50 protein-coding genes and 1 tRNA gene (2 of these 51 running past the window's edge) are annotated in these 57,671 nt (G+C 55.8%); 15 read left to right on the forward strand and 36 right to left on the reverse strand.

The window, feature by feature from the left end; genetic code table 11:
* Positions 1-418, forward strand: partial view of a cytochrome b gene (locus tag GNX18_RS08860; protein WP_166217133.1) — the 3' portion only. The gene continues 131 nt to the left of window position 1, outside the view; the window shows 418 of its 549 coding nt (coding positions 132-549); its start codon lies beyond the left edge, outside the window; the stop codon is at positions 416-418.
* Positions 419-543: 125 nt separating this feature from the next.
* Here the strand turns inward: GNX18_RS08860 and GNX18_RS08865 are convergent, their stop codons facing one another.
* The 6 genes from GNX18_RS08865 to GNX18_RS08890 all read right to left on the reverse strand — a co-directional run bounded on the left by GNX18_RS08865 (position 544) and on the right by GNX18_RS08890 (position 10,301).
* Entirely contained in the window at positions 544-2,307 is a 1,764-nt protein-coding gene (locus tag GNX18_RS08865) for a DEAD/DEAH box helicase (RefSeq protein ID WP_138233937.1), read from the reverse strand.
* 649 nt (positions 2,308-2,956) lie between these two features.
* Positions 2,957-4,207 (reverse strand): capsule biosynthesis protein, encoded by a 1,251-nt coding sequence (locus GNX18_RS08870; protein WP_166217136.1) that lies wholly within the window; start codon positions 4,205-4,207, stop codon positions 2,957-2,959.
* 240 nt (positions 4,208-4,447) lie between these two features.
* Positions 4,448-5,479 (reverse strand): phytanoyl-CoA dioxygenase family protein, encoded by a 1,032-nt coding sequence (locus tag GNX18_RS08875; protein ID WP_166217139.1) that lies wholly within the window; start codon positions 5,477-5,479, stop codon positions 4,448-4,450.
* A 283-nt stretch (positions 5,480-5,762) separates the two neighbouring features.
* On the reverse strand, positions 5,763-7,847 hold the full coding sequence (locus GNX18_RS08880; RefSeq protein ID WP_205828101.1) for a capsular polysaccharide biosynthesis protein: 2,085 nt from the start codon (positions 7,845-7,847) through the stop codon (positions 5,763-5,765).
* Positions 7,838-8,797: a glycosyltransferase family 4 protein gene (locus GNX18_RS08885; protein ID WP_166217145.1), complete on the reverse strand. Its 960-nt coding sequence runs from the start codon at positions 8,795-8,797 to the stop codon at positions 7,838-7,840. The genes GNX18_RS08880 and GNX18_RS08885 overlap by 10 nt, the downstream gene beginning before the upstream one ends.
* 73 nt (positions 8,798-8,870) lie before the next feature.
* Entirely contained in the window at positions 8,871-10,301 is a 1,431-nt protein-coding gene (locus GNX18_RS08890) for an MBL fold metallo-hydrolase RNA specificity domain-containing protein (RefSeq protein ID WP_166217186.1), read from the reverse strand.
* 294 nt (positions 10,302-10,595) lie between these two features.
* Between GNX18_RS08890 and GNX18_RS08895 the strand changes: the two genes are divergently transcribed.
* The 6 genes from GNX18_RS08895 (at position 10,596) to GNX18_RS08920 (ending at position 16,899) form a co-directional block, all read left to right on the forward strand.
* Positions 10,596-11,483, forward strand: coding sequence for a hypothetical protein (locus GNX18_RS08895; RefSeq protein WP_166217189.1), 888 nt, complete (start codon positions 10,596-10,598; stop codon positions 11,481-11,483).
* A 42-nt stretch (positions 11,484-11,525) separates the two neighbouring features.
* Positions 11,526-12,704 (forward strand): hypothetical protein, encoded by a 1,179-nt coding sequence (locus GNX18_RS08900; RefSeq protein ID WP_166217192.1) that lies wholly within the window; start codon positions 11,526-11,528, stop codon positions 12,702-12,704.
* 180 nt (positions 12,705-12,884) lie between these two features.
* Positions 12,885-13,490, forward strand: a complete 606-nt coding sequence (locus GNX18_RS08905; protein ID WP_166217195.1) for a type IV toxin-antitoxin system AbiEi family antitoxin domain-containing protein — start codon at positions 12,885-12,887, stop codon at positions 13,488-13,490.
* Positions 13,487-14,398 (forward strand): nucleotidyl transferase AbiEii/AbiGii toxin family protein, encoded by a 912-nt coding sequence (locus GNX18_RS08910; RefSeq protein WP_166217198.1) that lies wholly within the window; start codon positions 13,487-13,489, stop codon positions 14,396-14,398. The genes GNX18_RS08905 and GNX18_RS08910 overlap by 4 nt, the downstream gene beginning before the upstream one ends.
* Before the next feature lie 398 nt (positions 14,399-14,796).
* Entirely contained in the window at positions 14,797-15,684 is an 888-nt protein-coding gene (locus GNX18_RS08915; RefSeq protein WP_138233927.1) for a hypothetical protein, read from the forward strand.
* Between the two features lie 39 nt (positions 15,685-15,723).
* Positions 15,724-16,899, forward strand: a complete 1,176-nt coding sequence (locus tag GNX18_RS08920) for a hypothetical protein (protein WP_166217201.1) — start codon at positions 15,724-15,726, stop codon at positions 16,897-16,899.
* A 124-nt stretch (positions 16,900-17,023) separates the two neighbouring features.
* Here GNX18_RS08920 and GNX18_RS08925 read toward each other — a convergent pair whose 3' ends face one another.
* The 19 genes from GNX18_RS08925 to gltX form a co-directional block, all read right to left on the reverse strand.
* A complete protein-coding gene (locus GNX18_RS08925) occupies positions 17,024-17,383 on the reverse strand; it encodes a hypothetical protein (protein ID WP_205828102.1) in 360 nt (119 codons plus the stop codon).
* A 966-nt stretch (positions 17,384-18,349) separates the two neighbouring features.
* Positions 18,350-19,147 (reverse strand): sulfotransferase family 2 domain-containing protein, encoded by a 798-nt coding sequence (locus tag GNX18_RS08930; RefSeq protein ID WP_166217204.1) that lies wholly within the window; start codon positions 19,145-19,147, stop codon positions 18,350-18,352.
* 177 nt (positions 19,148-19,324) lie between these two features.
* Positions 19,325-20,086 carry a phytanoyl-CoA dioxygenase family protein gene (locus GNX18_RS08935; RefSeq protein ID WP_166217207.1) on the reverse strand — a complete coding sequence of 254 codons (762 nt, stop codon included), beginning with the start codon at positions 20,084-20,086 and terminating at the stop codon, positions 19,325-19,327.
* 87 nt (positions 20,087-20,173) lie between these two features.
* Complete coding sequence (locus GNX18_RS08940) at positions 20,174-22,447, reverse strand: glycosyltransferase family 2 protein (protein WP_166217210.1); 2,274 nt, start codon at positions 22,445-22,447, stop codon at positions 20,174-20,176.
* A 24-nt stretch (positions 22,448-22,471) separates the two neighbouring features.
* Positions 22,472-23,431, reverse strand: coding sequence for a sulfotransferase family 2 domain-containing protein (locus tag GNX18_RS08945; protein WP_166217213.1), 960 nt, complete (start codon positions 23,429-23,431; stop codon positions 22,472-22,474).
* Positions 23,432-23,504: 73 nt separating this feature from the next.
* Positions 23,505-24,140: a hypothetical protein gene (locus GNX18_RS08950; RefSeq protein ID WP_166217216.1), complete on the reverse strand. Its 636-nt coding sequence runs from the start codon at positions 24,138-24,140 to the stop codon at positions 23,505-23,507.
* 92 nt (positions 24,141-24,232) lie between these two features.
* Entirely contained in the window at positions 24,233-25,333 is a 1,101-nt protein-coding gene (locus GNX18_RS08955) for a polysaccharide pyruvyl transferase family protein (RefSeq protein WP_166217219.1), read from the reverse strand.
* A gap of 48 nt (positions 25,334-25,381) precedes the next feature.
* A complete protein-coding gene (locus tag GNX18_RS08960; RefSeq protein WP_166217222.1) occupies positions 25,382-29,125 on the reverse strand; it encodes a glycoside hydrolase family 99-like domain-containing protein in 3,744 nt (1,247 codons plus the stop codon).
* Between the two features lie 53 nt (positions 29,126-29,178).
* A complete protein-coding gene (gene rfbB, locus GNX18_RS08965) occupies positions 29,179-30,258 on the reverse strand; it encodes a dTDP-glucose 4,6-dehydratase (RefSeq protein ID WP_166217225.1) in 1,080 nt (359 codons plus the stop codon).
* 296 nt (positions 30,259-30,554) lie between these two features.
* Entirely contained in the window at positions 30,555-31,415 is an 861-nt protein-coding gene (gene rfbD / locus GNX18_RS08970) for a dTDP-4-dehydrorhamnose reductase (protein WP_166217228.1), read from the reverse strand.
* 128 nt (positions 31,416-31,543) lie between these two features.
* Positions 31,544-32,092, reverse strand: a complete 549-nt coding sequence (gene rfbC / locus GNX18_RS08975; protein WP_166217231.1) for a dTDP-4-dehydrorhamnose 3,5-epimerase — start codon at positions 32,090-32,092, stop codon at positions 31,544-31,546.
* Positions 32,093-32,219: 127 nt separating this feature from the next.
* Positions 32,220-33,134, reverse strand: a complete 915-nt coding sequence (gene rfbA / locus GNX18_RS08980) for a glucose-1-phosphate thymidylyltransferase RfbA (RefSeq protein WP_166217234.1) — start codon at positions 33,132-33,134, stop codon at positions 32,220-32,222.
* A gap of 150 nt (positions 33,135-33,284) precedes the next feature.
* Positions 33,285-34,919, reverse strand: a complete 1,635-nt coding sequence (locus GNX18_RS08985; RefSeq protein ID WP_166217237.1) for an SLBB domain-containing protein — start codon at positions 34,917-34,919, stop codon at positions 33,285-33,287.
* A gap of 47 nt (positions 34,920-34,966) precedes the next feature.
* Positions 34,967-36,181 (reverse strand): hypothetical protein, encoded by a 1,215-nt coding sequence (locus GNX18_RS08990; RefSeq protein ID WP_166217240.1) that lies wholly within the window; start codon positions 36,179-36,181, stop codon positions 34,967-34,969.
* A gap of 21 nt (positions 36,182-36,202) precedes the next feature.
* Positions 36,203-36,907 (reverse strand): ABC transporter ATP-binding protein, encoded by a 705-nt coding sequence (locus GNX18_RS08995; RefSeq protein ID WP_166217243.1) that lies wholly within the window; start codon positions 36,905-36,907, stop codon positions 36,203-36,205.
* Positions 36,904-37,695, reverse strand: a complete 792-nt coding sequence (locus GNX18_RS09000) for an ABC transporter permease (RefSeq protein ID WP_166217246.1) — start codon at positions 37,693-37,695, stop codon at positions 36,904-36,906. Before GNX18_RS09000 ends, GNX18_RS08995 begins: the two co-directional genes overlap by 4 nt.
* Positions 37,696-37,984: 289 nt before the next feature.
* A tRNA-Ala gene (locus GNX18_RS09005) sits at positions 37,985-38,060 on the reverse strand.
* A gap of 187 nt (positions 38,061-38,247) precedes the next feature.
* Entirely contained in the window at positions 38,248-39,159 is a 912-nt protein-coding gene (gene galU, locus GNX18_RS09010) for a UTP--glucose-1-phosphate uridylyltransferase GalU (RefSeq protein ID WP_166217249.1), read from the reverse strand.
* Between the two features lie 359 nt (positions 39,160-39,518).
* On the reverse strand, positions 39,519-40,994 hold the full coding sequence (gene gltX, locus GNX18_RS09015; protein ID WP_166217252.1) for a glutamate--tRNA ligase: 1,476 nt from the start codon (positions 40,992-40,994) through the stop codon (positions 39,519-39,521).
* Between the two features lie 310 nt (positions 40,995-41,304).
* Between gltX and GNX18_RS09020 the strand changes: the two genes are divergently transcribed.
* Together GNX18_RS09020 and GNX18_RS09025 are read left to right on the forward strand one after the other, a co-directional pair.
* Positions 41,305-41,862 (forward strand): hypothetical protein, encoded by a 558-nt coding sequence (locus tag GNX18_RS09020; RefSeq protein WP_138233878.1) that lies wholly within the window; start codon positions 41,305-41,307, stop codon positions 41,860-41,862.
* A 55-nt stretch (positions 41,863-41,917) separates the two neighbouring features.
* Entirely contained in the window at positions 41,918-44,410 is a 2,493-nt protein-coding gene (locus GNX18_RS09025) for a TcfC E-set like domain-containing protein (RefSeq protein WP_240914317.1), read from the forward strand.
* A gap of 96 nt (positions 44,411-44,506) precedes the next feature.
* On the opposite strand, the gene GNX18_RS19855 is transcribed toward GNX18_RS09025, so the two are convergent.
* Positions 44,507-44,782, reverse strand: a complete 276-nt coding sequence (locus GNX18_RS19855) for a hypothetical protein (RefSeq protein ID WP_371808092.1) — start codon at positions 44,780-44,782, stop codon at positions 44,507-44,509.
* Positions 44,783-45,125: 343 nt separating this feature from the next.
* Here GNX18_RS19855 and GNX18_RS19860 point away from each other — a divergent pair, with 343 nt between their 5' ends.
* Entirely contained in the window at positions 45,126-45,500 is a 375-nt protein-coding gene (locus tag GNX18_RS19860; protein WP_371808093.1) for a hypothetical protein, read from the forward strand.
* Between the two features lie 6 nt (positions 45,501-45,506).
* Here GNX18_RS19860 and GNX18_RS09035 read toward each other — a convergent pair whose 3' ends face one another.
* The 9 genes from GNX18_RS09035 to fliD all read right to left on the reverse strand — a co-directional run bounded on the left by GNX18_RS09035 (position 45,507) and on the right by fliD (position 51,976).
* Positions 45,507-46,205, reverse strand: a complete 699-nt coding sequence (locus GNX18_RS09035; protein WP_166217258.1) for a molecular chaperone — start codon at positions 46,203-46,205, stop codon at positions 45,507-45,509.
* 65 nt (positions 46,206-46,270) lie between these two features.
* Positions 46,271-46,549 carry a hypothetical protein gene (locus GNX18_RS09040; protein WP_138233875.1) on the reverse strand — a complete coding sequence of 93 codons (279 nt, stop codon included), beginning with the start codon at positions 46,547-46,549 and terminating at the stop codon, positions 46,271-46,273.
* A 584-nt stretch (positions 46,550-47,133) separates the two neighbouring features.
* Complete coding sequence (gene flhC / locus GNX18_RS09045; RefSeq protein ID WP_166217261.1) at positions 47,134-47,700, reverse strand: flagellar transcriptional regulator FlhC; 567 nt, start codon at positions 47,698-47,700, stop codon at positions 47,134-47,136.
* 11 nt (positions 47,701-47,711) lie between these two features.
* Positions 47,712-48,014 carry a flagellar transcriptional regulator FlhD gene (flhD, locus tag GNX18_RS09050; protein WP_138233873.1) on the reverse strand — a complete coding sequence of 101 codons (303 nt, stop codon included), beginning with the start codon at positions 48,012-48,014 and terminating at the stop codon, positions 47,712-47,714.
* 532 nt (positions 48,015-48,546) lie between these two features.
* Positions 48,547-48,855, reverse strand: coding sequence for an EscU/YscU/HrcU family type III secretion system export apparatus switch protein (locus tag GNX18_RS09055; protein ID WP_166217264.1), 309 nt, complete (start codon positions 48,853-48,855; stop codon positions 48,547-48,549).
* Positions 48,852-49,805, reverse strand: coding sequence for a flagellar hook-length control protein FliK (locus tag GNX18_RS09060; protein WP_166217267.1), 954 nt, complete (start codon positions 49,803-49,805; stop codon positions 48,852-48,854). Before GNX18_RS09060 ends, GNX18_RS09055 begins: the two co-directional genes overlap by 4 nt.
* Complete coding sequence (locus tag GNX18_RS09065) at positions 49,802-50,188, reverse strand: flagellar protein FliT (RefSeq protein WP_166217270.1); 387 nt, start codon at positions 50,186-50,188, stop codon at positions 49,802-49,804. Before GNX18_RS09065 ends, GNX18_RS09060 begins: the two co-directional genes overlap by 4 nt.
* Positions 50,185-50,601 carry a flagellar export chaperone FliS gene (gene fliS / locus GNX18_RS09070; RefSeq protein ID WP_138233869.1) on the reverse strand — a complete coding sequence of 139 codons (417 nt, stop codon included), beginning with the start codon at positions 50,599-50,601 and terminating at the stop codon, positions 50,185-50,187. The genes GNX18_RS09065 and fliS overlap by 4 nt, the downstream gene beginning before the upstream one ends.
* 22 nt (positions 50,602-50,623) lie before the next feature.
* A complete protein-coding gene (fliD, locus tag GNX18_RS09075) occupies positions 50,624-51,976 on the reverse strand; it encodes a flagellar filament capping protein FliD (RefSeq protein ID WP_166217273.1) in 1,353 nt (450 codons plus the stop codon).
* 262 nt (positions 51,977-52,238) lie between these two features.
* Between fliD and GNX18_RS09080 the strand changes: the two genes are divergently transcribed.
* A complete protein-coding gene (locus tag GNX18_RS09080; protein ID WP_138233867.1) occupies positions 52,239-53,351 on the forward strand; it encodes a FliC/FljB family flagellin in 1,113 nt (370 codons plus the stop codon).
* Between the two features lie 140 nt (positions 53,352-53,491).
* Here the strand turns inward: GNX18_RS09080 and fliE are convergent, their stop codons facing one another.
* The gene (gene fliE, locus GNX18_RS09085; protein ID WP_138233866.1) at positions 53,492-53,821 is read right to left on the reverse strand and encodes a flagellar hook-basal body complex protein FliE; all 330 of its coding nucleotides are present in this window, start codon (positions 53,819-53,821) and stop codon (positions 53,492-53,494) included.
* Positions 53,822-54,085: 264 nt separating this feature from the next.
* Between fliE and fliF the strand changes: the two genes are divergently transcribed.
* The 4 genes in view from fliF to fliI are tightly spaced (each overlapping or abutting the next) and all read left to right on the forward strand, a layout consistent with a single transcriptional unit that may run on beyond the window.
* A complete protein-coding gene (fliF, locus tag GNX18_RS09090; protein ID WP_166217276.1) occupies positions 54,086-55,825 on the forward strand; it encodes a flagellar basal-body MS-ring/collar protein FliF in 1,740 nt (579 codons plus the stop codon).
* Entirely contained in the window at positions 55,818-56,855 is a 1,038-nt protein-coding gene (gene fliG / locus GNX18_RS09095; RefSeq protein ID WP_240914318.1) for a flagellar motor switch protein FliG, read from the forward strand. The genes fliF and fliG overlap by 8 nt, the downstream gene beginning before the upstream one ends.
* Positions 56,848-57,525 (forward strand): flagellar assembly protein FliH, encoded by a 678-nt coding sequence (locus tag GNX18_RS09100; protein WP_166217279.1) that lies wholly within the window; start codon positions 56,848-56,850, stop codon positions 57,523-57,525. Before fliG ends, GNX18_RS09100 begins: the two co-directional genes overlap by 8 nt.
* Positions 57,522-57,671, forward strand: partial view of a flagellar protein export ATPase FliI gene (gene fliI, locus GNX18_RS09105; protein WP_166217282.1) — the 5' end (the start) only. Its footprint extends 1,293 nt past the window's final position; only the first 150 of its 1,443 coding nucleotides appear in the window; the start codon lies at positions 57,522-57,524; its stop codon lies beyond the right edge, outside the window. Before GNX18_RS09100 ends, fliI begins: the two co-directional genes overlap by 4 nt.

A 57,671-nucleotide genomic window follows, 5' to 3' on the forward strand; every position in this document is an offset into this window, starting at 1 on the left:
CTGGTGGATGGTGTTGCACTTTTCACTCGGGTTTTCGGTACTGTTGCTGGTGATGCTGCGCTTTTACTGGCGCGCCACCCATGGTCGCCCGACACTGTATGGCAGCAAACTGCAGAGGCCGCTGTCCCTGCTGGTGCAGAGTCTGATGTATGTGATCATGCTGGGAATGCCCTTAACCGGGCTGCTGATGCGGCAATTCGCGGGGCGCGAAATCACCCTGTTCTGGCTGTTCGACCTGCCACCCTTCGTGACCAAGAATATCGATCTGGCGAAACAGCTGGGTTTTATGCACAAAGAGCTTTTGTGGAATGCGCTGCTGGTATTGCTGGTGCTGCATATCGGGGGCGCGCTGTGGCACCACCTGATCATCAAAGACAATACGCTGCGGCAGATGTTGCCGTTTGGGAAAGTGAAATAAGCGTTTGAAAATTTGTTCGCCTGCAAGCAGGCTCCTACGGTGGGATACGCTGTAGGAGCCTGCTTGCAGGCGAACAGTCCAAAGCGCGGAATTGTTCGCCTGTAAGGCAGGCTCCTACAGGGGCATCAATCCCGCGCGGGTTTCGGCTTGCGCTTCTTGAACGCAGGCGCGGTCTTGCCACCGGATTTCACCCGCGCTTCATCAAAGCGGGCGATGTTCATTGGCCGGCCATTTACCCGCACTTTTTTCAGGTGCTGGAAAATTTCCTGTGGCATGCCTTCCGGCAGGTCGACGGTGGTGTAATCGGGATAAATCTCAATGCGCCCGATATAGGAACTGTCGAGATCCACTTCGTTGGCAATAGCGCCGACAATACTACCCGGGCGCACGCCGTGTTCGCGCCCCACTTCAATGCGGTAGCGCTCTTTACCCTCGTCGGGCGCAGGAATCCGCTTACTGTCTTTGTCGAACCCGCCCCGCTTATCAAACTTGTTGCGTTTGCGGTCTTCGAAATCGCCATCGCGATCCCGTCGGTCATTGAATTCCTGACGCTTCGGCTCGCGCTCGTCCAGCAGCAGCGGCTGGTCGCCCTGTGCCATGGCCGCCAGTGCCGCGGCGACATCCAACGGATCGATATCGTTTTCTTCCAGATACTTTTCCACCAGGTCGCGGAACGGCGCCAGGTCGCGGCGGCCAGCCATGGTGTAGGTGATCTTCTGGCGGAATTTTTCCATGCGCGAAGCATTTACCGCGGCCGCGGTGGGCAGGTCCAGGCGCTCGATCGGCTTCTTGGTGGCGCGCTCGATGGTGCGCAGCATGCGCTGCTCGCGCGGTGCCACAAACAGGATCGCATCGCCTTCGCGCCCGGCGCGGCCGGTACGGCCGATACGGTGGATATAAGCTTCCGTATCGTAGGGAATGTCGTAGTTGATTACGTGGCTGATGCGCTTCACATCCAGACCACGCGCAGCCACATCGGTGGCCACCACGATGTCGAGCTTGCCCGCCTTCAGTTTTTCAATTACCTGTTCGCGCATGCCCTGGGCCATGTCCCCGTTCAGGGCGGCGCTGGCAAAGCCGCGCGCGGCGAGCTTGTCGGCCACTTCCACGGTAGCGTTTTTGGTGCGCACGAAGATGATGGTGGCATCCACCGGCTCGGCTTCGAGAATACGGGTCAGCGCGTCCATCTTGTGCAGGCCGCCTACCGGCCAGTAACGCTGGCGGATAGTCTCGGCGGTTTCGGTCTTGACCTTGATCTTCACTTCCACCGGATTGCGCAGGTGCTCACGGGCAATCGACGCGACCTCTCGCGGCATAGTGGCGGAGAACAGCGCAATCTGGCGCTCTTCCGGAATCTGCTCCAGTACCCACTTCACATCGTCGATAAAGCCCATGCGCAGCATTTCGTCGGCTTCATCCAGTACCAGCATTTTCAGGGAGGACAGGTCCAGGGTGCCCTTGCGCATGTGGTCCATTACCCGGCCCGGGGTACCCACAATCAGCTGCACGCCACGCTTCAGTTGCTGGATCTGGCCGCGGTAGTCCGCGCCGCCATAAATAGGCGCAACGTGGAAACCCTTGAGGTTGGCCGCGTAAGACTGGCAGGCCTCGGCCACCTGGATGGCCAGTTCGCGGGTTGGCGCCAGCACCAGCGCTTGTGGGCGCTTGTCGCGGAGATCGAGCCCTGCCAGCAGCGGCAGCGCGAACGCGGCGGTCTTGCCGGTACCAGTCTGGGCCTGGCCCAGTACATCGCGGCCTTGCAGCAGCGACGGGATAGTCTGTGCCTGGATCGGGCTCGGGGTTTCGTAGCCGAGTTTGGTTACAGCTTGGAGAATTTCGGTCGGCAGGCCCAACTGGTCAAAACCAGTGGCTTCGGAGTAATCGGTCATTTTGAGTTCACTTGAATAAATAAGGCCGGGCCGGAGCGATAGTTCCAACAGGGACCGGATAGGCCCCACTGGGATAACCATAGCTCACAGCGGAGAATTGCTGGGCAAGGCGAAGAAGCCCATTAATAGCACCGGCTATTTCAAGCTTTTTCAACTCTGAGACAGGAGCCTGTGGCAAGGAGGTCTGTTACCCAAGATGGCTCGTGCTCCCGATAGCGCCGCTGTATGGGCCGGGGCAAGAGGCTGCGCAGTCTACCAGTTTGGCGCGAGAGTGCCAGCTTAATTTTTGAGCTGCGGAAGCCTGCCTGCGGACGAATGGGTGTGGAGTGTTATCGTTTCGCCTGCAAGCAGGCTCCTACAGAGGGCGGTGGGTCCATGTAGGAGCCTGCCTTGCAGGCGAATTGGTTGTGGAGTGGGGGCCGTTCGCCTGCAGGCAGGCTCCTACAGGGAGCGGTGGTATTCTGTGTAGGAGCCTGCCTTGCAGGCGAATGGTTGTGGAGTGCGGGCCGTTCGCCTGCAGGCAGGCTCCTACAGGGAGCGGGGGTGCTCTATGTAGGAGCCTGCCTTGCAGGCGAATGGTTGTGGAGTGCGGGCCGTTCGCCTGCAGGCAGGCTCCTACATGGGAGTGCGCTGATCGGTGAGTGCGGGGTCAGGCTGCCAGCGGTTCGCTCTCGCCGGCCGCTGTATCTTCCCCGGGCGCTGCCTGAGACTCGAGCACCGGCATCATGCGCGCAAAAACCTGCTCCACGGTGAAATCCATGCGCCTGAAGAAACTGCCATCCAGCTGGGTGAGCTCGTACAGATAGGTGCGGAAAGCGCGGAACAGCTCGATATCCACCGGCTGTGGATGCTGCCAGAAATCCGCCAGCTCACCCTGATGGGTCAGGCCGGCGATGTCGTAAAGCGCCCGCCCCAGAGTAATAGTGGGAACGCCGTGCAACAGCGCAGAAATGCCCACGGTGCTGTTCACGGTCACCAGTCCCTTGGCGTGATCCAGCAACGTCGGCAGATGCAGATCGTGACAGTACACCACCCGCTCCCCCACACCGTGTTCGCTGGCCTTGCGCCGGATCAGCTTGCCGTAGTGGCAGAAACCCCGGTCCATGGGGTGGTGTTTGATCACCAGGACGTCTGTTTCCGCGGCGTGGCCGGCAAAAGAGGCAATCACTTCACCAATCGATGCCTGCAGAGAATCCACATCAGAGTGCTCGCGAATCTGGAAATCGTCCGCGGTCTGCAGAGGATAAAGAAAGTACTCGCCACCGTGATTGCGCACCAGCGCCTCGGTAAACCGGCACTCGCTGATGCGATACAAACCTTTGCGATAAAAACTCCGCAGCCAGCACCCCGCTTCCTGCCACCAGGTTCTGGGACGGTGGTGACGGTAATTGGGAAAGCGATAACTGAGGATTCGCGCGGCCACGTAATAACAGATAGCAAACCAGGCCCGCTGCCAGAAGGTCATGCCTACTTTAAGCGGCGATTTGCGCCCGTGAGGCCGGTATTGTTCGATCGCATTGCGCGTCCAGTCCACGCCGGAAAACGCGTTGACGCCACCCTGCTCCAGAGTGACGAAATCCGGCCGCAGGTAACCCTCTTCAAACACCCAGAACAGAATGCCCAGCTGCTTGCACACCGCGCGAGCCTCGCGGTGGTAATAGCGGCAATCCCCATACACCACGACCGCGCGGATATCGTTCCGACGCAGATAGCCATAGAGGTACTCCGGCCAGCCCGCGGGGCCACCGGTATAATCCACACAGTGGTCCGCCCAACCGTAGTAGCGGTCGCCACCATTGAAGTTGATTTTGTGAGTCTCCACCCCCTGGGCAGAGAAATGGCGCGCGCAGCGGGCAAAAAAAGGCCCGAGCGGCCCCTGTAAAAACAAGACCCCTGACATGAACCCCCACACGCCCCACGGCATTATTTTTATTGCCGACCACGGGACATAACCACTGTGCGGAAAAGCCGCACAACCAAGGAAATTTCAACAGCCGCAAGCGACCACTAACTAACTTACCGAACAAGAAGCCGGATAAAAAACAGTCAAAACTCCGAAAAGCGGATGACAACACAAATTTGACGCAAAACTATACTTATATGGCGCGGAAATGTCTTGTACACAGTTCGCCATTTCCCGCTATCGGGAAAATTTTCCACCGAAATTTCGCTGTTCTCCGCTCGCCAGTCTCGCGCCGTCCAACCTGCGCAACACTTTTCCCCAACCCCATTCAAATAACCGTGCCGTGGATTCCGGCCAAAGTGTGAACAGCGGATTGAATGGGTTGTCTCTCGCCTGCATCCACACCGTCATGCGATGGGATTGTTGTTTCGCCTCGCCGCGGCAGTGGAAGCCGTGCACATTGGCCACCACCAGGGTGTTTGCCGGCACACGGAAGATCTTCGGCACAAATCCCATGGCTGCGAGCTCGCAGTCGCTCACCCGGAAGGAGCCGTCCCAGTAGCGTCCCGGCTGACGCTTATCGCCGTGTTTGCACGCTTCCAGACTCTGGCGGTACTCCCACTTCAGGCGACGCCAGCTCAACCGGTGAGACTTGGGCACATAAATGAATGGGCCGTTGCCATCGTCCACATCGTCGAGGTACAGCCATCCCTTAACACAGGGGTGGAAAGTATCCGCATGCATATCCCGCTGGGGATCGGGGCGCGGTGCAACGTTGGCATGGTTGCACAGGTTTTCCACGTAATACAGAGGTCGGCGGTTTTTTGACGAGCAGTAACGCGTCAACCTGTCCAGGTGCGGATTCTCGATCAGCGCTTTCATGGCCGGCATACGGGCACGCTCATCCGCAGTAATGAACACGCGCTGGGTCAGGGTGGTGCCCTCCACGAATTCCCGCACATCCCCCTGATAGGACTGCAATTCCTGAGCCAGTTTTTCAAAGTCGGCCCGAGGAAGGAAATTGTGCTTGAGCACGAAACCCTGCTCGCGGAACTGCCGGCGGTCTTCCACCGGCACCAGCGGCGACAGCAGCAGCAATCGAAAGCGGAACAGCCCGTGGGCGATCACCACCCGCGCCACATGAAGCCCGCAACGGTTCAGCCAGTAGCTGCCGATGATGGGGTTGTTCCTGAAGCTCTTGCCCCAGGAGAAGAGTTCCAGCAGCCACTTGGGCAACAGATAGATTTTCTTGAAAAATCGGGTGTTCACGTATTTGTCGGCTGTGATTTGTGTTTTTTTAAAGCTCCGTTAGACGGGACTTGGTTTGGTATTCGTTGCTGCGGAGCTCTGTTCTCTGGATCCCGGATCGAGTCCGGGATGACGAGGTCCGCAGCTGGATCCCGGATCGAGTCCGGGATGACGGGGTCCGTAGCCGGATCCCGGGTCGAGTCCGGGATGACGGGGTCCGCAGCTGGATCCTGGGTCGAGCCCGGGATGAAGGGGGCCGTAGCTGGATCGAGTCCGGGATGACGAGAATCCGGGAGAGGGACCATTATTTCCGAAAAAATTGATTGCGCACCGCGCGATAGAAGCGCCGACGCAGCCCGCCACCCGCGGGTTTGTCGCGCTGCAACTGCAGTATTTGTACCGCCGTCTCAACATCGACGATATCGCCACTTTGTGGATCCACATAGGTGGGATAAAGGATCAGTGTTGCCGCCACCAGCTCATCCACCGCCAGCGACCGGCCGCGGGTCTTGAGACAGCGGCGCACGGCAGCCAGTTCGTGCAGCGCATCCGGCGCGCCTTTTTCCCCTGGCTCACCGCGGTCAAGCAAACGGTCTTCGGTCAGCCCCCAGCCAGCGTAAAACGGCAGGCCGTAGGTCACCACCCGCACACCGCGCAGCAGCGCTTCAAACCCGCTCAGTGAGCTGAGAGTGTGCACTTCATCCACCTGCGCCAACAATTCCGGCATCGGCACATCGGTGACCAGCTGATCAAACAAATCCCCGGCGTCCTCAGCCAGCGCCCCCACGCGCCCACCGGCGAGCACATCCGGATGCGGCTTGTAGATGATGTGGGCATCGGGGTTGGCGCGGCGCACCTCCGCCAGCAACTGGCGATTGGTCTTGAGCCACGGCGATCCGAAGGCGATGGACGCATCGCTCTCCACTTGCCCAGGCACCAGGATATTCAGGTGCGCGGCAGATAGTACCGGCGGCGCACCGGAGTTCGCCGTCCCTACGTTGTACTTGCTCAGTTGCCCCGCCACCAGCCGCTCCCGCAGGCGTCCGGCGCGCGCGCGCAGCGCCGGGCTGAACTCGGTATTGCGCAAAATCGTTTCAAGGTCCGAGGGCCGCGATGCATCGTAGTAAATTCCCTGCCGATCCAGCACCAGAGACAGCGGGCGTACCAAGTCCGAACCCAGCCCTACCGAGCGCAAAAAACCGTCCTCAATCCGCCAAAGCTCCAGATCGCGCCTGTCACAGGCTGATGCCACACTTGCCGGCAAGCTGCTGGCCCACACCGCCACCCGCGCACCCGGCTGCGCGCGGGAAACGCCCGCCGGTGTTTTGTCGGCGAACCGCAACCGCGCCGGTCGCGCGAGAAAATCCGGCACGAATCCGCGCTTCCAGGGAGAAAAACCCAGCGCAAGCCAGGGGCCGCGCAGGCGCTGCGCCTGGCGCTTCTGCTCCGCAATCAGGTCAACGGTGTCTTCCAGCGAGCAGCGCTCACCGGTATAGGGATTGATATAGCGGCAATAGCGCAGATAAGCCGCCGCAAACAGCTGCGCAAGCGAACGGGGTTGTCCGCGGCGCGCACAAGTCTGAGCATCTTGCGTCAGCCCCCATCCCGCATAAAACGGCATGCCAAAACAGTGCACGGTCTTGCCTGCCAGCAGCGCGTCGAACCCCATCTGGCTGGTCACCACGTAGACCTTCTCTACGGCATCCAGCAGCGCCCAGGGATTGATATCCTCGGACCACAAGCGGCAGCGCCTGTTTTTTGCGGCAGCCAGCAGGTAGCCGCGCTTTTTTCCGGCGATCACATCCGGATGCACCTTGACGACCACCTCCGCGTCCGGGTTCTCCGCAATCGCCGCGTCCAGCATGCGCGTAAAATCCGTGGCATCGGCACCGCCAAGGGAGACCGATGCATCACCAAAGGTCTGATCCACCACCAGCACCCGCGGGCGCGCATCCTCCCAGGTTATGCTTCTGTCCGGAGCAGCGTTGTATTTCGACAGGCGGTGCTGGCGCAACAGATCCATACAGCGGCGCGCGCGATTGAGCGTTGCATCATCAAAGTCCGCCTGCGCGATCAGCGTTTCGAGATCGCTCGGCGCGCTGGCGTCGTAGTAGACTCCGGCGTGGTCCACCACCAGGCTGTGCAGCGGTGCGCCGTTCACGCCGAGACCAAACGAGCGCAGGAATCCATCCTCCAGGCTCACATAGGGCAGCCCGGTTTGCGCCGCCAGCCTGCGCGCCCGCGCCGCGGTGGGCTTGTGTCCCCAACCGGCGATATGCGTGGTGCCCTTGCGCGGGCGCAGCGCAAAAAACTCGCAGCGCGCCTCGGTGAGCGCATCGAGAAAGGCAATGCGGCGCAAGCCGCGGGAACAAAATCCAATTACAGACACAACCGCGCCTCGCTCAACAATGCCTGACGCCATTGTGTATCGGCCGCGAGCCGCAGGATTCCCTCGACCCAGGCATCTTCCGCCATCGGCAGCAACAAACCATTTTGTTCATGGCGAACCACATTTCCGTACACCGGCCCCGCCGCATAAACCCCCACCGCGCCGGCGAGAGTGATATCCAGAAATTTGGTGTGAGCGCGGGCTCGGTTGAACGGCGAATCCAGCAGCGGCGCCAATCCGATACAACGCCCGGGCCGGCGCAACAGTGCCTGATAGGCGCCCCACTTCATCGGGTGCAACACATGCACCCGCTGCAATCCCCGGAACAAGCGATTGACGGAAGCATTGCCGATCACCTCAAACACCAGGCGCGCATCCCCCGCGAGCACCCGCTCGACCACCGGCCGCAGCCATTTAAGATCCGCACCGTGTGAAGCCGAGCCGTGATAGAACAGCGTGATCACCTCCTCCGTCGATCGCCCGGCATCCTCTCGCTTCAGCAGAGGCAGCAGTGCCACCGGTACCTGCGGCGCCAATAGTTGCGGCTGCCAATCGTTATAGCGCTGCTGAAGATACGGAGTGGACACCAGCAGCTGCGCATTCACCGCGCGCAGCCAGTGCCGGTGCCGCCGGCTCAGGCGCAGCAACTTCCACTGATAGCGCAGGGGCATACGCGCAAAAGACGACCAGTGCAGCAGATCGTCGTCCATAAAGAAATACACCCCGGCCAGCTCATCGCGGCAAGCGCTGATCAAACGCCGCCAGGCGGTCGGGATATAGCGCACGAACAGCACGTGAGCACCGCGCAAGCGCTCCCGCGGTGGTGGGTTTGAGAAGCCAAACCGCTCAACCTCCAGCCCCTGCGCGCGCAGAAAAGGCAGCACAAAGTAGTCAGAGGACGGGTTCGCGTTTTCCTCCACCACAATCCAGTCTCCTCCTGATGAGGACATGGCCGAAGCGGTCAATGCGTTTTCAGTGGCAATCAATTAGGAATATCTTCTGGTCGGGGATTGGCGGGCGCCATTATGCCAAATCCGGGATCACCACGCTCCCCGCCAGCCCCTCCCGCTCGATCTTTGCCTTCAGTGCGGCCTTGGCCCGGTCATCTCCATGCACCACCCGCACAAGCTGCGGGCGCTTCTTCATCTTGCGGATAAAGCCCAGTAGATCATCCTGATCTCCGTGAGCGGAGTAGCCGCTGATGGTCTCCACTCCCGCGGCGATGTGGTAGCGCTGGCCGTCGAGATCCACATAGCCATTGTCCGGCCCATAGGTCTGAATATCCCGCCCCGGTGTGCCCTGTGCCTGATAGCCCACAAACAGAATATTGTGGCGCTTGTCTTCGAGCATCGCCTTCAGATAATTCACGATCCGGCCACCACTGCACATGCCGCTGGCGGCAATCACAATGGCCGGGCGCCGGCTGTTGGCGAGTTCCGCCACCAACTTGTCATGCGCTCCGTGATCGTCCACCGTAATCAGCTGCTCAAAACTCAGCGGGTGGCGACCGCGGCTTAGCAGACGCCTGGCTTCCGCGTCCCAATAGGTCCGCAGGCGGCGGTAGACGTCTGTAAAGCGGCTCGCCAGCGGCGAGTCCACAATCACCGGCAGGTCCCGCCATGGATTGGGCACATGTTTGCGGCTGGCCTGGCTGTGGATTATGCCTTCCAGCTCGTACAGGAGTTCCTGGGTGCGGCCGATACTGAACGCCGGGATCAGCACACTGCCACCATCCGCCAGCGCGCGCTCAATCGCCCCCTGCAGAATGCGCACTCGCTGCTCGCGGTTCTGATGCAGGCGGTCACCGTAGGTGCTCTCGATTATCAGCTCGTCACAACCCCAAGGTGCTTTGGGTGCATACAGCAGTGGTGTATTCGACGCGCCCAGATCGCCAGAGAAAATAATGCGGCGCTTGCCGACTTCCCCGGAAACCTGTGGACATCGCACCTCACACTCAACATAAGCAGACCCGAGAATATGGCCCGCGCGCTGCAGGCGGATATCGAGCCTGCAGCCCTCCTCCGCGATCACCGGCTGCCAGCCGTTATAGGGCAGCGGCCGCAACTGCTTTTTGATATAACCGATGAACTTTTCAATCAGCGCCGCATCCCGGCTGATACCAATTTTCACCGCATCTTCCAGCACCAGCGGCAACAGCTCGGCAGAGGGCTCGGAACAGTAAATGGGGCCGCGGAAACCAGCGGCAATCAGATAGGGAATTCGCCCCACATGATCGATGTGCACATGGGTCACCACCAGCGCGCGCACCGAGCGGATATCGAATTCAATTTCCAGACTGCTGCCACCGCGCCCACCGGGGGACGTCTCCGCGCCCTGAAACAGGCCGCAGTCGATCAGGATGGAGTTGTGTTGGTCCGCAAACAGTTCATGGCAGGAGCCGGTGACGCCTGAGACCGCACCGTGATGGGCGACATGGCCCGGTGAAATTTCCATAGCCCCAGCTGGCTGGACATAGTCGGCAGCCGGGATAAGAGGAGGAGTTCCCGTTTCAATCATGATCAATTCCTTTTGATCCATTAAGAGCGCAATTAGGCACAGCAGCGTACCAGACTCACCCGCAGCCTTCCTAGCGATCTCAGGCCACGTAATTTGTACGCAAGTGCCTGATGATCCTGCAAGAAACGTGCAACATCGTGCCGGATTTCATTGAAACATGACAACCGCCCCGGTAGCATTCCAGACACACTCATCGGAATGAACTGGGCCCATGGACGGCCCCGGAAGCCCATGCTGAAACGACTCTTCGCCTCCCGCAAGCACCCCTATATTCCCGGTATTAACCGTCCCGAAAAGATTGAGATCGATCTATCCGGTAGCAAGCTCACCATGCTGATGCCGCCGCATTCCAACTACGAGGGGTTTGCCGGCAAGGAGCCACCGGAGCGGGTGAATATTTACGATGCCGGGCAGTATGTCGATGACAGTTCGCTACCCGAATGGCAGCGCGAAGGGGTATCCCATCTCACCCTGCTCAAACGCCGGTGGGAGCTATACGGCCCGCTCTGGCGCGAACGGCCGCTCGGCAATATCCGGTTTGGCATCAACATCCTGCGTTACGATACCCTGCCGGAGGGCATGAGCGCGTTCAATCCTCGGCACTTTGAGCAGATGGCCATGCGCAGCCTCTGGTTTACCGGGCCGGCACAACCCTACACGGGAAGATCCCGCGCGCCGATCAACTGGGATATGGACACCAGAGAGCCCGGCGCACCGTGGCTTTACTATGAATATCAGCGCGACTATTCCCACGATCCCGAGCCGCCGCCGGAATTTATGCACACCTACCGGGGGGGCTGCCTCCGTACCCCCTTGGACGATCACTATTACCTGAATATGGGATACGGCTATCTCGGCTACGCGCCGGTGGATATCTGCCTGGAACATATGAATGCGTTGACCCGAAAGGTGCTCGACTCCGTACACCTGGAGCTGGGATCCACGGCCAAAGAACGATTGGCGGAAGCAAAGCGCAAATGGCCTGACGCCCGGGCCACCCGGCACCGCGAACCGGAACCCTGGGTTTACCCTGAATGGCGTGACGGTGACGAAGATAAGGGCGAGGATCATGTCGTGATCCTCAAGCCCGGCAGCCCCCCACCGGCTTTGATCCCCTGATCATTTATTCTTTTTTCCCCATTTCCAAGACAAGGAACTGTCATGCAAGGCGAAACAAAAACATGGAAGCTGATTATCGGTCGCGGCAAGCATAACGTCAGTCGCAGCGTATATATCCTGCATACCCAAGAACAAAACTGGCAACAGATTTTGCGCAATCAACACAACAATTACTATTTGGCTAGTATTGCCAGAGCCGTTTACGCTCTCGGTGGCATTGCTGTAGGGCGCAAGCTCCGGCGGGAAAAGCTGATCTTTGATGGTGCCGCCATCCACTACGAGTTGGACACTGACGGCGACGTGCTGATCATGGGCCTTGAAGTCAACAGCAGCTACAACCCCAAACGCGGCCAACAAACCACCGGACTCTATCAGGTAGATTGTTCAGCAGCTCGGGATCGCGATTTCGAGTGGTCCACACGAGACAAAGCAAAAACCAAGATGACCCTATCCCACCGCTGGAACAAATCCCACTATGCCGCAGTCAGTGGCAAGTTTGAAAGTAAGGAAGTTGCCGGCAGTATGCTGATCAATCACATCAGCAATGCCTACAAAGCCGGAATAAAAGAACACGACATCAACCGACAGGGCAATCACTACTCTCTCTACTGGCAAAACGGCAACCACAAAAGCGACAAACAGCGGGATCACCTGGTTTCCCTGATACAGCAAGCCGTCGCCAGCGGCGCCCGGGTAAACTGGCTGGTGCACGGTGAAGGCGCAATCACCTTTGTACGGGCCATGCAAACGCTGGAAAAGCGTCTTTCTCCCGCACCCGTCGCACCCGCGCGGGAAAAGGAACTGCGTGAAAACCTGAAACTGCAAACCGTCTACTTCTCCAACCCCCGCGGCAAAGAAACAGGCAAAAACACGCTGGAAGCACTGAGCAAAAAAGTGGGCTTCGACTACCTTGGCACCAACATCAATCCCGGCGATGTATTCCACAATCCCGATGCCCGCAGTGCGGCGTTCGGCAAAGGCGGCGCGGTCATCGGCGCTATCACCCTGAGCGGTGCTGCCGGCACCCTCGGTGCCGACGATATCCTTAAGAGTTTCACTCAGGCGGTGAATGCCGAAACCCTGGGCTGGAGTGCTGCGACACTGGTTGCCGGCTACTTCGTCGTGCGCGACAAAATCAAAACCAACAGCGGCTATGCGCGCAACCTGCCGGGATTCATCAGCAGCACCTTCGGGGATGGAAACCAGCGCTGGGTAGGGTGATACCCAGGTTATCTGCCCCTTTAGTGCTACCGGATGTAATGCGGCTGCATTGCCACATAGTGATTACATATGGCTACAACCTGAAGCCGGCGGAATCAGCGCACATGCAGATGACAGGGGAGGGTTCCGTTATTTCGTCAAATTGTTTCAATAAGCGAAAAAAAGGAACATACTTCCTGCATGCCCTCCGACACCCATAATCAACGCGTCCTTGATCTGGCTCGCCAGAAAGGGCTACTCCGCACCAGCGACCTGGACGCCATTGATGCGCCTCGGGTCGTTCTGACGCGCCTGACCGCGGCTGGTCTGTTGAACAAGGTCGGGCGCGGCCTCTACCGCCTCCCCAACTATCCGGGGTCAGAACACGAAGGGCTTGTGACCATCGCCACGAAGGTACCGCAAGCCGTATTTTGCCTGCTGAGCTCACTGCAATTCCACGAACTGACTACCCAGCTGCCACGCCAGATCTGGATCGCCATGCCCCGCGGCAGCCACGTGCCGCGCATCGACTACCCACCAATCAAGATGGTTCAGATGAGCGGTGAGGTTTACAACGCAGGCATTGAGGAGCACCTACGTGATGGCGTGAAGCTGCGAGTCTATGGTGTAGCAAAGACAGTCGTGGACTGCTTCAAGCACCGCAACAAAATCGGTCTGGACGTCGCGCTGGAGGCATTGAAGGACGCACGCGCCCAACGCAAGGCAACGGCAGACGACCTGTGGCGCTACGCGAAGATCTGCCGCGTAACCAACGTGATGCGCCCCTATCTGGAGGCCATTGAGTGAAAAATTTTTCGGGAGAAAACTTTCGCGCCAAACCCAAAGGGGCGAGACGCAAGGATGCACCAAACAGTAACGTTGCCGCCTCCGTGCGAGCCCGTCTGCTCAACGCAGCCAAGGCGCAGGGTGTGGACTTCAACCAGATACTGGTACGCTACGCACTGGAACGCATTCTCTACCGCCTGAGCCAATCCAAGCACGCGGATCACTTTCTGCTCAAGGGCGCGCTGCTGTTCACGCTCTGGTACGACATGCCACACCGGGCCACGCGTGACGCCGACCTACTCGGCTTCGGCGCAAGCGATTTGGAATCCGTAGCCCAAACCTTCCGCGACATCGCCAGCGTCTCCGTGGCCGACGGCATCATGTTCGACCCGACCTCGGTCGCCGCCGAGGAAATCCGCAAGGACGCCGGATACACCGGGGCGCGCGTCCTCATCAGTAGCGAGCTTGCCAACGCACGTTGCAAGACACAGATCGACATCGGTTTCGGTGATGCCGTGACACCCGGTCCCATTGATGCGACCTACCCGGTGCTGCTGGCCGACCAGCCTGCGCCTCGCTTGCGCGCCTATCCCGTTTACACCGTAATCGCGGAAAAGCTCCACGCCATTGCGGTATTGGGTATGACAAACAGTCGGATGAAAGATTACTTCGATCTGTCGGTGTTGCTGGAACGCGAAACTCTGAACACCCCCCTATTGGCCCAAGCGCTCAAAGCCACCTTCGAACGGCGCGGCATGGCGCTGCCCGAGGAGTTACCGATTGGCCTGAAGAATGAGTTTGCACACGATCCCTCGCGGCAGGCCCTGTGGCACGCCTTCATAAAGAAAAATGAACTAACTCTTGAACCCTTACCCACTGTCGTGGATCGGCTGCGGGCCACCTTGGGAGCAGCGTTAAACCAAATGTAAGCGCCGTTAAATCGTAATCGTTCATTCTACAGAGGCATTGCCCCAGCCATGGATATCTGATTGCAGCGGGTTGCTGGTGAACTTTTCCTTCTGTATTCAGGGCGTCAATTTCTAAACCCGTTTTCCATGCAGTCAGAATGATTCTTTCAGCCCAATGGCGACACCATGGTGGCTAATGTGGCCCAGAGGAAAATCTGGTACCGCGATATCCAGAAAGCCGCCGCAGAGTGACACACAGGGCCAGCCTCCTACCATTTAACTTGTACGAAAGTGCCTGCATTTCTTGCAGAAAATGCGCAATATCGTGCCGTGTTCCGTTGAATCCATGTAGCCTCCCCGGTAGCATTCAGAACACACCTACAGGAATGAACAGGGCCCATGGACGGCCCCGGAAACCCATGCTGAAACGACTATTCGCCTCCCACAAGTACCCCTATATTCCCGGCATTAACCGCCCAGAAAAGGTGGAGATAGATTTATCTGGCAGCACGTTGACCATGCTGATGCCGCCACATTCCAATTACCAGGGATTTGCCGGTAAGGAGCCACCGGAGCGGGTGAATATTTACGATGACAAGCAATATAGCGATGACAGTCTCCTTCCAGATTGGCAGCGCGAGGGAAAATCACATCTCAACCTGTTCAGTCGCAGGTGGGAACTTTACGGCCCCCCCTGGCGCACTCGCCCGTATGGCAACATCCAGTTTGGCGCCAGCATCTCGCGCTACGACGCCTTGCCGGAAGGGATGAGCAGTTTCAATCCTAATCACTTTGAGCAGATGGCCATTCGAACCCTCTGGTTCACCGGGCCGGCACATCCCGACTTAGGCAGATTCTGCTCCCCGATCAACTGGGATTTGCGAAATAGAGAATCCGGCTCACCCTGGCTCTATTATGAATATCAGCCCGACTATTCTAACGATCCGGAACCGCCACCGGAATTTATGCATACCTATAGGGGCGGCTGCCTACGCACCCCGCTGGATGATCGCTATTACCTGAATATGGGGTACAGCTACCTCGGCTACGCACCCGTCGAAACCTGCCTGAAGCACATGAATGCACTGACCAGTAAAGTGCTCCGTTCGGTACGCCTGGAACTGGGATCTACGGCAAAACAACGACTGGCGGAAGCAAAGCGCAAATGGCCAGACGCCCGCGCCACCAAGCACCGCGAGCCGGAGCCCTGGATCTATCCGGAATGGCGTCGTGGAGATGATCGTAAAGGCGAAGACAACGTTGTAATCCTCAAGCCCGGCAGCCCCCCGCCGGTTTTGACTCCCTGAGCATTTATTTTTCCCCTACTTTCAAGACAAGGAGCTGTCATGCAAGGTGAAAGCAATACCTGGAAACTGATAAGCGGTAGCAGCGACCGCATAGGTCGCAACATATACATCCTGCATACCCAGCAAAGTGCCTGGCAACAGATCGTACGCGGTCATCAGGACAACTACTACTTAACCAGCGTTGTCAGAGCTATACACGCTCTCAGAAGTTCCGCCGTTGGCCGCATGTTCCAGAGTGAAAAAATTATCTTCGATGGCGCCGCTATTCACTACCAGCTGGACGGCGATGGCGATGTGCTGATCATGGGACTCGAAGTCAACAGTGACTACAAACCGAAAGGCGGCCGACAAGCCACCGGGCTCTATCAGGTTCAGTGCGAAGAAGTCCAAGGTCGTCCTCACAAATGGACCACGGCCCAAGATTATGAATCGAGAATGCCCCTGTCCCACCGCTGGAACAATTCCCACTATGCCGCCGTAAGCGGCAAGTTTGAGAGCAAGGAAGATGCCGGCAGTATGCTGATAAATCACATCAGCAAAGCCTACCGAGCCGGAGTAAAAGAACATGACATTAACCGACAGGGCAATCACTACTCCCTCTACTGGCAAAACGGCAACCACAAAAGCGATAAACAGCGGGACCACCTGGTTTCCCTGATACAGCAAGCCGTCGCCAGCGGCGCCCGAGTAAACTGGCTAGTGCACGGTGAAGGAGCAACCACCTTTGTGCGCGCCATGCAAGCGCTAGAAAACCGTCTTTCTCCCGCACCCGTCGCACCCGCGCGGGAAAAGGAATTACGTGAAAACCTGAAACTGCAAACCGTCTACTTCTCCAATCCTCGCGGCAAAGAAACCGGCAAAAACACGCTGGAAGCCTTGAGCAAAAAAGTGGGCTTCGACTACCTTGGCACCAACATCAATCCCGGCGATGTATTCCACAATCCCGATGCCCGCAGCGCGGCGTTCGGCAAAGGCGGCGCGGTCATTGGCGCTATTACCCTGAGCGGTGCTGCCGGCACCCTGGGTGCCGACGACATCCTCAAGAGTTTCACACAGGCGGTGAATGCCGAAACCCTGGGCTGGAGCGCTGCGGCACTGGTTGCAGGCTACTTCGTCGTGCGCGACAAAATCAAAACCAACAGCGGCTACGCCCGCAATCTGCCCGGATTTATCAGCAGCACCTTCGGAGATGGAAACCAGCGTTGGGTGGGTTGACTCCCCGGCACTGGTTGCAACGATCAATAAAAATATGACTGGAGGATCTGAACCTCCAAAGCAGTTCTTCTCCGATCTCGTTATACGGAGAAAGAGTGGAGGGCAGGAAAGACTGATCGCTTACTTATTGGTAGCTCCAGGCCCCACTCTCGTCCACCAGTGTCTTGCCGTTCTGCTCCACAAGCAGTTGACCCGACTCAAGCACCTTGTAGGTAGTGTTGCCATTTTTGAACTGGTAACCGAGAAACTGGCAGGGCGTGACGCCATCGGCACATGTTTTGGAGATAGTTTTGCCTTTCAGGCTCAGCTGCTCGCCAGATTTGTGCGAGGTACCGTGATAGCTGACATCGTCACAGGTTACATTGCCCTCGGGGCAGTTCACCTGGATCTTGATGGTGTAGTTATCGGTGACCAGTGTGTCAGCAACGACTGGGCTGACGAGTAGGAAAGTCAATGCAGCGGCAAGTATTCTGGGGCTCTGCATAAGTCCTCCGGCTATTTCTCTAACAATCGGTAGCGGTCGGTAGACAACTATTCTAGGGTGATGTGATCACTTGTCACTACTACAGGTAAATTCTGTTAGTGTTCCCCCCCCCTCAAGCCCAACACCCACACTCGCAGGGGCTTGCCGGCTACCACACAAACTCTCGAGCAGAGACGCCTCTGCTAGGCAGTAACTTCGGATTAGGTAAAGCACCGTTCATCTTGTTTTTCAGCAGCTCAATGGGTTTCATCTGTCTGAAATCTTCACCGCTAACGACATCAAACCATCATTACCATAATTGGTCAGCGAGCACCCACTGATGACATCGACGTTAATGCATACCCTGAAATTCATCACAGCTTTGAAAAGTCCTCCAGGGAAAATCTCTGTGGGCAAAAATCAGGTTCAGATCATATACTGAATCCAAATACAGAAAACTACCCCGACACTAGTGACTGAAAACAAACACCCAAACGACAAAGACAACAATGAAGTACTTGGACGTTTTGTCCCAAAACTCCAGTTTTCTATATAGATTTTCTGCGTTACTATCCTTACCAACCCAAGAGGGCTTACCTACCCAAGACAGCCTAAATGAAACAGTACAAAAGCTCGCATAGGAAGAATTCTTAGGATTAAAAAACATCCCTCTTGGTTTTCCATCTGAAATCCAAACATCATGAAAATGATCAAATTGATACTTGATTAGATCGTCAACCGCTATCGAACTGCGTACCCACAAAAATAGAAAAACTAAAAATAAACTGACTAACATTCCAGGTATCTTCCTCTTACATCCTTATGTCAACTGCATAGAATGGCAACACTGCTACCGTTCTCACTGACCAGTTCGGCAGCTAGTGCCGTAGCAGCGCCACCTTCTGAAGGATGGTCTCTTTACATCCGAGTGGATTGGGAACGGTCCAGAATCTCCTAGTACCGGGGGCATTGACTAATTTCGAGCTACTAAACGTACATCAAACCATCAGCCCCGAATTTACTCCGATACAAATCAATATCGCTCTTGTATACCCTTGATACTATCTCCACCAACTCCTCGTTATACAGTGACTTCGGATCAGGCAAAGCGCCGTTCATCTTATTTTTCAGAAGATCAAAAGGTTTCACCTGGCTGAAATCTTCCCCGCTGACGATGTCGAAACCATCCATGCCATGATTGGTCAGTGGCCGAGCATCGATAACGTCGAGGCCGATGCGCTCTTTCAGGGTTTTCACCGCCCCGGAAAAATTCTCCAGCGAAAAGTAATCGTCATACTCCTCATAGACCAGAAAATCCACCTGTGGCCTCCAGTGAATGTTGGAGTTGCGGATGCCGGGTTTCTCCATGCTTCTGACAAAAAAATCGAACGTGATGTCTTCCACGCCGATAGTGCGATTGTGAACATCCACGTAACGCCAGGCGTCCAGATCCCTGCCCACGATTTTATCCAGGTACACGCTTGCCAATCTGGAGAAGGGGCAGCGCAAAACAGTAAAGGTGTACTTGGCCTTTACCAATTCGGGTAAAGTGGCAACAAATGTGTGATTATTACTGTGTATCCAGTTGAACTCCGACTTGTCCTTGATGCAGCCATTGGCATAGGCCACCGTGGTCCTGAGAGTGGAACAGGCATTTTTCGGGATAAAACTGTAAACCGCATCGCTGTTATAGACACATAACGCGTGGCTTTGCGCAAACTTATGCTGGGGGTTTTGGTTAAGTGGGATATAGTTTTTACTGCTGTATTTTAAAAACCGGCTCATTCGACCCTCCTGGTCTCAAACAATACTCTTTGGTTTATGCGGGGAAAAAATCTTCCTTATACAGGGGATCCCAGAGGAATTGACGGGGATGGGCTTACCCCCTAACGCCCTGGATTTACCCACAGCCCACCACGATCAGGTATCTGTGGCTAGGGTAATAATCCGTAAAATTTGTAGCTACTTTTTAGCAGGATTACGGAAGAACGAATACCGCCGAATCCACCTGGGTTTACGCCAGCGAATTTCCACGTCTGTACTTTGCATGGGAGTGAAATAACGACAACCGTCAAAGTAATAGTGGGTAACCTGACTGTGCCTTGTGCGCGCTTTATCTGGATGGCTACCGCCTCCGTGCAGCAGATTTGCATGCCAGATCAGAACCTGCCCCTTCTTCAGTATTCCACGCTGCGTCAGGAGCCCCTTCTGTTCCACCAGCGATTGTATATAACGCTCATACTCCGGATAGTGAGCATAGGATGGCGGCACTCCGACGTCCTGCATCGTAATTTCAGGCAATTTATGGCTACCGGGATAATAGGTAAGAGCGCCATTACTCTCATCCACGTCCTCCAACGCTACCCAGGCTCCGGCCATAAAACCTGAGGGTTTACTGTTGAAATGAATGGTATCCGAATGGGTTTTCTGCTCGGTTCCGACCGGAAAGTTCAAGGTTTGAAATGGACGCGGCTTGCGCCCAAACAATTGCCGCAAAGATGTCAGAACCCGCTTGTCCAATGCGATTGCACGCACTCCGGCATCAAAGCGCCAAGCATCCTGAACTCGAGTGCCATGCGGATACTGACCCGCGGCGCAGGAATGATCGTAGAGCCGTTCAACACCAGAGATCACACGGTCCAGGAGATCATCCTTGAACTTAAAGTTCAGGATAAGATACCCCTCTCGATGGAACTCGGCAATCTGTTGTTCGTTAAGTATCACTCGAACACTCCATGTTCTTCACACCGTTCAGCAACCAGAAAACTAGCCCAACATTAGCCAAGAAGATTCAATGCCGGGCAGAGCGGCTTACGCCAGGGAAAAATCTTCGTAAATCAACGTAAGATTCGGGTTATACGCAGGGTCTGAATCCAATTGTGTGCCCCAACGTTTACGCATGTAATCCGTCTCGCGCTGCGCGCGGCGGCGTTTGGCCGCCGTGTCATCAGCGCCCCGGGATACCGATTCGTGGTGATACAACTCTGCGTAGGGCGTCCATAGATTACGGTAACCCGCCTCGCGTACTTTCAGGCAGAGATCGACGTCGTTGTAAGCTACAGCGAGATGTTCTTCATTCAAGCCACCGACCTGCTCAAACACCGACTTGCGCAATAAAAGGCAGGCACCGGTGACCGCCGATAAATTCTGCGTTAAATGCAGCCGAGAAAAATACCCATACTCATGCCGCAGGAAATACTTATGCGCATGCCCGGCGACACCACCTATACCCAGAATTACCCCGCCGTGCTGGATCGTGTCATTGGGGTAGTAGAGCTTTGCTCCTACGCAACCAATTACCGGACGGCAGACCTGGCCGACCATTTCGCAAAGCCAGTCACTATTAATCGGTTCGATATCGTTATTAATCAGCCCAAGGATCTCACCCTTGGCTATACCGGCGCCGAAATTATTGATGGCGGAGTAATTGAATGGATGCTCCCAACGGTGAACTGTCACACGAGGATCAGCGCTCACCTCCGCTAAATACGCCAATGTCGCGGGACATTTGCTCTGATTATCCAGAATGAGCAGCTCGAAATTCGGATACTCTGTACGTGTCAGTATGGCATCAATACACGGCTTCAAAATTTCATAGCCATCTCTGGTAGGAACCAGCAGACTAACTAGCGGTATCGGTTCGGGAATCGACCAGCGTACTTTGTACGTGTTTGGCGCGACACCCGGTGCTGCTTGTGCGGGCAGAGCCTCACGCTCAAGGTAATCAGCAACGGCCCGCAATCCGGACTGTGCAGCATAGGTCTTATTCGAACCGGCAAGTGCTGTAGATCCCTCTACCGCACGCCAGTGATACAAAATTTCCGGAATATGGACAACATTACGTTCATTCAAATGCGGTAAACAGCGCAGTAGCAAGTCGTGATCCTGGCTGCCCTCTGTACCGGGCCTAAAGGTACCGACCTGTTTAAACAAATCTGTGCGAAGCACAGCGAGATGACAGACATAGTTCTGCGACAACAGCAGATCAGGATTCCATGCCGGTTTGAAATGGGGTTCAAAGCGTTGTCCGCACGCGTCCATCTTGTCTTCATCGCCGTAAATCAAAAGAGCTTGCGGATTCTCAATGATCGCGCGGCGGACACGTTCAAGGGCATGTGGGGCCAAAGTATCGTCTTGATCAAGACAAGTAACAAACTCCCCCTGTGCAAATTCCATGGCACTGTTGCTCGCCAGTGCAATATGCCCATTTGTTTCACGGAACGTCACCTGTATACGAGAATCCCTGGCCTGATATTCCAACAGGCACTCGTGCACCGCAGGATCCGTTGACGCATCGTCGGCAATGCAGAGCTGCCAGTATGGGTAGTGCTGCACCAGAACGGATTCAATACAGGCGCGAAGTAGCGAAATGTCCGCATTGTAAGTAGGTAATAAAATGGAGATCAGCGGTCCATCTTCTTCAGACACCGCTGTGACGCAAGGCGCAGACGCGAGAAGATCACTCTCATTTTTTTCGATCCAGCGCTGATAGTCGCGATCATGCTTCCTGCGAATGAACGTCTCACCGTAACGATCTAACGCAAACTGGTGCCAACTCTGGCTATAGTCTTCAGCTGCGGTCTTAATACGGTTGAGTACTTCCGCTTTGCTCAGGCCACGAAACATTGGATGCATACTGGAAAGCCGCCGGGCCAACCGATCGCGAGCAAACCAGGGAACAAGACGCACCAAGCGAAAGTGATCTACAGAAAACCTGCCGGGTGACTCCATCGGGCAAAGTCCAAGAGCACTTACACGGCCAGGAAAATACAGAATGCGTTTGGCGATCCGCCCATTGCGGAGCGGAAGAGAAATTCTCCCCGCCCCAGCAAGATCAGCACTTGTATCAAGCAGTAACGCCGCATCCACGCCACTCTTATCAGTGGTAAGTTGAAGCTCCAACATGTACCAACCGGAACGGAAGCCATCGTTGCGCACTGAAAACAAAGGGTATTCACTGAGCGAGCGCCAGCACTGCTCTCCAGCGGCGTGATTCTCCAGTTCGACGTCGGCCACAGGCTTGAGGCACGAAATAAGCTCCAACCGGAACAGGGATTTTAAAAGGTTAACCACAACACCCTTCATTTATGATCGTTATATTTTGAGGGATTACGCCGCCGCCTGAACAATCCAGGGCGATTGCACCAACGGTTGCCCGGTGGCTGCGACCACACACTCTACCTCATCACCGGCCTTCAGACTGGAAATATCAACAGAGAAGCCCACGTAGCCGCCACGTCCGATACCAATCGTTCGCAGTCCCGGACGCTCCTGATTAGCCATAGCCTCAGCGATTACCATTCCATTGACTCGGGCTATTATACATACAGGCTCATCGCTCGATTCAGACAACGCCCAACCGAAAAGACGCCCCTTATCCGAGTGCATAAGCGTGCCGGAAACATACCCTTGCTGCCTTTCCGCTAAGCGCTGCCTCCAATCAAACTGGGATGAAATAGCATCATACAATGCAATATCTTCAGCATTCAGATGACGCAACTCCTGTTCCTGAGCCGCGGGGATTTCATAGCGCTCTGCCAAACCGGCACGTCCCAGGTTTTCCCTGAGATTCGGGATATCCAGCTTGTACTTTCGACGCAGAAGTTGCAGGGACTCATCGTACCTCTCGGTAAGACCGATAAAGCCGAGGCTGGCCCATTGCTGCTGACCCAGTATACGTTGTTGACGATTGATGTTGTGCGGAGCTCGGTAAAAATCTTCGAACGATTTTTCGTACCCGTAGTTTCTCACCATATGCTTGTATTCAGAAACGAGACGTTGCAGCGGCTCGCGCACAAACGTGATCATCCGGCAGGTACCAAACAATGGCGAATAAGCGGATGCGTGAAAGTGGCCCGTGAGCAACCGGTAACCACTCCGCTCAAATGCTTTTTTAAAGAGCCATTTATCCTGAGCTTCAATTACCCACTGCTTTACGATGTGACTGGTTTCCGGGGATTTCGGGCCATAATCACGACACACATTCGTCCGACCAAAGAAAGAATCCGCCGCAAGCCGGAAACTGGTACCGGCGGTTTTTGGAATATGGACAAAAATATAAGGCTTCAAAACTTCAACAACCTTATCAAATAATTTTTAGTGTTAAAATTGCATTAATACACAGAAAAAATTTTAGCGAATATTAATTTTTTTCTACCCCCCCATAAGCCAACATTTCCAACTCTTTCCATTTTGGACAATGCTCGTACAATTTAGGCATACCAAGCTTCATCTCAGTCAAAAAATCGTCTGGAATTGAATTGTATGATTTATTATCCCTAGAACACAAAACATCATCAGGGATTACATCAACATCCATATAGCTCCCAAATACTCTTCTGAAATCTTCAGCAAAATTCTCAATCCGTATAAAGCTTATTTTTTCCGCTCTATCCTTTACGCCTGAAAAATATTTTTCCACATAATAGTCTGCATGATTCAAATAACCATTTGATTCAAAAAAGCGCCCAGTAAGGAGGTTACTATAATCATGCGGAATGCTCGGAGAGCGTTTCTTCTCATAATTATATCTACTAACCAGCCATGTTCTTAACCTGCGAACACAGATAACCACTTCTCTATCACCTACAGAGAAACTTGAATCTCTCCTTTCTCTATCAAATATTGCATCATGCCAAAATGAGTTAGAGTCATCTCCATCAATAGAGTCCTGGAAAATATCTTTTCTATCTGAAAAGTACTCACTGAAAATTTTTTCAACTTTTGTACCTGCATTTTTCGGAAAATGCAGCCAAACAAATTTATCACTGTATATCATACGAACCCAGAAATCTAAAAAGTAAACTTAACAAATAAAATCAATCTGAAACAAAAAATGGCAGCCTACTATACCGCCGAAAACCATACGCATCATAAAGATATCGTAGACTCAAAACCATTAGACGTATAAAATTTCAAAATTCTCTTTAAATTAAGAGCACTTCTTCTCTGGAATTTTACAAAATCAAAAGTCTTAACGAATCCATCAATATCGTAAAGCATAGATATTTCAAAATCTTCAATTGAAATAGACGGCATACACATTTGCTCCGCTAGCTCAGCCGTCCTCTTATCATGAGCAATTAGCATAGCTGGCGTCCCCCCCAAAGTTGCCGCTATAGCCCCATGAATTCTTGTACCAATATAAACATCATCCTTCTTTGAATCAGAAATCCAATGCTCCAAATCTTTATGGTACTTTCCTTTTAAAAGTATTTCTTTCCTAAGATTAGAAAAATTATTCACACCATAATATGCGCATGCAAGATCTCGCCCCTGCTCAGGCTCCTCTCGTGCAAGAATTGATATTTCAAAAGCTTCAGACTGGTAATAAATCGATGAAGCTTCACGGATAGCGAACTGATAAAGCTGTCGTTGTTTGTCTATTGATCGCCCACTACTCACTCCAGGAAGCACATATCTAGTCGGTCCAATACCTACATTTGAGATGCCTTCGGAATAATCGACTTCTCTAATATTCGCTACCGCTCCATAATAAAAAGCAGAAGGGCAACCTAAGACCTCAACATTATTTACTCCAAGTTTTCGAACAACTTCAGCCGTAAACTCTCCACGAACCCCAAAACTATGGCATCGCTCACTTACCACTTTAAGGAGCTTCTTAGTTCCTTTGGGGATAGATTTAACCTCTTTGATTGAAGACAACTGAGCGCCAAGCCCAATAGCAGAGCAAGGAAGCTGTGTAGCATCTAAAACATCAGCCAATTTTTGCCAATCTTGTGACAAGTTAATCCAATTTGCTGCTGGAATTATTATTGAATCAAAGCTTTCCCTAGCCACAACAGGATCAAAGGAAAAACCTAAATATTTACACCCTCTAATCTGTTTGTATACCGCATTTGTAAACAACATATTCCCAAAATTGTTTCCACTTGCCTTTAAAGCATCAGTGCCGTGACTTCTTGCAAGACCCTCTAAATTAATACCAACTACACCTACTCGCTTGTACATCCGCCCCCCTATCAAAATTAAGCCTTGTAATAATAAACCACTAACTATTTAAGCTAAATTCAAGTGAATTTTTACATCTTTCAAATGCAACTTGGCTCTTTTTTTAATGCTGCTATTTACTTCCACCCTAGACGCTACATCTTGTTGAACTGAAAAAATTTCAGCGAAATGTTTCTCAGCTTTCAGAGAATGGGTAACACTACCTTGATGCCGGCGGTGAGTATTCAAACTTTTTGAACAGAATTTGATCTGCGCATTCTCTTTTGCCAGCAGCTCAGAATACAAGAACCAATCTCCCGCCACCGAGTATTCATAAAGATCGTCACCTATTCCATCTAGGGCGTCACACAAACTATCAGTTTTGAAGATCACGCCACTAACGTTCATGATGACATTCTTGACCGCCAGGAACTCCGCCAAGAAGTTTCTGCCAGGCATACTGAAGCTGTGGGTGAATGCCGATTCACCGAACTCTTTGAAATAGTAATTGTAACTTTCCGCCAGTAGTGCTCCATTCTGGTCGACTTGTCTGGAGTCAGAGTACGCCAGATCGAAATCATCCCCACTGACTAATTCGCTAATAAAATCTGGCGATGCCAGATCATCCGCTTCGGCGATCCACAGAAGCTCGCCTTTGGCCAACCTCGCACCCTTGTCCCACTGCCGAAACACAGAGCCTGAGTTTTTATCATTAACGATCAGCTCAATTTTTCTCTGGTGGACGTCTGCGGTGGCTTCGATCACTGACACACTGTCATCGCTGGACTTGTCGTCCAGGACGATCACCTCATAGACGGGATAGTTCTGGGCGAAGATAGTCTCAAGGCGGGGACCTATATGGTTCTCATAGTTATAGTTGGGAACCACCACCGAAACCCTGCGCAGTTCCGGCATCAGCATTTCGACGAGACCAAAGACGTAGTCTTTCCAGTCGAATGTACCCATTGCCCACGCACGACGCGTGGTGCGACGCGCTTCACTGTCATTGGCGATTTGTTGTTCTATGGCACTGACCAACGCATCAACGTCCCCCATTGGCACCACTGCACCATTGGTTTCATCGCTTAGTAGTTCCACAAAGCCACCGCCGTTTTGGAACCCCACCACCGGAGTGCCAAGAGCCAGGGACTCCAGTACTACGGACGGGAAAGGGTCCTCCCGGGATGTCATGGCAAAGACATCCGCACCCTGCAGGTAGAGGGAGATCTCGTTGGTGAAGGGGACAATGTGAAGGTGCGCTTCCAGATCACTGCCCGCAATATCCCGGAGTATCCAATTCTTGAGTCCGGGTTCAACGTTACCCAACCAGACAAAGTGATAATCGGTGCTTTTTGCCAGTGCAGCCCGCGCGGCATTGACAAAAAGATCAAACCCTTTGCGCAAGTCGGCAAAACCGGCATTGACCACAATTTTAGCGCTGGCCGGCAGATTCAGCTTTTTGCGCAGAGATTTGCGGCTGTTGCTGTCGGGTTGAAGCTTCTGATAGATGCCCTGGGGCTTAACCACCGCTTTGTCGCCAATTGAACCTACCACACGCTCGAAAGAATCCCTGACGAAGGACGACGCAAAAACGACTGAAGTTGCGTTATCTGCAATCGCCTTAGCCCGGTCTTCGAGCGCGTACTCTTTGATCAGAGTTTCCAGTTCGTGAACCAAGGAAATTACTTTCAAGCCGCTTTCTGCCAACACTTCGGTACAGTGGCCAGTAACGGTTGTGTTGCAGATCGCGTGGGCGACACTACTGCGTCCGGTGATTTCTTTGACAATATCCCGGAATATGGCGATGTCACCGTGAGCTACATGGGTTTTACCGATCTTCTGGTAATCCTCGACCAACGGGCCGCCATCAAGCAGTACCAGCTCAACATCAATGCCAAAATCCTGAACCAGGGTTTTGAAAATGTTGAGTGTCAGCAGCTGCGCACCGTGTTTGTAGGCATCATGGCCCACCAGTACGAGTTTGGTTTTGCCCTCCTGGCGGGTCAGTCCGTGAACGGCTCGGTAGGTAGCATTAAGATAGGCGCTACCCCAGTAGACATCAGGTTCCAGGTGTGCGCCTTCCGCCCACTCGTTCCAGGCATTGATTACAACAAAGGACTCATCACCGGTAATCGGGTTCGCCTCGGCATATTTCACCATACTCGCCAGCCAGCGCTCATATTTCTCTGGCGTGGAATCAATAAAACCCATACCACGGCCTGGCTTTCTAGCCTCATTATCCCAACTGGGTGTAACCGCGCGGATCAAGTCAAAATTCGGCTTCTCCACCTCCAAGCTGCGCTCAACCAGTTCATCATACAGCGGGTAGTGGCCGGTAAATCCAGGGTCCACCAGGCCGAGTTCTTGTGCCTTGGAGTCAAGCCCCTGAGCCAGTTTGTGCGGCGGGAATTCAACGGCGCCGTCCATGCCGAATACACTGGGGTCGTTATCGCCGAAGGCCTGCGCCATGAAAAACAACGGCGTTTCACCAAGCAGCTCAACAGACAGCTTACGCCATTTCTCGATTCTGTTTACCGCATCCGGGATGATTCCTGGACGGTAGATAAAGAACAACGGGCGGCCATCAACCCGGATATAGCGGGGATCGGCAAAATGCCTTCCGAGATCCCGGATAAATGCCTCGTCGTCCTCGTCGCGGTAATCCTGTGCAATAAGAATATTGTTCTCGAGACCATCCCAGGTTCTGGTCCAGTTTTCATTGGCCCAGAGGATACAGAATGGCAGTTCGATATCCGGGTTTTCCATCAGCATGTTAACGGGACTGTCCATCAGGCGCTTGCCATTGAACCAGTAGTGATAGAAGCAAAACCCGTGTAAACCGGCCGCCAGTGCCATCTCAGCCTGAGCTTGGAGCGTGTCTTTCAAACGAAGATCGTAGTAGCCAAGGTCGCGGGGCAGGTGCGGCTGGTAGTGCCCTTTAAATCTTGGCAGGCCCCGGGTTACGTTGGTCCACTCCGTAAAACCTTCCCCCCACCACTCGCTGTTCTCTTTGAAGGGGTGGAATTGGGGCAGGTAATAGGCAAGCGCCTTTACTTTGGCGGCCTTTCGGGACCTGCTTTTATATTGGAAATCCTCATAGCCCTCGCCGGGGCCCCGGTAGCGAACGATTTCAGTCAAAAGATCCAGACTTCCATCCTGGGCCGGTGCTGCGCTGTGCAAAGGCCTTATGGGTAATCCCTTTGCCTTACCAACGGTCAGGTAATGCCAGAAAGGATTTTCCGACAGACTATTTTCCGCTTTATATTTCGAGATATCGAAGAGTTGCGATGGATTCCGTCCTTCATTGATCCCCTGAAAAAGGAAGTGGAAGTACGGGTCCATGCCAGACTCTTCAACATCCGGGTTCGCACTCAGGTAATACTGTGTGTTGAACTCCGGAAGGGGACTCAACTTTTCGGCCGCTATGTGCCTGTAAAAATAGCTGAGGGCCAAACCTTCCATAGGCTCGGCAACTTGGCGGCGGACATACGCGATATCAACACAGGGAGATGGGTTACGGCCCTCCATTTCACCATGCAGAATATAGTGAATCAGCGGATTGAGCCCCGCCTGCTTCACATCGGAGTGGGTTTCGAGGTACCAATTTATATCAAACAAGTACGAAGGGTTCCGCCCTTCCCTGAACCCATGATAGTAGAAGTGGACCAACGGGCTCTCGCCACTCTCAGCCACATCTGGGTTACTTTCCTTGTACCAGTCCTCATTAAACAGGCCAGACTCGTGAATTAACAGTATGTTTTCGGAGTCAGATGATGCCTTCCCTTTACGTCCCAGTTTGAATAAATCTTTCATATTTCCTTACATTTAAAATCAATAACAGTTTGGATTGGGTTCGATTCGAAAAACTACTTCTGGTACTCACCACTGATGACAGATTGCCACCAGCTGTTATTGCTCAAGTACCAGCGCAGTGTTTTGCGAATACCTGTTTCGAAACTTTCCACAGGCTGATACCCAAGTTCATTGTTGGACTTGGCCGGATCAATAGCGTAGCGCCGATCGTGCCCCGCGCGATCAGTGACGTATGTGATGAGGTCCTGAGCCGCTCCCTGCTGGGTTTTTTGAGCATTGGGGAACTTTTCTTTCAGTGCAGGATCTTCCGCAAATTCGTTGTTCATCAGCTCACAAATCAACTGGACGATATCTATATTGGCCCACTCGTTGATGCCGCCAATGTTGTAGCACTCACCCAAGCGGCCTTTTTTGATTACCAAATCAATTCCACGCGCGTGATCTTCCACATACAACCAGTCACGGATCTGCTGGCCATCGCCATAAATTGGCAGTGGCTTGTCATGCAGGATATTCGTGATCACCAGGGGGATCAGTTTTTCCGGGAAGTGGTAAGGACCGTAGTTGTTGGAACAGTTGCTGGTGGTGACATTCAGGCCATAGGTGTGGTGGTAGGCGCGCACCAAGTGGTCGGATGCGGCCTTGCTGGCTGAGTATGGGCTGTTTGGTGCGTAGGGAGTGGTCTCGCTGAACGCGGGATCGTTGGGCCCGAGGGTGCCGTATACCTCGTCTGTGGAGACGTGGTGGAAGCGATGGTTTTCTTTATTGAGACCTTCATCCAGCCAGATTTTTTTGGCGGCTTTGAGCAGGTTGTGGGTGCCGATGATGTTGGTTTCAATAAAGGCATCCGGACCGGTGATGGAGCGGTCTACGTGGCTCTCTGCGGCAAAGTGCACCAGGGTGTCGATGCGGTGTTCTTTCAGCAGGGTTTCTACCAGGGCGGTATCACAGATATTGCCGTGGCAGAACACGAAGTTTGGGTTTTCTGCGACCGGGTCGAGATTGGCTTTGTTGCCGGCGTAGGTAAGTGCATCCAGCACGACGACCTTGTCTTGGGGGTAGGTTTTCATCCAATAGTGGACGAAGTTGGCGCCGATAAAGCCGGCGCCGCCGGTTACCAGTAGGTTGTTCATTGTTTTCGTTCCGTTGGTCTGGATTCCGGCCTGCGCCGGAATGACGATGCTTAGTAATTTTTTGCCTGGATTCCGGCCTGTGCCGGAATGACGGGGCTTAGTAATTTTTTCTCTGGACTCCGGCCTGCGCCGGAGTGACGGTGTTTGGTAAATTTTTGCCTGGATTCCGGTATTCGCCGGAATGACGCGTCTTATGTGCCAAGCGGGGGCTTGGTGTTGCCGGCGGTTGGGTTGTGGAGCCTGGGTTCGCCTGCAGGCAGGCTCCTACATGGGGTGCCGGGGCGTATTTTGTCTGGCTACTGTGTCAGGACTTTTCTTAGGACTTGGCGCCAGTGGGTTTGTTCGAGCCCTGTTTCCGTTACCAACCGGGTTTTGTCCAGCACGCTGTAGTGCGGGCGGGTGGCGGGAGTTGGGTAGTCGCTGGTGGCGATGGGCTTGATCTGTACCTGCTTTTCCTGTGGCAGCAATCCTGCGGCTTTGCCTTCTTCGAATATGGCGACGGCGAAGTCGTACCAGCTGGCGGCGCCGGCATCGGTGCAGTGGTAGATGCCTTTGGCTTCGGGATTTTTTGCCAGGGCAAACAGGGCCTGCGCCAGTGTGCCGGCCCAGGTGGGTGTGCCGATCTGGTCTGCCACTACGCCGAGTTGCTCGCGCTCGTTCATCAGGCGCAGCATGGTGTTTACGAAGTTGCCGCCTTCGCGGTCGTAGACCCAGGCGGTGCGTACGATGATGGCTTGCGGGAGGATGGCTTCTACCGCTTCTTCGCCGCGGGCTTTGCTCTCGCCATACACGCCCAGTGGTTGGCGTTGGTCTTGCGGTTGGTAAGGATGGGATTGTTTGCCGTTGAACACGAAGTCGGTGGAGACGTGGATCAAACGGATGCCCAGTTCTCGGCAGGCCAGCGCGAGGTTTTCCGGGCCTTGGGCGTTGATGGCGTTGGCCTGATCCGCGTCACTTTCCGCTTTATCTACGGCGGTGTAGGCGGCGGCGTTGATTACGGTATCAGGCTTTTCCTCTTTCAGTACTGCAAACACTTGCTCTTTGTCTGCGATATTCAAGGTTTCGCGGCCGTGGGCGATAACAATAATATCGGACGGAGCTTGCTTTTGTAGTTGCTGGCCCAGTTGGCCGTTTTTGCCGGTGATCAGGATTTTCATTTTTTCTGCGCTTGTGGGTTCGCCTGCAAGCAGGCTCCTACAGTTGTTTTCTGGATCCCGGATCGAGTCCGGGATGACGGTACGGTTGTTTTCTGGATCCCGGACCGGGTCCGGGATGACGACGAGGGTTAGGCGAAGACGGTGGCGTCTTTTAGTAATTTGCCTTCGGCGTCTTTGGCGGAGAGTTTTGGTTGCTCGCCGTTGACCAGGGGCCATTCAATACCGATTGCCGGGTCGTCCCAGCGCAGGGAGTGCTCGTGTTCTGGGGCGTAGTAGTCGGTGCACTTGTATACGAACTCGGCGTATTCGCTGGTGACGTAGAAGCCGTGGGCGAAGCCTTCCGGCACCCACAGTTGACGTTTATTGTCTTCGTTCAGCAGTACGCCCACCCACTGGCCAAAGGTGGGGGAGCTTTTGCGTAGGTCTACGGCTACATCGAACACTTCGCCGGCGGTAACGCGCACGAGTTTGCCCTGGGTGTTCTGGGTCTGGTAGTGGAGGCCGCGCAGGATTCCCTGGCTGGACTTGCTGTGGTTGTCTTGCACGAAGGTGCGCTCGGCGCACTCGCGGTTGAAGAAGTCCTGACGGTAGGTTTCCAGGAAGAAGCCGCGTTCGTCGCCGAAGACTTTGGGTTCTAGAATTTTTACGTCGGGGATGTTTGTTTCTATTACGTTCATTGGCATTTCAACTTGGTGTTTCTGGTGCCCGGGGTTTGTTTGTTGGGCACGTCGCTTTGCTTTTTTGCGCAACCTACGGTTAGTTCGCCTGCAGGCAGGCTCCTACAGGCGGTGGTGGCGTCCGGGCTTAGCGGGTGAAGCGGTGGTCGGTTTTGGACTCGGCGAGTATCTGCATCAGGTATTCGCCGTAGCCGCTTTTCATTAGCGGTTGCGCCTGTTTTTCCAGTGCTTCTGCGTCGATAAAGCCTTTGCGGAAGGCGACTTCTTCCGGGCAGGCGATCTTCAGGCCCTGGCGGCGCTCGATGGTCTGTACAAATTGTGCTGCTTCCAGCAGGTTGTCGTGGGTACCGGTGTCGAGCCAGGCGGAGCCGCGGCCCATCAGTTCCACGTTGAGCAGTTCCCGCTCCAGGTACATGCGATTGAGATCGGTAATTTCCAGCTCGCCGCGGGGGCTCGGTTTGATCTCCCGCGCCAGGTCGCATACCTGGTTGTCGTAAAAGTACAAACCGGTAACGGCGTAGTTGGATTTTGGTTGCGCCGGCTTTTCTTCGATGCTGATGACCTTGCCGGTGCTGTCGAATTCCGCCACGCCGTATGCACGTGGGTCTGCCACGTGGTAACCGAAAACCGTTGCGCCCTCGGCGCGCTGATCTGCGCGCTTCAGTGTTTCGGTAAAGTGCTCGGCGTAGTAAATGTTATCGCCCAACACCAGCGCGCTGGGGTTGTTGCCCACATGTTCGCGGCCGATCAGGAATGCCTGCGCCAGGCCATCCGGCGAGGGCTGCACGGCATAGGAAAGATTGATACCCCACTGGCTGCCATCTTCCAGCAACTTCCGGAATAGCGGTTGCTCTTCCGGCGTGGTGATAATGAGGATATCGCGGATGCCCGCCATCATCAGTGTAGTGAGTGGGTAATAGACCATCGGCTTGTCGTACACCGCCATCAGCTGCTTGCTCACCCCTTTTGTGAGCGGGTACAGGCGGGTGCCGGAGCCACCGGCAAGAATTATTCCCTTTCGTGACGCATTCCCTGTTTTCATTCACTCCCCCAATTACACTTTGCTTAAATTTGGCCTAACACTGCTCAGCAAGTTTGAGGCCAAGTTCACCTTTCGTGCGCACTTTGCCACATCAATTTTTACTGCGCTTATGAGCGGCCAGAATTTACCTGGCCGCGCGAATTTTCATTTTCAGAACGAGAGCACTGCCGCCGTTCCCACCGCAATACGGTAGAGAATTTCCGTTACGTCTTTAGTGACCTGTAACTCACTTGCCTGAATTTTTGGCATCACCATGATCTCATCGCCCGGGCGAAGGATGCCTTTCAGGCGGTTATCAAATTTGCTTTCCTTGATACGGCTGATGGTGCCGTCCAGGTGCAATACCACCAGCTCATCGGTATCGGCATTGTTGGAAAAACCACCCGCCAGCTCGATGTAATCTTCCAAGGTATTGCGCTCGTTAAAGACCAGCGACGTGGGGAATATCACCTCACCCACCACAGAGACGGTAGAGGCGCGCAGCGGCACTACCAGCTCGTCGCCATCCTCCAATAGCATGGCGCCGGCGTTAATATTGTTCGCCAGCACAACCTGCCCACGAGGCTTGGCATTGCGCGCCTTGGCGATGAAGTTCTGGATCATGGCCGCGGAATCTTTGATCGAGGCCTTATCGGAGGTGGTGGTCGGCTGCCGGGTAAGCGCCTCCATTTCCAGCGCATCCAGTGAGCGCTCCAGCGCGACCTTCTGTTTTTTTGCCACACTTTTGCGGTAAAGCTGAATCGCGAAAGGATCGGCGTTATCCCGGTAGCGCAGCTTGTCCAGCAGGTCCTGCAGGGTAGCGCCGTATGGCAGTACATAAGCCGCCGGCCCATCGACCTCACCGTTCACCCGGACCGAGATACTGCTGATGTCGCTGTCGCTGACCAGCTCAACGTGCGCACCTGGGTGCAACGGTGTGAGCAGGGCCTCCTGCAACGGCATATAGCTCGCCTGCTGTTCATCGTCGATGACCTGGGTAATGCGCGCATAGTTGGCCTGAGGATCAGGCTTTGCCACCATCAGCATTTCACCCAATTGCGTGGTAGGGCCTATAAATTCAATCTGCCCGGACTCCTGCACTGCCCCTTCAATACTGATAAAGCCCTGCCGCGGCCCCACCACAATGGAGTCGCCATTGCGCAGTTGCAGTGCCGGCATCCGCCCGTCAACCAAAAAGTTGTACAGGTTTATACGCTGGAGTTCTTCGCCCTGCCGCAAGACCTTGATGTCGATAAAACTGCCGCTCTCACGACTGATGCCGCCGGCACTGTCCAGGTAGTACAGAACGGAGTCGGATGAAAATCCGGGGTACAGCCCGGGACTTTTCACGTAACCGGTAACGAACACTTTTACCGGCTGGCTGGCTTCGAGATTGGCGTAGGCCTGTACATTATTCTTGAACACACGCTTTACATGGCGCAGTACAAAGTTATTCAGCTCGCCGTTATCGACGCCCGCCACGTGGACCGGCCCTACCTCCGGGATAAAAATATTGCCCTGCGCGTCTACTGTAAGCACGGCGTTAAAGCTGTAGGCCCCCCACAGTTGCAGCGCAATCTGGTCGCCAACGGTTACGCGGTAGCCGCCGTTAAATCCGCGGAACGGTTGATCCTTGAAAGCACCCTTGAACAGAGACTCACCAAACGCCGGCAGATGATCGCCAGCCTTCACCTGTTGACGTTCTTTATCCAGCTGCTGGGTGTCCAGCGCCCAGGCCCCAGACGCCAGGCCCAAAAGAACAAGCAGACTGAAAATCCTGCCCTTGCGGAATGATTGTTTTGCCATAGCGGATGTCGATTTCAGGAGTTTCATTTTTTTCATGTTTACTGTGCTCACACGCGATGATCGCGGATGCTGGCTACCAGCATTCTGCCAATGCCATAGAGCAGTAGCAGGATCACAGCCAGGCTCGCCAGGTTATACAGCTTGTGCGGGTATTCCGCCTCCTCCGCCACGGAGGGCTGACTGATGACCATCAGGTGCTTGAGCCGGCCCGAGGCCTCCATACGCGCGGTTTCGAGCGCCGTCAGGGACGCCTGGTACGCATCCATGGCAAACTGGAGATCCAGCTGTAGGTTCTGGAAGTGTGCATTGAGGCTATTGAGGCGCTCCTCCCCCCCTTCTTTGGAGACACCAACAAGGCGCACTTTCTCCGCCTCGATCTGTTGTTCGATGGAATTGATTTCCGCCTGCAGCGAGACAACCTGAGAGGAATCGGAGTGCAGGTAGGTTTTTGCCGCGGTGAGCTTAGCCCGCTGCTCCGCGAGCGTTGCTTCCAGCCCCTGGATGATGGCGCTGATGCCCTTGGTCAGCTCTTCGGGGCTGACCACGTTATTGCGGTTTTGGAAATCGAGAATGTTTTGCTTGCTGGTGCGCAGTTTTGCCTGTGCCAGCTCCATTTCACTGCGCACAAACGAGACCTGCTTGTCCGCGAGTTGGTTACTGATGGCGTTAACAAAATCTTCTGATTTGCGCACCACGGTATCCACCAATTGCCGCGCGAATTCCGGCTCGAACGCCTGCATCTCAATGGTGATGATGCCCTTGGTTTCGTCGTGACCAATAGCGATGTGACTGCGGTAGTACTCCAGATAGTCTTCTTGCGACGCATCGGCCGCCAGGCGAGAAAACACATCGTATTGATCGCTTTTGTAATACTCCGCTAGCTTCAATGTCTCATCTAGGTACAGCGCCATATCCAGCGACTGGATATAGTTCACCACGAGAAAAGCGTCCTGATTGTCTGAACCCATACCCGGCACCAGAAAACCGAGAGAGGACGACATACCCTGATTGCTGCTGTTGTCTTTCACAATCAGCTGGGTAGTGCTCACGTAGCGGTCTGACACCCAGAACAGGTAATAGGCGCTCACCGCGAGCAGTGGCAGCAGCACAAAAACGGTAGCGCCACTCAGGCGTTTTATCCACGCCGGTTTACGACCGTCACCAGCAGCCGTCAGTTTGCGCAAAATTGCGCGCGCTGTTCTGGCGGCTTTCTTCTGGCCAGCCTGCTCCACTTCAGTTGTTGTTTTCTCTACAGCTTCCATAATGCTTCTTTACTATGCACCCTATGCGCCCGCCAGCGGTTGCGCGGGGCTGTTTTGTGCCGGTTTGGGTAAACCCTGTTGATAGAGCCGGATCGCTTCATCCACAGTGTCGAAGATCTGCAGACCTGAAGGCCCCAGAAAAAGCCCCACATCACAATTTTTTTTCAGGAGCGGCATACTGTGGGCGACGATGATGAAATTAGCGGACTTGCGCTTTTCTTCGATCACCTGTTCACACTTGTGCTTGAAGTGCGCATCCCCCACGGACATGACTTCGTCTACCAGGTAGTAATCAAAATCCACAGCAATACTCAAGCCAAAGGCGAGCCTTGAGCGCATGCCCGAGGAATAGCTTTTTACCGGCGCGTCAAAATAGTCACCGATCTCGGCGAAATCCTGCACTCGGTCCAGTACCTTGCGTTTCGCACTGCCCCAGATACCGTGAAGACCGCAAACAAAAGCGGCATTCTCGCGCCCGGTCATGCTGCCCTGAAAACCGCCGGACAGCCCCATGGGCCAGGATATGCGCTGGTCGGTAATCACACGCCCGGAGTCCGGGTAGTCAATGCCGCCCATGATCCGCAGCAAGGTGGTCTTGCCCGCGCCATTGCGGCCGAGAATGCCGATGTTTTTTCCCTCGGGGAAAAAGGCGTTCACATCCCGAAACAGCACCTTGCGACCCGCCGGAGTGCGAAACGACTTGGTGAGATTACGCAACTCGATCATTGGCTGCGCACCAGGTCTCGCCATTGACTGCGGTACACCAGCAGCCCGAATGCCAGCATGACCAGCGAGCTCGTCGCCAGATAGGGTAAGTTCGCAAACATACCGTGGTAACTGGCAAACAGCCCCTCGCGGGTGAGTTCGATCATATGCAGCAGCGGATTCCAGGACAGGTAACCGTGATACTCCTGCGGCACCTGCTCCAGTGAGAAGAACACGCCAGAAATAAAATACAGCGGGCGCACAATCATCGGCGCAAACCTGGAAACTTCCGGATACTTGGTGCCCACCACGCACATGGTGAGACTGATGCCGAGGCAAAATCCGAAAAACAGGAGGTTGATTACCACCAGCAGCAGAAAGTCATTGAAGCGAGCAGTGATACCAAACCAGGCCAGAATGCCCAACAGCACAACCAAGCTAAACAGGTAGATGGCGAATTCCAGCAGTACACGGGAAAGCACAGCGTCGAAGGGACGCAACTGGCGGTAGTTGAACAGACCGCGATTGGACTCAACCGCGGCCACACCTTTATTGAAGCAGTTACTGAAAAAGATAAACGGCGCGATGCCGCCCAACATAAACAGCATGGTGGGGATGCCAGGGTAAAATTCCCGTCCCATAAAACTGAAGATGGCCGCCAGCACCATGATATGCATGGCGGGTTCCAGCAATACCCACGCATACCCGAGACGCCACTTGCCGAAGCGGGTCTTCATCTCGCGGATCAGCAGCGCGCGAATTACGTCGCGCTGGATCTGCCAGGGGCTGCGCTGGATACCTGGATACATGGGAATTTGTCTTGCTTTTATGGCTATGCCGGGTAGTTATTTCTGAAACCGGGCCCTGAGAAAAAAAATATTCCAAACCTGGGAGATCTATCCCAAAAATGCCGTCAACAAACGCAAAAAGCGCGACATGCATCCGCAAATGCGAGCGGGCAATTCTACTTGAATGAGCATCGAGAATCACCGGCAATGCCATTACATGTGATTACACGCGCTGTAATTCACGACAATTTTTTTGGCAGCAAACCAGAAACAAAAAAGCCGCATCCTCTCGGATGCGGCTTTTCGTATTTGGTGGAGCTAAGCGGGATCGAACCGCTGACCTCAACACTGCCAGTGTTGCGCTCTCCCAGCTGAGCTATAGCCCCAAATTTTGCTGCGCTTTCGTGTTGCGTTTCCCCCGAAAGCGAGGCGCATTTTAACAGCGAACCTCCGGGTGTCAACAAGAAAAAACAACTTTTTAATCAAATAGTTAGCACTCAAACTCTGGAGCCTAACCTGGAGTTCTGGTCACCACCGGGAAAGCCGCCTCCCGGCTGAACCAACCCCGCCGCTTCAGGCGGAAACAGTTTCCTTACTTGCGCGCGTAGACAGGAACTTTTTCAGCTCCCTGCCGATTTCTGCATGCTGCAGGCCGTATTCGAGCTGGGCCATCATGTAGCCCACCTTGTTGCCGCAATCGTGACTGCGGCCGACAATGCGGTAGGCCTCCACCGCTTGCTGCTTGAGCAGCTCGTCGATGGCGTCGGTCAGCTGGATTTCACCACCGGCACCGGGAGCGGTTTTTTCCAGCAGGCCCCAGATTTCTGCCGGCAACACATAGCGGCCGACCACGGCCATGTTTGAGGGAGCCACATCCACTGCGGGCTTTTCCACCATGCCGTCAATCTTGGCCACACCGCCAACCGACAGCTCCGCGCCCAGGCAATCCACCACGCCGTACTTGCTGACTTCCGCCCACTCCACCGGCTCCACCATGATCTGACCGGCTCTGGTGGCCTCGAAGTTGCGCACCATGGCCGCGAGGTTGGTGCTGGTCAGGTCCGCTGCGTATTCATCCACCAAGACATCGGGCAGCAATACCGCGAAGGGGTTGTCGCCCACTACCGGGCGCGCGCAGGCAATGGCGTGGCCGAGGCCCTTGGCCTCCGCTTGGCGCACGGAAATAATCGTTACATCCTTGGGGATGATGGCCCGCACTTCGTCCAGCAGCTGGCGCTTGAGGCGGTTTTCCAGCTGGGCTTCCAGCTCGAAGGAGGTGTCGAAATGGTTGGTGATGGCGTTTTTACTGGCGTGGGTAACCAGCACGATTTCCTTAATGCCGGCCTTGACTGCTTCGTTGACCACGTACTGGATCAGCGGCTTGTCGACAATCGGCAGCATCTCCTTGGGGATGGCCTTGGTGGCCGGCAGCATGCGTGTACCCAGCCCCGCCACGGGGATGACTGCTTTCTTTACGGTCGTCATATTTTTTCCTTATTTCCTTTTTCGTTACTTCCGGGTTAATCCGTTAATCCAAACTGCGCCGAATTCTACATGCGAATTGTGACAAATGTCACACAGGAGCAGGTGACTGCCTGATTCGGCTGGCGGCTTTGTTTTTTGTACAGACAATTGTTCAAGATTTCTACAGCAAAATAAGTGCCAGCCGAGAGTGATGTGGGACGGCATCGGTCTGTAGGAGCTTGCTTGCAAGCGAACTTTCCGGAGTTCGGTGTTCGCCTGCAAGCAGGCTCCTACACAGGGTGCGATCAGTGTTCGCCTGCAGGCAGGCTCCTACGTGGGGTGCAATCAGCATCGGCCGAGGTTCGCCTGCAGGCAGGCTCCTACAGGGAGGCGTACTCTTTTTCCCAGCGCTTCAATACCTTTTTACCGGCACCGCCCAGTACCTCGATGGCCTGGCGCAGGCGCGCGCGGCTGAGGTCGGGGCCCAGCAGGTCCATGGCGTCCATTACGGAGAAGGACGCGGTGGTACCGCTGATGGCGACAAACAACGGCGCGTTAAAGTCCTTGAGTTTGATCTCCATCTGCGCGGACAGTTCTTTCATCGCGGCAAAAATGTTGTCTTTGCTCCAGCTGCGCAGGGCCTCCAGACGCCACAGGGCGAATTGCAACAGGCGCTTCTGCTCTTCCAGCTCCAGCTTGCTGCCGTTGGCGAAGCTCGTTTCACTCAGGTCCAGCTTGCCGGCTGCAAGGAAGCTGACCAGCGGCGCGAAATCACCGAAGGTCTCCATACGCCCCTTGGCGTGGGGCAGGACCTTCATCAGGTTGTCACGGTTGAGAAGCCAGTTCTGCAGGCGGTCGGCCAGCTGTGTGTCTTCCAGCTCGCGAATCCACAGGCCGTTCAGCCAGCTCAGTTTTTCCACGTCGAATACCGGGCCGCCCAGTGACACGCGCTTGATATCGAAGTGCGCTCGCATCTCGTCAAGGGTGAACTTTTCGCGCTCGTCCGGCATGGACCAACCCATGCGGCCGAGGTAGTTCAGCAGAGCCTCAGGCATGTAGCCGGCACGCTGGTAATAAAGGATGGAGGTCGGGTTCTTGCGCTTGGACAGCTTGGTCTTATCCGGGTTGCGCAGCAGCGGCAGGTGGCACAGTACCGGCATATCCCAACCAAAGTACTCGTACAGCAGCTTGTGCTTGGGCGCAGAGTTGATCCACTCCTCACCGCGCAGCACGTGGGTGATTTCCATCAGGTGGTCATCCACCACGTTGGCCAGGTGGTAAGTGGGCATACCATCGGACTTGAGCAGCACCTGGGCGTCCACCTGGGCCCAGTCGATCTCGATGGTGCCGCGCAGCAGGTCTTCGATCACGCAGGTGCCGGATTCCGGCACATTCATGCGCACCACATAGGGCTCTCCTGCGGCCTTGCGCCTCTCCACCTCTTCCGCGGGCAGCGCGAGGTCGCTCGGCTTCAAGGTTACCCGACCGGCTTCCTGCAACTGCGCGCGCAGCTGCTCCAGTTCGTCCGCGGTGCGGTAGCAGTGGAAGGCATGGCCTTTGGCCACCAGATCGTTGCAGTGCTTCTTATATATGTCGCCGCGTTCACTCTGGCGGTACGGACCGTGCGGACCACCCACGTCCGGACCTTCGGCCCAGTCGAGCCCCAGCCAGCGCAGGCTGTCGAGGATTGCCTGTTCGGACTCGGGGGTGCTGCGCACCTGGTCGGTGTCTTCGATACGCAGGATGAACTGGCCACCCTGGGCCTGGGCAAAGCACTGGTTGAACAGGGCGATATAGGCGGTACCTACGTGGGGATCACCGGTGGGGGAAGGAGCAATACGGGTTCTTACGGTCATTGGAAACCTGGATTCTGGGTGGACAAAGGGATGAGAAAAAAAGGAGCGGCATTATATCGCCACCGCCCCAGAGCGCCCAGTGGGCTCGAAAAGTTGAATCAAACGCCACTCAAACCTGTATAACCCGCCCCAATGAACTAACCACAAAAAACAAGCAATATTTCTCAAAATTTGCGTGACTGCTATCACAAAAACCGTATGATCGCGCCGATGCCGGCATAGTTGGAGGAACTAACGCCAACCTGCGGTAGTCGGCGCCTGGGCTCGAGCCCGACAACAACACTACAAGATTTCGTAGGGGACACCCAAAATGAAAAAAGGCATTTCCGCACTCATAGCCCTGCTCGCGAGCACCGGTGCTCTGGCCGCGACTCAGGGCAACGTCGGTGACAGCACCTCAACTGGCACTGTTGGCATCACCCTTGATGTGAACACCAGCATTGTTGCCAAGAACTTCAACGACATGAGCCTCTCCCTGGAGAACACCGCTCCGGGCAGCGACATTGTGGGCTCCGAATCCTTCTGCGTGGGCGGCCTCGGCTTCAACGAGTACACCATTGCCTTCAGCAGCCTGAACGGCAGCACTGGTAGCGGTACGGCCACCGATGCACCTTTTGAGCTGGAAAGTGGCGCCGATCAGATCGCCTACCAGGTTGGGTTTGCTGACAGCGTTGGCGCCACAACCCCGGCGGCCAGTGCCGACAGCAACGGCGATGTGAGTAGCCAGTACGCGAAAAATGGCGACCTCGGCTGTGGCACTGACAACGCCAAGCTCTTCGTGACCATCCCCTCCTCCGAGTGGGAAGCGGCCACCCAGGCGGCCGATTACAGCGACACCCTGACTGTCACCGTTACCGTTGACAACTGATCGCATCGACTGATTCCCGGCGGCATCCGCTGCCGGGAGCCATCTGATTCTTTCTATGCTTCGCTGGGCAGTCGCCGCGTGTTCACTGTGTATGGGCATACTGGCTGCCGCCGACTCGTTCGCCGCGGCCGCGACCGCGTTTGTACTGGAAACCGGTACACCCGCGGGTTTCTCTGAGTTTACCGATGCACAGGAGCTGGTTGCCGATCTCTATTTCGGAGGACGCTTTGTGGGCAGCGTTCCTGTGACGGTTACCCTTGAGGACGTGACCTTCCGCGACCCGCACGCCACGGCGAACCTGTTGCCAGAGACGCTACAGCCGGAGCGCGTGCTCACACTCCTTTCGCACCCCCTCGCGCGCCACTCCTCCAAAGTCTGTTACACCCGGCAACAACAGGATTGTGGGGTTCTGCAGCCCGCAGAGCTGGGGATTATCTACGACGAATCCCGCTTTCGGGTCGATGTATTTTTCTCACCGGCACTGTTGCCGCAACAGGCGGCGATAAAGGATCCCTACCTGCCTGACGCCCGCGCCGGGTTCTCCCTGCTGCAGAATCTGAGTGGCGCCTGGTCGGGTGTGGAAGGCAACAACAGCGCACACACCGCCGCGCTCTACGGGCAGACCATTGTCAGTTTCGGGGAGAGCGGACTGCACGGCCACTGGACCCTGAACAATGCCGGTAGCACGCAACTCTATCGCCTGCATTGGACGCGGGACTACCGGGGCCGCGCCTACTCCATCGGCCTGCTGCAGCCCTATTCCGGCTTTGGCGCGTTTGTAAGCGCTCCCTATCTGTACGGCGTTGAATATCGCAGCAGCGACAACAGCCGGGTCGACCGCGAGTACCGCCTGGGTTCACCGGTGGAGGTGAACATGCCGATCCGCGGGAGATTGGAAATATTGCGGGATGGAAGCCTGATCTACAGCGCCCTGCTCGAAGCCGGCAACCAACTGATAGACACCACAACGTTTCCCGACGGGGCCTATGAAATCGAAGTCCGCACTTACGATGAAGGCGGGCGCGTAATCAATGAGTACCGGGAATTTTTTACCAAAGACACCCAGCTGCCTGCGCTGGGTGAATGGCAGTGGAGCCTGCAGGCCGGTACCCCGGCGGAGATAAATCCAAGCAGTACACTGCCGGACCGGCACGACGAATATTTTGTACAGGCCGGTACGGCCCGCCGACTCAGCAACAATTTCGGTATGTTCACTAACCTGGCCGCCACCGGCGAGGAATCCGCCGTGGAACTGGGGGGGCGCTGGATACTGCCCTGGCTGGAAGTTTCCCCGAGTCTGCTGCATGCAGAGGGGCGCAACGGCCATCGCCTCTATGGCAGCCTGAAGACACCGTATTTCACGCTCGGGGTCAGCGAGACACGTCTCGGCGATAGCCCAAACCCGGCCCGTCGGGATTTTTCGCTGCTCAATAACGGTTACAGCAACCGCTCCGCCAATATCAGCACACCGCTGCTCGGTGGCCAGTTAAGCTTGCGCTATACGGAAAGAAGCCGTGCCCTGTCGGTAAATGACAGCGATTTTGTATTGGACTCGGAATTGGCCGGCGCCAATCGACTGCAGACGCTCGAATTCCGCCGCGGCATTTTCAGCAATCGGTTCTGGCAGGGAAATATTTTTCTTTCCCACAGCGACGCCGATGGCATCGCCTTCACCCGCGCCACGGTCGAGTTCCGGCGCCGCGGCGAGAACTGGTACCACAGTGCCCGTTCACGGGTGGAAAAAAGTCATTCCGGCACCACCCCGTTTCTGGGGCTGAGTAGTACGTGGAATGATCGCGACCGCTGGTCAATGGTGGTGGATCAGCAGTTTTCCGCCGAACTGTCGGAAGACCAGCAGTATCTCCGCAGCGTCAGCCGCGCTGCCGGGCTGCGCGGCCAGGCCAGCGCAACCTTCGACTGGAACAATGACGCCCGCAATGACCTCCGCTCGCTCAATTATCTCGGCACCTTCAGCACCAACCTGATGAGCGACGGCGACGCGTTTGCCTGGGGCGGCGAGTCGGCCCTGGACAGCGCCATTCTCGTGGATATCAAAGGCAGCGAAGACCAGGACTTTGAAGTACTGGTAGACGGCATTCGCCGCGGCTACGCGCGCGGCGACGAGATATCGGCGATCAACCTGCCGGCATTCAACACCTACGATGTCACCCTGCGCCCGCTGGGCGACGGGTTTTACGATTTTGAGGAGCACTCCGAAGAAATTACCCTCTATCCGGGTAATGTGACCAGGTCTGACTACGAAGTTGAAAGCGTGGTGCTCGTTCTGGGCAGAATACTCAAGCAGGGCCATCCCGCTGCGGGCGTGAGCATCTCAATCGGCGACCGCCGCGCGGTGACCGATGAATTCGGAATTTTCCAGATGCAGTTGCGCCTGCCCCCGAACGCGCGCACATCGCCGCCGCTGCAATGGGGCGACTGCCAGATTGCTATCGGCCAACAGGTACACAGCGAGCACTGGATCAATCTCGGTGATATAGAGCTGAACCGGGGTTATTGTCTCTCCGAGGTGGCCCATGCTTCGCACTGACCGCCACTATGCCGGCGGAAAAAACCATTCGCTGGTTTTGATCGCATTGCTGTTGCTACTGTCACGCTGTACCGACCAGACCTACGCGCAGCAATCCTATTCCTCGTCGAACCGTTTTCCCTGCACCAACGGCGCCGAAGTGACCGAACCGGAAAACTCTCCCAATGGTGACAAAGCCATCGGCGTGTGCGGACTGAACCAGTTTATCGAGCCCGCTGATGGGGCCAGCGAGATTGTTGAAGATTTCTCCATCCGCAGCTGCTGGGCCTGGTGGGGCGGCAACCAGTGGGAGGTAGAACCGTGTGAAGAACCACGCAATTTCACCGTAGCGCTTGCCGGCGATACCGACCCCTCCGGCAAAAATTTTGTCATTAACGGCCCCTCCGGTCCCGTTCCCGTGGATATCTGGTTCCGCTACAAGCCCAGTGGGGCGGAATTCCAGTTTTTACCCAATGCCCAGAGCCAGGCATTTCCCGGTGCGGCCAACGGTCAGCAGATTCCCGTAGAAATACGCATCACACCGCAGAGCGGCCAGTTTGCCGCCGGCGAGTACAGCGGAAACTTCTATTTTTCTCTGTACCAGTGCGAAGGGAGCTGGCAGGAGCCGGACTGCCAAAGTGCCGACTCGGGCGGCAAAGCCAATCTGGAACCGGCGCTGCCGTTCGGCGTGATTGTTTCCCAGCCGACACAAATTCGTATCAGCGGCCTTGAGGACATGCACCTGCTTTCGGTGGGCGAGGATATTCAGGCGAGCCAGACGTTCTGCGTATTTACCACAGACGCCGCCGATTTCCGCCTGAAAGCAGACAGCCTCCACGGAAACGCTTCGTTTCAGTTGAAGGGAATCAGCGGCGACCAGACGGTTGAATATGATCTGCGGGCGTGGGCACTGATCGGCCCGCGCAGAAGGACGAATCTCCACGAAGGCAGCTACACCACCACCACTTGGCGCGGGCACGCGCAACAGGAGTGCAATTCAGGCAGCGAAGAAAATATGCTGCTGGAGCTGACAATACCCGCCAGCCGCCTGCAAAACCTGCAGGCGCACAGCTATCAGGACACATTGACACTGACCGTTGAGGCCGAGTGAATGGGCTCACGGAGCCAGCGGGAGGTTGACCGTTGAGGACTGCTTGTTGTTGACGGCGGTGAAGCGGAGGAAACCGTCCCGGATCCCGGCGGCATTTTCCGGCAGGGATATACTCACGGTCTCGCCGGGATATACCCGCTCACTGAATTCCAGCGGGGTACACGACATCTCTGAGGCACAGACCTCCATGTTACTGGCCTGCGCATTGACGTTTCCGGTATTGGTCAGTTGCAGGGCGTTGTCTCTCCGCTCAAGGCGGAAGGCGTAGTTTCCATTCTCAGGTTGAACAAAGACCAGTGCCTGGTAGGCGACCAGAATTTTTACCGCCGGTTTATCGCTCTTGATTTCCCCTACTACCGGTTTGAACGTAACGCGGTATACCCGTTCCCGATCAAGCTCGGTATCGAGAGACATGATCCGGAATCGCTTGCGGGTTCCCGGTGCCAGTACTGCCTTGGCGGGGTTGACCAGGATGCGAAACTCTTTGGGATCGGTAACACGCACCCGCGCTTCATTTTCCAACCCCGGGTTGTCTACGCGGTAAATCTCGGTCGCCAGGTACAGCGGGGCTTCATCCGGATTGCTGATCAGGATATCGTCACGGGAATTCGGCGCATCTGTGAGATAGACGATTATCTTGTCCAGCGTCATTGCCGCCTCGGCGGGCTGCACAAGCAACAGCAGAACGATCAACAGCTTCTTCATGAATATCGTGGCAAATGGGGAAATAGCGCTACATTCTAGCGGTTGCTTTCCCTTTGGGAAACCGGCTACTCCGCTACAATGAATACCAGTTTCCCGGCCTTGGATGCCGATACGGGAAAGCAGGCACTCTGGTGCTTGCTGATGAAGATTGAGTCTGCGCTGACTGGCGCCTCCATATCCCTGACGTAGATATGATAGTAGGCCGCCGGCATCCGCTTCATGCACAGCACATCGAATGCGGGGTCTTCCGTCTGGCGCAGACTGACCTGTGTTGGCACCTGAAGAGAGATCCTCATGGACGCCGATGCAGACAGACTGGACTCGCTCCAGTTATAGGGCGACATTCCGCTTCCCGCTATAAACAATATTGCCCCAAGCGCCCATCTTTCATTCCGCATGGCTAGCATCTCCCGGCCTGCTATCAGAGCCAACACCTTCAGTGTATCCGCCAGCGCGAAAAACACTCGTGTGGCCAAGCGAGATGGCGCAAGTCGCATCTCCTGCGTCGCAAATAGCGCTTATCAGGAAATTATTTATTGCGCCTCTCTTTCTATATCGGCACGAATTTACCTGACTTGAAAATCAAAACGTAAAACAGGTAAAAAATCGCGCAAGAGAATAGAGGGCACCTCCAAAATTCATTATTCGTCACCCCCGCGCAGGCGGGGGGTCCGATGCCTGCACCTCGGTCGGCGTCGCGTCGTTGTACGTCACCCCCGCGCAGGCGGGGGTCCAGTAACCACAGGACTTGTGGATTCCCACCTACGTGGGAATGACGATTTTTAGAGGTACCCTAGAAAGAGTGCGATAACGAAGATGAAAAGAAGAGAAGAGATGAAAGCGGTAAAGAAAAAAACGGGCGAGAACAGGAATGCCGCACCGAGAGTTCGATGCGGCGGAGGAAATCCCGGCTTAACTCAGAAATCGCTCACGCAACTTCTGTTTTTTCATCGGGAATAGCAGCGGGGCCATTGGCGCGTTTACGGGTTTTCCCCGCCCGCGACGGCGGCTGGCAAATACCACAGACATAGTCGTGGCTGGGAGTATGGGCGTGATTCACAAACCGCCCCTTGCAGCTGGTACAGGTGGAGAGATCAAACAGCCCGCTTTCAAAAAAGCGCACAAGGGTCCAGGCCCGGGTCAGGCCGAGCACTGGCTCAGCTTCATCCTCGCTCGCCGCCAGTTCAAGGTAGAGGCGGTAGGCCTTGATGAAACCTGCCATACGCTCGCAGCCCTGATTCCGCGTCAAGTGCAGGTAAATACCGTAAAACAGCGACGCGTGGATGTTGGGCATCCAGGTGATGAACCAATCCGTAGAGAATGGCAGCATCCCCTTAGGTGGAGAAATACCCCGTACCTCTTTGTACAGGCGAATCAGGCGTCCACGGCTGAGGTCGGTTTCAGATTCCAGCACCTGCAGCCGGGCATTTAATTCAATCAGCTCGATCGCCAGCTGAACCTGCTGCATCTCATCAAGCAAACTTTTCTCGGACATTTCCAGCTCACTCAGTTGACGCTGGATGACATGAGAAGAGCAGCGTGAATGTGTTCCAGCCCTTCGGCCCGCTTGGTACTGGTGAGTTGCTCCAACTGCGCGGCGTCCTCAAAGTTCATCTTGAACACCAGCTGGTTGGAGCGGGCCAACCTGGTCAGTTGCCGCGCGGTGAGGGATGCGAGCACAGAGGCTACGGACTCATCCAGCTTGAACCTGAACAATGCCGTCGCGTAGTCTTCTTTCAAAAGCCGCTGCGCCAACAAAAGATAACTGAGATTGATATCCTGGATTTCGTTGATTGCATTATCGAACATTGAACCGCCATCCTCCTTTACTTCTTTTTATCTGCTGATCGCACCTTCAATAGGTTGGTTGCGTTCAGCGAATGCCCGGAAGCAAAGGGACCCCTTCAAGCCGAGTCCTTTCTTTAATGCAGGAAAATCCGATCTTCGCACCAACAGAACTGGTGTTAAAACCGCCCCCAATCACTCCGTCCCTGGAAGTACTTTTGAATGGAACCTGCAGAACTCAAGCGAGAATTCTAAACAGCTCCCTTCAGAAGGACCCCACTTCGCACAAGACACTTTTAATAAGAAGGGTGTCTACAGGCCGCGCTTCAAAACCCCTGAAATTCACGACTCTGCTTAAAACAACACCAGTTTGCAGTACCGCATTCAGCATCAAACAAGATAACCGCAAACTGTGAACTTGGTCACAAAACCCCGGAGAACCCGTTCACCTTCAAGGCAAAGGTAACACAATTACCCGCAGATAAATCTATTTTTTTGTCCAATTTAATCAGATTGTTCATTGCATGACTCTTGTCCATAAATGAGACAGTTTTTGTTATTCAATTGGTTCTTTTTTTAACTTTTCTGTCTCGAAATTCCGCGACCAGATCAAAATTTCTGCAATAACTGCGTAGAGTTTCGGCGGTATTTTTTGATCGAGATTCAGTTGCATTAACAGAGAGACCAGCGCCGGCGCATCGTGCACAAAAATTTCGTGTTCCCGCGCAGATTCAATGATGCGTTCTGCCACTTCTCCGTAACCTGCAGCCAGAATCTTTGCAACATCATCATGGCCGTTCTGCCCGATCGCCACTGCGCGGCGGCGCGGTTGATTGGGACCCTGGTTTCCGCTGCGCTTTGTCATTGCACCGAGCCAATGTCCAACTGCAACCGGACAAAACCGAGTGCATCCAACTGACGATGCAGATCGGGCATTTTATTTGCCACAAGATTTTCCACCACAGGCGTTTCCGGTTGCGCAACAATCTTGAGACTATCGTCCGACATCGTTAGATGCAGGGATATTTCACCAACGACAGGCAGAACAAGCTTCAGGTCCACCTCCCAGAATGTTTCCGACGCGTCGCCCGTCTCGCTTCCGGAACTGTAGTGCGCAAGACCGGCATTCTGTCCGTCGTCTTCTCGCATACGAATGCACAGCTCAAGGTAATGTCCGGGCCAGACCTCTCCTTCCCAACGTAACTGTGGTGTCGCCAGTAACTCCAGCTGCTGCCGCAATAAAACCTGCAACGATTCTTCTTTCGCCGGCATACCGGAACCAGGCGCGCCCCCTGCGCCGGTTTGCATTTGCGGTTCGCTCTCCAGCAGCAAACGCTCCCGTTCACCGCGATACCACCGCAGCAGATGCGACTCGTAAAACAGACCGCTGTTCTCCACACTGGATTTCAATGTGGCTGCCAGTTCCATCGCTCGCGGCTGGTCGCTATCGGCCAGTGGCCGCACAGGGCGGATAACCGGCGCGGTCTCCTGCGTATCACGTAATAGTTCCGACAGGGTGCGCGCAACGGTGCTCAGCTGCACACCAGCGTGCTGTATTTTGGGCCTGGAGATATCCTGCAGACCGGAGTTGCTGATCGTCTCGGAAGCATTTTTTCCGGAAATATTCTCATTCCCACCGAACAAGGTGGCGTCGCGACGCGGGTCGAGGCGCGAGTCGCTGCGCAGTTGCTGTACGGCATCCGCCGGTGTCAGCGGTTTTACCGGTGCGGGCTGCCGCTCCGGCGTCGCGGTGTCCACCCGCTTGCCCAATACCTGGTGCAAAAGCGTGTCCAGCAGGAAGGTAATACCGCTCAACGGAAATCCGTCTCCAGCGGTATCACGGCACCGTAGGATCGGGACAGGTTGCGTTTACTCTGGTGAGTGCCAATCAACTGCCGCAGTTCTCCCTGGCGTTCGCGCAATCGCCGCCGTATTTCCAGATCCTGCTCGACGATCTGCTCCAGCAGCAACAATTTACGGCGGCGCTCGTCATCACTCAGTGTTATGTTCACTTCGGCTGCGGCAATGGATTCAACTTCGATGGCATAGCAGGTTTGCTCTTCCACCAGATTGAACCAGTCGTGCTCTTTCACCCAGGTCAACATACGGGTGGAGCGGGCCAGCAGGTTGGCGTAGGCGGCCAACAGACGCGATGGCGTGGTCAGCGGGCTGTCGTCGACAATGTGATGGTTCTTCATGAATGTTGCCGTCCCGGATCAACTTCTCGCCAGGCGGATGCCAGATCTTCCAGCAGTTTCCGCGCTTCCAGCAATGGCGTGCTGTCGTTTTTCAGATTGGCGTTGAGTAACTGGCGGGCAATATAGTCGTACAGGCTGGCCATCTGCACGGCCAGTTGGCCGCCCTGTTCCAGGTCAAGTGCTGCGGCCAGACCGTTGTTTACAATGTCCAGTGCCCTGGAAATAGCGCGACCTTTTTCTGCGGCATTGCCGTCCTGCATATAGACCAGGGCGGCACCGATCGCCGTGTCCGCACCTTGGAACAACAGCAAGATAAGACGATGCGGACTGGCCGACAGCACGTCACTTTCCAGCCCGACCTTGGCGTAACTGGCAGCACCTTGTGCACGACCTGGGGATCGTTTCGAGTACACCTCTGACCTCTTTCATCCGTTGTTATTTTTGGGTTTGCGCGGCCAATGCTTCAAATTGCTGGGTCAGATAAGTACTGGTGGAATTCATCTGCGCAATCAGGCTATCAAGCTGGCTGAACTGGGTGCGGTAGCGCTCTATGGTGCTGGCAATTTGGGCCTCGACCCGTGCATAGCGATCTTCGGTGGATGCAATGCTGGCTTCCAGTCCGCTGGTCGCGGTTTCCAGCAGTCCATCTTCTTCGGTCATCGCACCCAGCACACTTTCGATGCGATCAGCAAAGCCATCGGAGTCGTCACTGGTACCGGCAAAAAAACGCGAGAGTTCGCCGAGGCGATTGCTCACCAGGTCGTCGACTTTTTCTTCATCCAGCGTCAGTGTGCCGTCGATCTCCAGGGTGATACCGAGGTCCGCCAGGGATGAGAAGGTATCGCTCTCCAGCGAACCGCCGAGCAAATTGCGCATCTGTGACTCGATGCTCCGCACCGTGGCATTGCCCTGCAGCACACCACCGACGCCGGACTCGGTATTAAACTTGGTCAGGTCGGAGAGGCGCTCCTGCAGGTCGTTGTAGGCATCCACAAAACTTGTCAGTTTCTTTTCAATACCATCGGTATCACGGGTTACTTCGAGTGTGGCGGTCCCTGTCTTTTCAAGATCCAGGGTAATACCCTCTATGGCACCCTCGACGCGGTTATTCTGAGACTGAATCGCAATACCGTTTACGGTCAGTTGCGCGTTCTTCGCCTCAACTTCCGTGGCCGCATCCAGCGCCAGCGAAGCACCGAGATCACCGGTGAAGTCGATATTCGCAATCGCCGCCTCGGTGCCGGAATCCGCAGAGGAAAGTACCAGCCGGTAAGGTGTGCCACTGCCGTCATTCACGATAGATGCCACGACACCTGCGTCGGCACTGTTGATGGCATTGCGTACATCTTCGAGAGAACTGTCGGCCTCGTCGATGGCGACGCTCAAAGTCTCACCGTTGCCGAGGGTGAATTCAATGCTGCCGCCGCCGAGCTGTGCCTCTTTGTCGGCCACTCCCATAGTGGCGATGCTGTAGCTGCGCGCGCGCTGGGTAACGTCGATCTCATAGTTGCCGACAATGGCGCCTTCGCCAGCACTGATGGTCAGCGCCTCGCCACTGAGACTGGTTTCCACATCGGCAAAGTCTTCCGCGTCGCTGAGTGCGGCCGCGGCGTCTTTCACTTTATCCAGTGCACTCTCCAGCAGGCCAAAGGCGGAGATTTTGGTTTGATAGCTTTGCTGCTGCCGCGCAATCGGCGTCAACTTCTGACGCTCCGCGGATTCCAATTGGTCCAGCAGCCCGCTCAGGTCCAGTCCCGACCCTATTCCCAGGGATGAAATACTGGCCATCGAGTTCCCCTCATTTAGAAATTTCCAACCCGGATTGCATCACCGGATTCCACCTGAAACCCGTCAGGCACTAACGGTCACTTTCCACATCGGCTGCGGCAGGCGCAACTTTAGGTTTTTTTCCAGCGCTTTCTTCTCAAGGCGGAAATTCAAAAATTACCGGTAAAAGTGCTAAAGCTCATTTCGCTGCTGCCGAAAAACGGAGTAACGGCCTGCGCCGTTGTTTTGACAATCAAACGGTGACACACAGAGGGACACAACAATGTCAGTGATCAACACCAATATCACGGCCATGATCGGCCAGCAGAACCTGAGCAAATCCCAGAGCGCCCTGCAGACCTCCATGGAGCGCCTGTCTTCCGGTCTGCGCATCAACAGCGCCGCCGACGACGCCGCCGGTCAGGCCATCGCCAACCGTATGAGCTCCCAGATCACCGGTCTGTCTCAGGCTCAGCGCAATGCCAACGACGGTATCTCCGTGGCACAAACCGCCGAGGGCGCTCTGAACCAGGTAAACGACAACCTGCAGCGCATCCGCGAACTGACCGTGCAGGCGCAGAACGACACCAACTCCCAGAGCGACCGCGACTCCATCCAGGCGGAAATCAACCAGCGCCTGTCCGAGATCGACCGCATCTCCTCCGAAACCAACTTCAACGGCGTGAAAGTGCTGTCTGAAGACCGCGGTTTCACCATTCAGGTTGGCGCCAACGACGGCGAGCAGATCACCATCGATCTGAAAGAAATCAATTCCCAGACCCTGGGCCTGAGCGGTTTCAACGTCGGTTCCCTGTCCAGCTCCCTGACCGAAATCACCACCGATGACGGTGCTGGCAATACCACCACCAACCAGATCGACCTGAGCGGCATCGCCAACGGCCCGGCTGGAAACGTAACCCTGCACGGCTATGGCGCCTACGATTCCGCTACCGGCAAATACGCCGAGTACGCGATCAAGGACGAAGACGGCAACATGTACAAGATTGCCGCCGGTGACGTCGCTGCGAACGGTGCTGTCACCCACGACTTCACCGACGCCGCCGGTCTGCAGGCAGCAAAAGATGCCTACGATGCCGACGCGGAAGCCGGCCTCACCGCCACCGCCAATCCGCTGGCGACCCTGGACAGCGCACTGAGCAGCGTCGACTCCCTGCGCTCCGACCTGGGTGCGATCCAGAACCGCTTCGAGTCCGCAATCAGCAACCTGAGCACCACCGAGACCAACCTGTCCGCGGCGCGTTCACGTATCGAAGATGCCGACTACGCGACCGAAGTGTCCAACATGACCCGTGCGCAGATTCTGCAACAGGCCGGCACTTCCGTTCTGGCACAGGCCAATCAGCTGCCGCAGAACGTGCTGTCCCTGCTCGGCTAAATCCATCCTCCCAGAGTAATCAACTCTGTTTCGGGCCCCTTATGGGGCCCATTTTTTTAGCCCGTATTGCGGCGGACTGAACCGCTTATTGAAAAAGATCATCCTTGCCCCGGTTGAACAAGTTGATCTTCAACAGCCGGTTAAACCTGCATATTCATGATGTCTTTGTAGGCATTCAGCAGGCGGTTGCGCACCTGCACCCCCATTTCAAAAGCAATACTCGCCTTCTGCCCGGCAATCATCACCTCGTGCAACTCCACACCCGGATCGCCAGACTGGAACGCCTGAGCGGTAGCGGTACTCGCATTCTGCAGGCTGTTAATCCGCTGCAGGCTCTCCCGCAGCGCAGCGCCAAAGCTGCCACTGACCTGAAGATCCACAGGCGTTTTTTTGCCGGCGGCCGCATCGGACATCTCCTGCATCTGGCCGAGGAGCTTCTGCATCGGCAGGGAGGTGACTGGTGTGGTCATGGTTTCGTCTCGTCTTTTTTACAGTAAATGCAGTTTCGCAGTGCAAAGGTAACAGCGCAGCCCTACCACCCAAGCGGTCAATTAGCGGCAAAAAAATCCGGCTTTTCCTTCCTTTAGCATTTTCCCCGCTGCTGATAATCAGCGCTGCTTATTCAACCGTTTCTAACGGTCTACTAATCAGGGTGAACCAGCAGCAATGCCTTTCAGAGAGCGAACCAACCCCGACCGCGCCAGAACCGGCGCGGCAAATAAGAGGAACCCGCGATGAGCAGCGCCGCGCAGAGCGCCGCATCGCCGGTGCAGTCTCTGGGCCAGCTGTCTTCGCGCCTGCTGGCCAATCCGCTGATTCCACTGCTGGTCGCCGGTGCCGCCGCTATTGCCATCGTCGCGGCGGTACTGCTGTGGTCGCAGGCACCGCAATACCGGGTACTGTTCAGCAATCTCAGCGAACAGGACGGTGGCCGTATCATCAGCGAGCTGGAGAGCCGCGCCATTCCCTACGAATTCAGCCAGGGTGGCCGCACCCTGCTGGTACCGGAAGACCAGGTATACCGCCTGCGCCTGCAACTGGCAGAGCAGGGCCTGCCGAGCGGCGGCAACGCCGGGTTTGAAATCATGGACCGCCAGGCCTTCGGCATCAGCCAGTTTGCCGAGCGTGTGAATTTCCAGCGCAGCCTGCAGGGCGAGCTGGCCAGTTCCATCGAATCCCTGGGGCCGGTGACGCGCGCACGGGTGCACCTGTCCATGGCCAAACCCTCGGTGTTTATCCGCGAGCGCGAACCGGCGAAAGCCTCCGTGGTACTCACCCTGGCGCCCGGACGCGTACTCGGCGAGGGCCAGGCGGCGGCCATTGTGCATCTGGTATCGAGCAGTGTGCCGGATCTGAGCGCTGAGAATGTGACACTGGTAGACCAGACCGGACGGCTGCTCTCCCGCCCGGGTACGGATGAAAATAGTCTCGACGGCACCCAGCTCGACTATGTGCACAGTATTGAAAGCAGCTACCAGCAGCGGATCGAACGCATCCTCGAACCAATGCTCGGCCGCCACAATGTACGCGCCCAGGTCACGGCTCAGGTGGACTTCGACCAGCGCGAGGAAACCAGCGAGCGCTTTGCCCCGAATCAGGACGGTGCGCCCGCGACCGTGCGCAGCCGGCAGTTCAATTCCGATTACAACGGCGACGCCGCCAACCCCGGCGGTATTCCCGGCGCACTCACCAACACCCCGCCGGGCAGCGCGCCCTCCCCCATTGAGGCCACCGCACAAAACAACGAGGAAGAAGCGAGCCGCCAGCGCAGCCATCTGCGCCAGGAGCAACTGGTCAACTACGAAATCGATCGCGATATCACCCATATCCAGCGCCAGCGCGGGCGCGTGCAGCGGCTGAGCGCGGCGGTGGTAGTGAATTACCGGGAAGTCACCGACGAACAGGGCGCAGTGTCGCTGCAGCCTCTGGGTGAGGAAGAGTTGCAACATATCGAGCAGCTGGTGCGCCAGGCGATGGGCTATTCCGAAGAGCGCGGCGACGGCCTGGAAGTGGTCAACAGCCGGTTTTCCTCACAGGAGCAATCTGCACCGCCGGCAATCGCCTGGCATGAAGATCCATTCTGGCGCCAGTTGATGCTGTCACTCGGCCGCTATCTGCTGGTGGGACTTGCGCTGCTGCTCGCATTCCGATGGCTGGTACGCCCGATGGTAGAGCGCCACAACCAGCTGCGCACACAGACGCCAGCCACCACAACCGCAACGCCGAACTTGCCGCACGCGCCGGGCACAGCCCCCAATGCTGTGCCCGCCACCGCCGATGCCGAAGGCTACCTCTACGATACGGGCGAATATTCCGCCGACATGGACGAACCGCCACAGGAGCAACCGCGGCCGCGCAAACGGCGCCGCTCCTCGGTGTACGAACAGAACCTGATGGATTTGCAGGGCATGGCGAAGGATGACCCCGCCATGGTGGCCATGATTGTTCGCAGCTGGATGAACCAGGATGACTAATACCAATCAGCACTTTCAAAATGCCGTGCGCAAACAGAAAGCCATGAGCAGCAAGCGCCGCTGCGCGATCCTGCTGTTGGCACTGGACGAAGACGCCGCCGCCGAGGTATTCAAACATCTCACCGCGCGCGAGGTTCAGGAAATCAGCCAGGAGATGGCATCACTGCGCAGCGTGTCCCATGAGGAAATGCGTCAGGTGCTGCACGATTTCCACGAGGAATCGGAGGAATTCGGTGCGCTCAATCTGTATTCCAGCGATCGTATCCGCGCGGTACTGACCAAAGCGCTGGGCAGCGAGCGCGCAAGCAGCCTGCTGGAAGATATTTTCGATGTGACCAATGCCGACTCCGGCATCGATGCACTCAACATCATGGACGCAAATACCGTGGCGGAGATGATCCGCGACGAGCACCCGCAAATTATCGCCACCATCCTTGTGCATCTGGAGCGCCGTCAGGCGGCCTCGGTACTGGAGTACTTCGAAGACAAGCTGCGCGAAGACGTGGTGCTGCGCATTGCCACCTTCAGCGGTGTACAACCGGCGGCGCTGCAGGAACTCACGGAAGTACTCACAAGCATGCTGGATGGCCAGAACCTGAAGCGCGCGAAAATGGGCGGCGCCCGCACTGCGGCGGAAATTCTCAACCTGATGAATTCCAATTCCGAGGAAAGCGTAATCGAGCGGGTGCGCGAACACAGCGAAGATCTGGCACAAAAGATTATCGACGAGATGTTCCTGTTCGAAAACCTGCTGGACCTCGACAACCGCGCGATTCAGCTGGTGCTGAAAGAGGTGGAGAACAAACAACTGGTTACCGCCCTCAAGGGTTGCGCCCCGGCACTGCTGGAGAAATTCCTCAACAATATGTCGAGCCGCGCCGGCACCCTGCTGCGCGAAGAGTTCGAAGCCAGCGCGCCGCTGCGCATGTCGCAGGTGGAGCGCGAGCGCAAAGCCATTCTGCAGATCGTGCGCCGCCTCGCCGACAGTGGCGAAATCGTTCTGAGCGGCGGGGAGGAAATCTATGTCTGAGGCACGCGCCTGGACCCGCTGGCAACCGGACGACCTGAGCGGACAGCACGAACGGCGCGCGGCGCTGCAGCGCTCCCTGAGCGACGAACTGAATGCGCTGCGCGAACAGGCCCGCGCCGAGGCGCGCCAGCAGGGGTACGACGCGGGCTATGCCGAAGGCTTCGAGCGCGGCCGCGCCGAGGGATATACCGAAGGGCACAGCGCCGGTCTCGCCGAGACCGGCCAGCAGCGCCGCGAGCTGCTGACACCACTGACCGCACTGGCGCAGAACTTCAGTGAGGCGCTGGCGCAACTGGATAGCGATATTGCCGCCGATATCACCGCGCTGGCACTGGTGGTAGGAAAACATCTGGCCGGTGAAGCCCTGCGCGCAGAGCCGCAGCAGGTAACGCGGCTGGTACAGAAGCTGCTGCGCGCGGAACCCACCACCAACGGACACACGCGCCTGTGGCTCCACCCCGACGATCTGCCACTGGTGCAGCAGGAACTGGGCGCGGAACTCGAACGCGCCGGCTGGCAACTGGAGCAGGACCCACGCCTCGCCCGCGGCGGCTGCCGCGTGACCACCGGCACCGGAGAAATCGACGCAAGCCGCGAAAGCCACTGGCACGCCCTGCTGGCACGGCTCCTGCCACAGGCCGAGGGTGGCAGCGGGGAACACGCCCCATGACAGGCACCACCGCAGCGGCCGAGCCGCACAACCCGCACCCACAACGCTGGCGCGCCGCGCTCGGCCGCGCCGGGAACCGCGCCGCCGAAGTACCGCCTTATCGCACCAGCGGCAAGATTGTCCGCGCCACCGGGTTGGTGCTGGAG

The sequence above is a fragment of the Microbulbifer sp. SH-1 genome, from assembly GCF_011326135.1.
In the GTDB taxonomy this organism is placed as follows: domain Bacteria; phylum Pseudomonadota; class Gammaproteobacteria; order Pseudomonadales; family Cellvibrionaceae; genus Microbulbifer; species Microbulbifer harenosus.

Excerpts from the sequence above, each read along its gene's own strand:
- GNX18_RS08865 (WP_138233937.1), bottom strand. The coding sequence starts at position 2,307 with ATGACCGATTACTCCGAAGCCACTGGTTTTGACCAGTTGGGCCTGCCG.
- GNX18_RS08870 (WP_166217136.1), bottom strand. The coding sequence starts at position 4,207 with ATGTCAGGGGTCTTGTTTTTACAGGGGCCGCTCGGGCCTTTTTTTGCC.
- GNX18_RS08885 (WP_166217145.1), bottom strand. The coding sequence starts at position 8,797 with ATGTCCTCATCAGGAGGAGACTGGATTGTGGTGGAGGAAAACGCGAAC.
- GNX18_RS08890 (WP_166217186.1), bottom strand. The coding sequence starts at position 10,301 with ATGGAAATTTCACCGGGCCATGTCGCCCATCACGGTGCGGTCTCAGGC.
- GNX18_RS08895 (WP_166217189.1), top strand. The coding sequence starts at position 10,596 with ATGCTGAAACGACTCTTCGCCTCCCGCAAGCACCCCTATATTCCCGGT.
- GNX18_RS08900 (WP_166217192.1), top strand. The coding sequence starts at position 11,526 with ATGCAAGGCGAAACAAAAACATGGAAGCTGATTATCGGTCGCGGCAAG.
- GNX18_RS08905 (WP_166217195.1), top strand. The coding sequence starts at position 12,885 with ATGCCCTCCGACACCCATAATCAACGCGTCCTTGATCTGGCTCGCCAG.
- GNX18_RS08915 (WP_138233927.1), top strand. The coding sequence starts at position 14,797 with ATGCTGAAACGACTATTCGCCTCCCACAAGTACCCCTATATTCCCGGC.
- GNX18_RS08920 (WP_166217201.1), top strand. The coding sequence starts at position 15,724 with ATGCAAGGTGAAAGCAATACCTGGAAACTGATAAGCGGTAGCAGCGAC.
- GNX18_RS08925 (WP_205828102.1), bottom strand. The coding sequence starts at position 17,383 with ATGCAGAGCCCCAGAATACTTGCCGCTGCATTGACTTTCCTACTCGTC.
- GNX18_RS08930 (WP_166217204.1), bottom strand. The coding sequence starts at position 19,147 with ATGAGCCGGTTTTTAAAATACAGCAGTAAAAACTATATCCCACTTAAC.
- GNX18_RS08940 (WP_166217210.1), bottom strand. The coding sequence starts at position 22,447 with ATGAAGGGTGTTGTGGTTAACCTTTTAAAATCCCTGTTCCGGTTGGAG.
- GNX18_RS08950 (WP_166217216.1), bottom strand. The coding sequence starts at position 24,140 with ATGATATACAGTGATAAATTTGTTTGGCTGCATTTTCCGAAAAATGCA.
- GNX18_RS08955 (WP_166217219.1), bottom strand. The coding sequence starts at position 25,333 with ATGTACAAGCGAGTAGGTGTAGTTGGTATTAATTTAGAGGGTCTTGCA.
- GNX18_RS08960 (WP_166217222.1), bottom strand. The coding sequence starts at position 29,125 with ATGAAAGATTTATTCAAACTGGGACGTAAAGGGAAGGCATCATCTGAC.
- rfbB (WP_166217225.1), bottom strand. The coding sequence starts at position 30,258 with ATGAACAACCTACTGGTAACCGGCGGCGCCGGCTTTATCGGCGCCAAC.
- rfbD (WP_166217228.1), bottom strand. The coding sequence starts at position 31,415 with ATGAAAATCCTGATCACCGGCAAAAACGGCCAACTGGGCCAGCAACTA.
- rfbC (WP_166217231.1), bottom strand. The coding sequence starts at position 32,092 with ATGAACGTAATAGAAACAAACATCCCCGACGTAAAAATTCTAGAACCC.
- rfbA (WP_166217234.1), bottom strand. The coding sequence starts at position 33,134 with ATGAAAACAGGGAATGCGTCACGAAAGGGAATAATTCTTGCCGGTGGC.
- GNX18_RS08985 (WP_166217237.1), bottom strand. The coding sequence starts at position 34,919 with ATGGCAAAACAATCATTCCGCAAGGGCAGGATTTTCAGTCTGCTTGTT.
- GNX18_RS08990 (WP_166217240.1), bottom strand. The coding sequence starts at position 36,181 with ATGGAAGCTGTAGAGAAAACAACAACTGAAGTGGAGCAGGCTGGCCAG.
- GNX18_RS08995 (WP_166217243.1), bottom strand. The coding sequence starts at position 36,907 with ATGATCGAGTTGCGTAATCTCACCAAGTCGTTTCGCACTCCGGCGGGT.
- GNX18_RS09000 (WP_166217246.1), bottom strand. The coding sequence starts at position 37,695 with ATGTATCCAGGTATCCAGCGCAGCCCCTGGCAGATCCAGCGCGACGTA.
- galU (WP_166217249.1), bottom strand. The coding sequence starts at position 39,159 with ATGACGACCGTAAAGAAAGCAGTCATCCCCGTGGCGGGGCTGGGTACA.
- gltX (WP_166217252.1), bottom strand. The coding sequence starts at position 40,994 with ATGACCGTAAGAACCCGTATTGCTCCTTCCCCCACCGGTGATCCCCAC.
- GNX18_RS09020 (WP_138233878.1), top strand. The coding sequence starts at position 41,305 with ATGAAAAAAGGCATTTCCGCACTCATAGCCCTGCTCGCGAGCACCGGT.
- GNX18_RS09025 (WP_240914317.1), top strand. The coding sequence starts at position 41,918 with ATGCTTCGCTGGGCAGTCGCCGCGTGTTCACTGTGTATGGGCATACTG.
- GNX18_RS19855 (WP_371808092.1), bottom strand. The coding sequence starts at position 44,782 with ATGACAAAATTTTTGCCGGAGGGGTCGGTATCGCCGGCAAGCGCTACG.
- GNX18_RS19860 (WP_371808093.1), top strand. The coding sequence starts at position 45,126 with ATGCACCTGCTTTCGGTGGGCGAGGATATTCAGGCGAGCCAGACGTTC.
- GNX18_RS09035 (WP_166217258.1), bottom strand. The coding sequence starts at position 46,205 with ATGAAGAAGCTGTTGATCGTTCTGCTGTTGCTTGTGCAGCCCGCCGAG.
- GNX18_RS09040 (WP_138233875.1), bottom strand. The coding sequence starts at position 46,549 with ATGTCGCCCTATAACTGGAGCGAGTCCAGTCTGTCTGCATCGGCGTCC.
- flhC (WP_166217261.1), bottom strand. The coding sequence starts at position 47,700 with ATGTCCGAGAAAAGTTTGCTTGATGAGATGCAGCAGGTTCAGCTGGCG.
- flhD (WP_138233873.1), bottom strand. The coding sequence starts at position 48,014 with ATGTTCGATAATGCAATCAACGAAATCCAGGATATCAATCTCAGTTAT.
- GNX18_RS09055 (WP_166217264.1), bottom strand. The coding sequence starts at position 48,855 with ATGACAAAGCGCAGCGGAAACCAGGGTCCCAATCAACCGCGCCGCCGC.
- GNX18_RS09065 (WP_166217270.1), bottom strand. The coding sequence starts at position 50,188 with ATGAAGAACCATCACATTGTCGACGACAGCCCGCTGACCACGCCATCG.
- fliD (WP_166217273.1), bottom strand. The coding sequence starts at position 51,976 with ATGGCCAGTATTTCATCCCTGGGAATAGGGTCGGGACTGGACCTGAGC.
- GNX18_RS09080 (WP_138233867.1), top strand. The coding sequence starts at position 52,239 with ATGTCAGTGATCAACACCAATATCACGGCCATGATCGGCCAGCAGAAC.
- fliE (WP_138233866.1), bottom strand. The coding sequence starts at position 53,821 with ATGACCACACCAGTCACCTCCCTGCCGATGCAGAAGCTCCTCGGCCAG.
- fliF (WP_166217276.1), top strand. The coding sequence starts at position 54,086 with ATGAGCAGCGCCGCGCAGAGCGCCGCATCGCCGGTGCAGTCTCTGGGC.
- fliG (WP_240914318.1), top strand. The coding sequence starts at position 55,818 with ATGACTAATACCAATCAGCACTTTCAAAATGCCGTGCGCAAACAGAAA.
- GNX18_RS09100 (WP_166217279.1), top strand. The coding sequence starts at position 56,848 with ATGTCTGAGGCACGCGCCTGGACCCGCTGGCAACCGGACGACCTGAGC.